Annotated in this window: 53 protein-coding genes and 2 pseudogenes (1 of these 55 running past the window's edge); 29 read left to right on the top strand and 26 right to left on the bottom strand. The window is 59.4% G+C overall.

All coding sequences use genetic code 11. The annotated features are described in order from the left end of the window. The 11 genes and pseudogenes from EQV90_RS17675 to kch form a co-directional block, all read left to right on the top strand. The coding region (locus EQV90_RS17675; RefSeq protein WP_138762977.1) for an IS3 family transposase at positions 1 to 108 on the top strand (108 nt) is incomplete at its 5' end. A gap of 308 nt (positions 109 to 416) precedes the next feature. Beyond that, on the top strand, positions 417 to 719 hold the full coding sequence (locus EQV90_RS17680) for an urease subunit gamma (RefSeq protein ID WP_003444963.1): 303 nt from the start codon (positions 417 to 419) through the stop codon (positions 717 to 719). A gap of 54 nt (positions 720 to 773) precedes the next feature. Then, positions 774 to 1,193 (top strand): annotated as a pseudogene (gene ureB / locus EQV90_RS17685) (urease subunit beta); the annotation flags it as partial. 179 nt (positions 1,194 to 1,372) lie between these two features. Beyond that, the gene (locus EQV90_RS17690; RefSeq protein ID WP_003444965.1) at positions 1,373 to 3,091 is read left to right on the top strand and encodes an urease subunit alpha; all 1,719 of its coding nucleotides are present in this window, start codon (positions 1,373 to 1,375) and stop codon (positions 3,089 to 3,091) included. Between the two features lie 107 nt (positions 3,092 to 3,198). Then, positions 3,199 to 3,885 carry a hypothetical protein gene (ureE, locus tag EQV90_RS17695; RefSeq protein WP_003444967.1) on the top strand — a complete coding sequence of 229 codons (687 nt, stop codon included), beginning with the start codon at positions 3,199 to 3,201 and terminating at the stop codon, positions 3,883 to 3,885. A 21-nt stretch (positions 3,886 to 3,906) separates the two neighbouring features. Further along, positions 3,907 to 4,593, top strand: a complete 687-nt coding sequence (locus tag EQV90_RS17700; protein ID WP_003444968.1) for an urease accessory protein UreF — start codon at positions 3,907 to 3,909, stop codon at positions 4,591 to 4,593. A 79-nt stretch (positions 4,594 to 4,672) separates the two neighbouring features. Next, positions 4,673 to 5,320, top strand: coding sequence for an urease accessory protein UreG (ureG, locus tag EQV90_RS17705; RefSeq protein ID WP_003444969.1), 648 nt, complete (start codon positions 4,673 to 4,675; stop codon positions 5,318 to 5,320). Then, positions 5,317 to 6,279 (top strand): urease accessory protein UreD, encoded by a 963-nt coding sequence (locus tag EQV90_RS17710; RefSeq protein ID WP_029612920.1) that lies wholly within the window; start codon positions 5,317 to 5,319, stop codon positions 6,277 to 6,279. Before ureG ends, EQV90_RS17710 begins: the two co-directional genes overlap by 4 nt. Positions 6,280 to 6,423: 144 nt before the next feature. After that, positions 6,424 to 7,416, top strand: a complete 993-nt coding sequence (gene yut / locus EQV90_RS17715) for an urea transporter (protein ID WP_127196404.1) — start codon at positions 6,424 to 6,426, stop codon at positions 7,414 to 7,416. A gap of 27 nt (positions 7,417 to 7,443) precedes the next feature. After that, positions 7,444 to 8,502: a HoxN/HupN/NixA family nickel/cobalt transporter gene (locus tag EQV90_RS17720; RefSeq protein ID WP_003444972.1), complete on the top strand. Its 1,059-nt coding sequence runs from the start codon at positions 7,444 to 7,446 to the stop codon at positions 8,500 to 8,502. 91 nt (positions 8,503 to 8,593) lie between these two features. Then, entirely contained in the window at positions 8,594 to 9,769 is a 1,176-nt protein-coding gene (gene kch, locus EQV90_RS17725) for a voltage-gated potassium channel protein (protein ID WP_003444973.1), read from the top strand. A gap of 77 nt (positions 9,770 to 9,846) precedes the next feature. On the opposite strand, the gene crcB is transcribed toward kch, so the two are convergent. After that, positions 9,847 to 10,242 (bottom strand): fluoride efflux transporter CrcB, encoded by a 396-nt coding sequence (gene crcB / locus EQV90_RS17730; RefSeq protein WP_003444974.1) that lies wholly within the window; start codon positions 10,240 to 10,242, stop codon positions 9,847 to 9,849. Between the two features lie 15 nt (positions 10,243 to 10,257). Beyond that, complete coding sequence (locus EQV90_RS17735; RefSeq protein WP_003444975.1) at positions 10,258 to 10,638, bottom strand: CrcB family protein; 381 nt, start codon at positions 10,636 to 10,638, stop codon at positions 10,258 to 10,260. 182 nt (positions 10,639 to 10,820) lie between these two features. On the opposite strand from EQV90_RS17735, the gene EQV90_RS17740 reads away from it, so the two are divergent. Continuing rightward, positions 10,821 to 11,096, top strand: coding sequence for a hypothetical protein (locus tag EQV90_RS17740; RefSeq protein ID WP_003444976.1), 276 nt, complete (start codon positions 10,821 to 10,823; stop codon positions 11,094 to 11,096). Here EQV90_RS17740 and EQV90_RS17745 read toward each other — a convergent pair. The 3 genes from EQV90_RS17745 to EQV90_RS17755 form a co-directional block, all read right to left on the bottom strand. Next, positions 11,093 to 13,456, bottom strand: coding sequence for a DNA polymerase II (locus EQV90_RS17745; RefSeq protein WP_240878491.1), 2,364 nt, complete (start codon positions 13,454 to 13,456; stop codon positions 11,093 to 11,095). The genes EQV90_RS17740 and EQV90_RS17745 overlap by 4 nt on opposite strands. A 14-nt stretch (positions 13,457 to 13,470) precedes the next feature. After that, the gene (locus tag EQV90_RS17750; protein ID WP_003444978.1) at positions 13,471 to 13,824 is read right to left on the bottom strand and encodes a hypothetical protein; all 354 of its coding nucleotides are present in this window, start codon (positions 13,822 to 13,824) and stop codon (positions 13,471 to 13,473) included. Positions 13,825 to 13,910: 86 nt separating this feature from the next. Next, positions 13,911 to 14,609, bottom strand: a complete 699-nt coding sequence (locus EQV90_RS17755) for a FadR/GntR family transcriptional regulator (protein WP_003444979.1) — start codon at positions 14,607 to 14,609, stop codon at positions 13,911 to 13,913. Between the two features lie 327 nt (positions 14,610 to 14,936). Between EQV90_RS17755 and EQV90_RS17760 the strand changes: the two are divergent. The 3 genes and pseudogenes from EQV90_RS17760 to EQV90_RS17770 all read left to right on the top strand — a co-directional run bounded on the left by EQV90_RS17760 (position 14,937) and on the right by EQV90_RS17770 (position 19,288). Next, positions 14,937 to 16,284: pseudogene (locus EQV90_RS17760) on the top strand (MFS transporter). A gap of 27 nt (positions 16,285 to 16,311) precedes the next feature. Continuing rightward, on the top strand, positions 16,312 to 17,661 hold the full coding sequence (gene gudD, locus EQV90_RS17765; protein WP_003444981.1) for a glucarate dehydratase: 1,350 nt from the start codon (positions 16,312 to 16,314) through the stop codon (positions 17,659 to 17,661). A 43-nt stretch (positions 17,662 to 17,704) separates the two neighbouring features. After that, entirely contained in the window at positions 17,705 to 19,288 is a 1,584-nt protein-coding gene (locus EQV90_RS17770) for an aldehyde dehydrogenase (NADP(+)) (RefSeq protein WP_240878492.1), read from the top strand. A 499-nt stretch (positions 19,289 to 19,787) separates the two neighbouring features. Here EQV90_RS17770 and EQV90_RS17775 read toward each other — a convergent pair whose 3' ends face one another. From EQV90_RS17775 to EQV90_RS17820, 10 genes are all read right to left on the bottom strand, one after another. Further along, on the bottom strand, positions 19,788 to 20,198 hold the full coding sequence (locus EQV90_RS17775) for an SRPBCC family protein (protein WP_240878493.1): 411 nt from the start codon (positions 20,196 to 20,198) through the stop codon (positions 19,788 to 19,790). Positions 20,199 to 20,321: 123 nt separating this feature from the next. Beyond that, the gene (locus tag EQV90_RS17780; RefSeq protein WP_240878494.1) at positions 20,322 to 21,152 is read right to left on the bottom strand and encodes an amidohydrolase family protein; all 831 of its coding nucleotides are present in this window, start codon (positions 21,150 to 21,152) and stop codon (positions 20,322 to 20,324) included. Between the two features lie 27 nt (positions 21,153 to 21,179). Further along, positions 21,180 to 22,469 carry an MFS transporter gene (locus tag EQV90_RS17785; protein WP_003444993.1) on the bottom strand — a complete coding sequence of 430 codons (1,290 nt, stop codon included), beginning with the start codon at positions 22,467 to 22,469 and terminating at the stop codon, positions 21,180 to 21,182. A gap of 122 nt (positions 22,470 to 22,591) precedes the next feature. Then, positions 22,592 to 23,323, bottom strand: a complete 732-nt coding sequence (locus EQV90_RS17790) for a GntR family transcriptional regulator (protein ID WP_240878495.1) — start codon at positions 23,321 to 23,323, stop codon at positions 22,592 to 22,594. A gap of 123 nt (positions 23,324 to 23,446) precedes the next feature. Then, positions 23,447 to 23,752 (bottom strand): NIPSNAP family protein, encoded by a 306-nt coding sequence (locus EQV90_RS17795; RefSeq protein WP_010657209.1) that lies wholly within the window; start codon positions 23,750 to 23,752, stop codon positions 23,447 to 23,449. A 166-nt stretch (positions 23,753 to 23,918) separates the two neighbouring features. Beyond that, positions 23,919 to 24,878 carry an isoaspartyl peptidase/L-asparaginase gene (locus EQV90_RS17800; RefSeq protein ID WP_160627914.1) on the bottom strand — a complete coding sequence of 320 codons (960 nt, stop codon included), beginning with the start codon at positions 24,876 to 24,878 and terminating at the stop codon, positions 23,919 to 23,921. Continuing rightward, on the bottom strand, positions 24,875 to 25,651 hold the full coding sequence (locus tag EQV90_RS17805; RefSeq protein WP_003445001.1) for an amino acid ABC transporter ATP-binding protein: 777 nt from the start codon (positions 25,649 to 25,651) through the stop codon (positions 24,875 to 24,877). The genes EQV90_RS17800 and EQV90_RS17805 overlap by 4 nt, the downstream gene beginning before the upstream one ends. Next, a complete protein-coding gene (locus tag EQV90_RS17810) occupies positions 25,648 to 26,745 on the bottom strand; it encodes an amino acid ABC transporter permease (RefSeq protein ID WP_240878496.1) in 1,098 nt (365 codons plus the stop codon). The genes EQV90_RS17805 and EQV90_RS17810 overlap by 4 nt, the downstream gene beginning before the upstream one ends. A 2-nt stretch (positions 26,746 to 26,747) precedes the next feature. Continuing rightward, positions 26,748 to 27,902, bottom strand: a complete 1,155-nt coding sequence (locus EQV90_RS17815; RefSeq protein ID WP_003445004.1) for an ABC transporter permease subunit — start codon at positions 27,900 to 27,902, stop codon at positions 26,748 to 26,750. 13 nt (positions 27,903 to 27,915) lie between these two features. Next, entirely contained in the window at positions 27,916 to 28,953 is a 1,038-nt protein-coding gene (locus tag EQV90_RS17820) for an amino acid ABC transporter substrate-binding protein (protein WP_003445005.1), read from the bottom strand. Between the two features lie 155 nt (positions 28,954 to 29,108). On the opposite strand from EQV90_RS17820, the gene EQV90_RS17825 reads away from it, so the two are divergent. Together EQV90_RS17825 and EQV90_RS17830 are read left to right on the top strand one after the other, a co-directional pair. Beyond that, a complete protein-coding gene (locus EQV90_RS17825; RefSeq protein ID WP_003445006.1) occupies positions 29,109 to 29,978 on the top strand; it encodes a LysR family transcriptional regulator in 870 nt (289 codons plus the stop codon). 170 nt (positions 29,979 to 30,148) lie between these two features. Then, on the top strand, positions 30,149 to 31,852 hold the full coding sequence (locus tag EQV90_RS17830) for an amidase (RefSeq protein WP_240878497.1): 1,704 nt from the start codon (positions 30,149 to 30,151) through the stop codon (positions 31,850 to 31,852). 1,575 nt (positions 31,853 to 33,427) lie between these two features. Here the strand turns inward: EQV90_RS17830 and EQV90_RS17835 are convergent. Together EQV90_RS17835 and EQV90_RS17840 are read right to left on the bottom strand one after the other, a co-directional pair. Then, the gene (locus EQV90_RS17835; protein WP_003442402.1) at positions 33,428 to 34,702 is read right to left on the bottom strand and encodes a Zn-dependent hydrolase; all 1,275 of its coding nucleotides are present in this window, start codon (positions 34,700 to 34,702) and stop codon (positions 33,428 to 33,430) included. Between the two features lie 47 nt (positions 34,703 to 34,749). After that, a complete protein-coding gene (locus tag EQV90_RS17840; protein WP_003442400.1) occupies positions 34,750 to 36,237 on the bottom strand; it encodes an NCS1 family nucleobase:cation symporter-1 in 1,488 nt (495 codons plus the stop codon). Positions 36,238 to 36,835: 598 nt separating this feature from the next. Between EQV90_RS17840 and hydA the strand changes: the two genes are divergently transcribed. The 3 genes from hydA to preA are packed head-to-tail and all read left to right on the top strand — an operon-like array spanning position 36,836 to position 40,976. Then, positions 36,836 to 38,275, top strand: a complete 1,440-nt coding sequence (gene hydA, locus EQV90_RS17845; protein WP_003442398.1) for a dihydropyrimidinase — start codon at positions 36,836 to 36,838, stop codon at positions 38,273 to 38,275. 58 nt (positions 38,276 to 38,333) lie between these two features. Further along, the gene (locus EQV90_RS17850) at positions 38,334 to 39,701 is read left to right on the top strand and encodes an NAD(P)-dependent oxidoreductase (protein ID WP_003442396.1); all 1,368 of its coding nucleotides are present in this window, start codon (positions 38,334 to 38,336) and stop codon (positions 39,699 to 39,701) included. Next, on the top strand, positions 39,702 to 40,976 hold the full coding sequence (preA, locus tag EQV90_RS17855; RefSeq protein WP_240878498.1) for an NAD-dependent dihydropyrimidine dehydrogenase subunit PreA: 1,275 nt from the start codon (positions 39,702 to 39,704) through the stop codon (positions 40,974 to 40,976). It begins immediately after the preceding gene. 77 nt (positions 40,977 to 41,053) lie between these two features. Here preA and EQV90_RS17860 read toward each other — a convergent pair whose 3' ends face one another. Together EQV90_RS17860 and EQV90_RS17865 are read right to left on the bottom strand one after the other, a co-directional pair. After that, positions 41,054 to 41,674 carry a TetR family transcriptional regulator C-terminal domain-containing protein gene (locus EQV90_RS17860; RefSeq protein WP_003442391.1) on the bottom strand — a complete coding sequence of 207 codons (621 nt, stop codon included), beginning with the start codon at positions 41,672 to 41,674 and terminating at the stop codon, positions 41,054 to 41,056. 143 nt (positions 41,675 to 41,817) lie between these two features. Then, positions 41,818 to 42,174, bottom strand: a complete 357-nt coding sequence (locus EQV90_RS17865; protein WP_003442389.1) for a hypothetical protein — start codon at positions 42,172 to 42,174, stop codon at positions 41,818 to 41,820. A 252-nt stretch (positions 42,175 to 42,426) separates the two neighbouring features. On the opposite strand from EQV90_RS17865, the gene csrA reads away from it, so the two are divergent. Then, positions 42,427 to 42,621, top strand: a complete 195-nt coding sequence (gene csrA, locus EQV90_RS17870) for a carbon storage regulator CsrA (RefSeq protein WP_003442387.1) — start codon at positions 42,427 to 42,429, stop codon at positions 42,619 to 42,621. Between the two features lie 278 nt (positions 42,622 to 42,899). Beyond that, positions 42,900 to 43,439, top strand: coding sequence for a DUF1269 domain-containing protein (locus EQV90_RS17875; protein WP_003442386.1), 540 nt, complete (start codon positions 42,900 to 42,902; stop codon positions 43,437 to 43,439). Positions 43,440 to 43,491: 52 nt separating this feature from the next. On the opposite strand, the gene EQV90_RS17880 is transcribed toward EQV90_RS17875, so the two are convergent. Continuing rightward, on the bottom strand, positions 43,492 to 43,812 hold the full coding sequence (locus EQV90_RS17880; protein WP_003442385.1) for a YbjQ family protein: 321 nt from the start codon (positions 43,810 to 43,812) through the stop codon (positions 43,492 to 43,494). A 297-nt stretch (positions 43,813 to 44,109) separates the two neighbouring features. Between EQV90_RS17880 and ppnN the strand changes: the two genes are divergently transcribed. Next, positions 44,110 to 45,483, top strand: coding sequence for a nucleotide 5'-monophosphate nucleosidase PpnN (gene ppnN / locus EQV90_RS17885; RefSeq protein ID WP_003442384.1), 1,374 nt, complete (start codon positions 44,110 to 44,112; stop codon positions 45,481 to 45,483). Between the two features lie 64 nt (positions 45,484 to 45,547). Here ppnN and EQV90_RS17890 read toward each other — a convergent pair whose 3' ends face one another. Together EQV90_RS17890 and EQV90_RS17895 are read right to left on the bottom strand one after the other, a co-directional pair. Then, positions 45,548 to 46,081, bottom strand: a complete 534-nt coding sequence (locus EQV90_RS17890; RefSeq protein WP_240878499.1) for a DUF3087 family protein — start codon at positions 46,079 to 46,081, stop codon at positions 45,548 to 45,550. A 112-nt stretch (positions 46,082 to 46,193) separates the two neighbouring features. After that, entirely contained in the window at positions 46,194 to 46,664 is a 471-nt protein-coding gene (locus EQV90_RS17895; RefSeq protein ID WP_240878508.1) for an Lrp/AsnC family transcriptional regulator, read from the bottom strand. Between the two features lie 124 nt (positions 46,665 to 46,788). Between EQV90_RS17895 and EQV90_RS17900 the strand changes: the two genes are divergently transcribed. Then, positions 46,789 to 47,982 carry a methionine gamma-lyase gene (locus EQV90_RS17900; protein ID WP_010657419.1) on the top strand — a complete coding sequence of 398 codons (1,194 nt, stop codon included), beginning with the start codon at positions 46,789 to 46,791 and terminating at the stop codon, positions 47,980 to 47,982. A 74-nt stretch (positions 47,983 to 48,056) separates the two neighbouring features. Here EQV90_RS17900 and EQV90_RS17905 read toward each other — a convergent pair whose 3' ends face one another. Continuing rightward, entirely contained in the window at positions 48,057 to 48,197 is a 141-nt protein-coding gene (locus tag EQV90_RS17905) for a hypothetical protein (protein ID WP_156428478.1), read from the bottom strand. 108 nt (positions 48,198 to 48,305) lie between these two features. Further along, a complete protein-coding gene (locus tag EQV90_RS17910; RefSeq protein WP_003442380.1) occupies positions 48,306 to 49,226 on the bottom strand; it encodes a LysR family transcriptional regulator in 921 nt (306 codons plus the stop codon). 310 nt (positions 49,227 to 49,536) lie between these two features. On the opposite strand from EQV90_RS17910, the gene EQV90_RS17915 reads away from it, so the two are divergent. The 4 genes from EQV90_RS17915 to metC all read left to right on the top strand — a co-directional run bounded on the left by EQV90_RS17915 (position 49,537) and on the right by metC (position 53,358). Beyond that, positions 49,537 to 50,268, top strand: a complete 732-nt coding sequence (locus tag EQV90_RS17915) for a DUF969 domain-containing protein (protein ID WP_003442379.1) — start codon at positions 49,537 to 49,539, stop codon at positions 50,266 to 50,268. Continuing rightward, positions 50,265 to 51,215, top strand: coding sequence for a DUF979 domain-containing protein (locus tag EQV90_RS17920; protein ID WP_003442378.1), 951 nt, complete (start codon positions 50,265 to 50,267; stop codon positions 51,213 to 51,215). Before EQV90_RS17915 ends, EQV90_RS17920 begins: the two co-directional genes overlap by 4 nt. Before the next feature lie 8 nt (positions 51,216 to 51,223). After that, a complete protein-coding gene (pcp, locus tag EQV90_RS17925) occupies positions 51,224 to 51,865 on the top strand; it encodes a pyroglutamyl-peptidase I (protein WP_240878500.1) in 642 nt (213 codons plus the stop codon). A gap of 323 nt (positions 51,866 to 52,188) precedes the next feature. Then, the gene (gene metC, locus EQV90_RS17930) at positions 52,189 to 53,358 is read left to right on the top strand and encodes a cystathionine beta-lyase (protein ID WP_236010230.1); all 1,170 of its coding nucleotides are present in this window, start codon (positions 52,189 to 52,191) and stop codon (positions 53,356 to 53,358) included. A gap of 54 nt (positions 53,359 to 53,412) precedes the next feature. Here metC and EQV90_RS17935 read toward each other — a convergent pair whose 3' ends face one another. Both EQV90_RS17935 and EQV90_RS17940 read right to left on the bottom strand, forming a co-directional pair. Further along, a complete protein-coding gene (locus EQV90_RS17935) occupies positions 53,413 to 53,874 on the bottom strand; it encodes an Lrp/AsnC family transcriptional regulator (RefSeq protein ID WP_003442375.1) in 462 nt (153 codons plus the stop codon). Between the two features lie 34 nt (positions 53,875 to 53,908). Then, positions 53,909 to 54,289 carry a RidA family protein gene (locus EQV90_RS17940; protein WP_003442374.1) on the bottom strand — a complete coding sequence of 127 codons (381 nt, stop codon included), beginning with the start codon at positions 54,287 to 54,289 and terminating at the stop codon, positions 53,909 to 53,911. A 269-nt stretch (positions 54,290 to 54,558) separates the two neighbouring features. On the opposite strand from EQV90_RS17940, the gene EQV90_RS17945 reads away from it, so the two are divergent. Beyond that, positions 54,559 to 57,080, top strand: partial view of an RHS repeat-associated core domain-containing protein gene (locus EQV90_RS17945; RefSeq protein ID WP_240878501.1) — the beginning only. The gene runs 2,551 nt beyond the window's last position; 2,522 of the gene's 5,073 nt are visible here — the first part of the coding sequence; it begins with the start codon at positions 54,559 to 54,561; its stop codon lies beyond the right edge, outside the window.

Here is a 57,080-nt window from a genome sequence, read left to right on the forward strand (position 1 = left end):
GATTACATCGAGATGTTTTACAACCCAAAACGACGCCACAGTTTCAACAATCAGCTGTCACCGGTAGAGTTTGAAAAGCGTTACGCAGCGAGCCTGGAGAGTGTCTAGGAAACCCGGGGCGATTCACCCTCTGTTTTTTAAATAGTTATAAGAAGTCAACCAGACTTCTATCAATATCTGCCCCCCCTCCTCCAGCTTCTGGCCAGTCGGAAATTATGGTCTAGGCTCTGTTCGCGCCCGTCTGACAAGGATTTGAACGGTTGAGCCCCATGAAAACAAATCTCGCATTCGCCACCCCGCCACACCTTTTACCCACCTTCGCAAGCGTTCAACGTGCGCAGCGTTTTTGCCTGCACCTCTGCCCGACCGGCACTCCAGAACTTAAATTTTTTACCGCACTGTAGATAGGAGGGCTTATGCAGCTCACCCCGAGAGAAATCGACAAACTGATGATTTACACCTTGTCGGACGTGGCATTGCGACGCAAGGCTCGTGGCTTGAAGTTGAACTATCCGGAAGCAGTTTCGATTATCACCGTGACCGCACTGGAAGGCGCACGGGACGGAAAGTCGGTTGAAGACGTAATGAATGAAGCCAGCAAGGTGTTGACCAAAGACGATGTCATGGAAGGCGTCAGTGACCTAATTCCCAACGTTCAGGTTGAAGCGATTTTCACCGATGGCAGCCGCCTGGTTACGGTCCACGACCCGATCAAGTAAAGGCGCCCGCGACATCCGGCTAACGCAAGACAGACCCGTTTTGAGGAATCAGTCATGAGCAGCAAAAAACCCGCGACTCCCGCCAGTGCAGCAAGCCCGCACCAGGATACCCATCCGGATCACAAGATCCCCCATGCCAAAAACCCTGGCGGTGTGCATCAGGGTAATGAACAGGACGTACCGCTGGGTGGCTGCATCTACGCCAGCAGCCCGATCGTGTTCAACGAAGATCGCCCGGTAACCAAGGTCAAGGTGCGTAACACCGGTGACCGGCCGATTCAGATCGGCTCGCACTTTCATTTTTTCGAAGTTAACCGTGCACTTGAATTCGATCGCGCAGAGGCCTTTGGCAAACGGTTGAATATTTCCTCAACCACTGCGATCCGCTTCGAGCCGGGTGACGAGATTGAAGTGTCGCTGGTGCCTTACGGTGGCAAGCAAACCCTGTACGGCTTCAACAACCTGGTGGATGGCTGGGCGCCGGACAAACTGACCAGCAACCATGAACGCCCGGAAAAACTGCAAGCGATCCAGCGCGCGCGCGATCACGGCTTCAAGTTTTCCAAGCCCGCCAAGTAATCAACGCATTCCCATACTTTGCACTCGCGCCGTTGAGTTATTGACGCCCGTGCGGCATTAGAAAGGAGCCACCGATGCCTACCATTTCACGCAAAGAATACGCCGGCCTGTTCGGCCCGACCACGGGCGACAAGATCCGCCTGGGTGATACCAACCTGTTTGTCGAAATTGAAAAGGATTTACGCGGTTACGGCGACGAGTCCGTATACGGCGGCGGTAAATCCCTGCGTGACGGCATGGGCGCCGACAACACCCTGACCCGCGATAACGGCGTACTGGACCTGGTGATCACCAACGTCACCATCATCGACCCGATCCAGGGCGTGATCAAAGCCGACGTCGGCATCCGCGACGGCAAGATTGCCGGGATTGGTAAAAGCGGTAACCCGGGCACCATGAATGGCGTAACCCCGGGCCTGGTGGTGGGTGTGAGCACCGACGCCATCTCCGGCGAACACCTGATTCTGACCGCTGCCGGGATCGACACCCACGTTCACCTGATCTCGCCTCAACAGGCTTATCACGCGCTGTCCAACGGTGTGACCACCTTCTTTGGCGGCGGCATCGGCCCGACTGACGGCACCAATGGCACCACAGTGACCCCGGGTCCCTGGAACATCCGCCAGATGCTGCGCTCGCTCGAAGGCTTGCCGATCAACGTCGGCATGCTGGGCAAAGGCAACTCCTATGGTCGCGACCCGCTGGTCGAACAAGTGATCGCCGGGGTTGCCGGGTTCAAGGTTCACGAGGACTGGGGCGCAACTTCAAACGCCCTGCGTCACGCGCTGCGTACTGCCGATGAACTGGACGTCCAGGTCTCGGTGCACACCGACAGCCTCAACGAATGCGGTTACGTCGAAGACACCATCGACGCTTTCGAAGGTCGCACCATTCACACCTTCCACACCGAAGGTGCGGGTGGCGGTCACGCCCCGGACATCATCAAGGTCGCCAGCCAGACCAACGTGCTGCCGAGCTCCACCAACCCGACCCTGCCCTATGGCATCAACAGCCAGGCCGAGTTGTTCGACATGATCATGGTCTGTCACAACCTCAACCCGAACGTGCCGGCCGACGTGTCGTTTGCCGAAAGCCGGGTGCGTCCGGAAACCATCGCCGCCGAAAACGTGCTGCAGGACATGGGCGTGATTTCGATGTTTTCCAGCGATTCCCAGGCCATGGGCCGGGTCGGTGAAAACTGGTTGCGGGTGATGCAGACCGCCCACGCGATGAAAGCCTCCCGCGGCAAGCTGCCGGAAGACAGCGCTGACAACGACAACTTCCGGGTGCTGCGTTACGTGGCCAAAATCACCATCAACCCGGCTCTCGCCCAGGGCATCAGCCACGTGCTGGGCTCGGTGGAAGTCGGCAAAATGGCCGACCTGGTGCTGTGGGACCCGCGCTTCTTCGGGGCCAAACCGAAGCTGGTAATCAAGGGTGGCATGATCAACTGGGCCGCCATGGGCGATCCGAACGCCTCGCTGCCAACCCCGCAGCCTGTGTACTACCGCCCGATGTTTGGCGCCCAAGGCAAAACCCTGCAAGACACCTGCGTGACCTTTGTCTCCCAGGCAGCGGTGGATGACGGCGTCAAGGAAAAAGCCGGGCTGGAGCGTCAGGTGATGGCGGTGCGCGGTTGCCGGACCGTCTCCAAAAGGGATCTGGTGCGCAACGATAAAACCCCGCATATCGAGGTCGATCCGGAAACCTTCGCCGTGAAGGTCGATGGCGTGCACGCCACGTGCAAACCCATAGATACGGCCGCGATGAACCAGCGTTATTTCTTTGGCTGAGACTGTGGGAGCCGGCCCGGCGATGCAGACCACGCAGTTGCGTCTGTGTCGCCAGGCCCGGCTCCCGCAGGGTGTGGTCCGTAACAATCAAGGAAGGAGTTTGCAACGTGATTTTGATTGAACACATTCTGGGCAATGCCAAGAAAGACCCGGTCTGGAAACAGAAACTGGAAGGCGCCAACGTCGACCTGCTGGTGCTTGACCAGCGTGAAGCGCAAAAAAGCCGCTGCCGGCGCACCAGTATCGGCGGGCTCGATCTGGGGATTTCGCTGGAACGCAACGTAGTGCTGTCCGATGGCGATGTACTGATGTGGGATGAACCATCGCGCACCGCCGTGGTGGTGCAGTTGAACCTGCGCGACGTGATGGTGATTGACCTCAAGGAGCTGAAAAAACAGCCCCTGGACGTACTGATCAAAACCAGCTTCGAGCTGGGCCACGCCCTGGGTAACCAGCACTGGAAAGCGGTGACCAAGAACAACGAGGTGTACATCCCGCTCACGGTCGAAACCAAAATGATGGATTCGGTGATGCGCACCCACGGCTTCCAGCATCTGCCGTACGCCTTTATTGGCGGCGCCGAGATCCTGCCCAAGCTCACCACCTCCGAAGCACGCCTGCTGTTTGGTGGCGCCGAAGAAACCGACACCCACGTTCACGTCGCCAGCCCGCAAGACAAGCTCGATGCTGCCGCCCTCAAGATCCAGGGCCTGCACAGCCATGGCGACGGTATCAGCCACAGCCACGGGCATGACCACGGCCACTCGCACCACGATCACGACCATAAGCATTAAATCCGGCAAGAAGGCGCCTAGATGAACGCATCTGATCTAATTCGCATCATGCAGTTTGGCGATTCCGTATTGCCAGTGGGTGCCTTTTCGTTCTCGAACGGCGTTGAATCCGCCATTCAGAAAGGCATCGTCCACGATGTCGCGACCCTCAAAGGCTTTGTCCTCACCGCCCTCAAACAAGCGGCCAGCTGTGATGGCATGGGCGTGGTCGCCGCCCACCGCGCGGCCAGCAATGATGATCGTGACGGAATTTTGCGCGCCGACTGGGCCGTGAATAACCGCAAGCTCAACGAAGAAAGCCGGTTGATGGCCACGCGCATGGGCAAAAAACTGGCAGAAATGTCGATCCATGTCGTCGAGAAACCGCTGGTGCGCTGGTGGCTGGAGCAGATCAAGGCCGGTAATGCAGCGGGCACCTACCCCGTCACCCAGGCGGTAGTGATGTCGACCCAGGGCATTGGCGCCCGCGAGGTGGTGGTGATGCACCAGTACGGTGTGGCCATGACCATTCTCAGCGCCGCGATGCGCTTGATGCGGGTCACGCACCTGGACACCCAGCACATCCTGTTCGAACTCAACCACGACATTGAAGCGTTCTGCGACATCGCCGAAATCGGTGATATCGAGCAAATGTCGTCCTATGTGCCGATTGTCGACGTGCTGGCTGCCGTCCACGTCAAAGCCCACGTGCGGCTATTTATGAACTGATGCTGCAAGCGAATCCGGATCAACAGCGCTGACCTGAGTCGACGCTGAATCAGCTTCAATTTTTGTTAAGGAATTTATCGTGAAAAAGATTACTCGCATTGGTATTGGCGGCCCGGTCGGCTCTGGTAAAACCGCGATCATCGAAGTGATCACTCCGATCCTGATCAACCGTGGCTACAAGCCGCTGATCATCACCAACGACATCGTGACCACCGAAGACGCCAAACAGGTCAAGCGCACGCTCAAAGGCATCCTCGACGAAGACAAGATTCTGGGGGTCGAAACCGGTGCCTGCCCGCATACCGCAGTGCGTGAAGATCCGAGCATGAACATTGCCGCAGTCGAGGAAATGGAAGAGAAGTTTCCGGACAGCGACCTGATCATGATCGAAAGCGGTGGCGACAACCTGACCCTGACCTTCAGCCCGGCCCTGGCCGACTTCTACATCTACGTGATTGACGTGGCCGAAGGCGAAAAAATCCCGCGCAAGAACGGCCCGGGACTGGTGCAGGCGGACATTCTGATCATCAACAAAATCGACCTGGCACCCTACGTCGGCGCCAGCCTCGATGTGATGGAAAGCGACACCAAGGTGGTGCGTGGCAACCGCCCTTATATCCTCACCAACTGCAAGACCGGCCAGGGCATCGAAGAGCTGGTGGACATGATCGAACACATGTTCCTGTTCGCCCAGAAACCGGCGGCCAAGAGTGAGGTCACTGCATGACAGCCCAATGCCAGATCGTGAACAACCCTTCAAGGCTTCGCGCTCACTCATTGGGTAACGATGCGCCGGAGCTTGCGCAGTATCAGGACGAGCCGCCGCAAATGAGCAGCGGCGCCGTCGGCAAAAGTGGTTACTTGCGCCTTGGTTTTGAAAAACGCGGTAACCGCAGCGTGCTGGCGGACATGGAGCGGCGGGTTCCGTCGCTGGTGCAGCGGGCACTGTATTGGGACGAAATAATGCCCGAACTGCCCTGCGTGACCATGATTTCGACCTCGGGCTGCATCCTGCAGGGCGATCGCCTGGCCACTGATGTCAATGTCGGGGTGGGTGCCTGCGGGCACGTCACCACCCAGTCGGCGACCAAAGTGCACTCGATGAACGCCAACTACGCCTCGCAAATCCAGAATTTTCGGGTTGAAGAAGATGGCTACCTGGAGTTCATGCCCGACCCCTTGATCCCCCATCGCAATGCGCGGTTTATCACCGAAACCAGAATCAGTATCCACCCTACGGCTACGGCGATTTACTGCGAAATCCTGATGTCGGGACGCAAGTATCACCATGTCGACGAGCGTTTCGGCTTTGACGTGTATTCCTCACGGGTCACGGCCGAAAACCTTGAAGGCAAGGAACTGTTTGTCGAGAAGTACATTCTGCAACCGAAAGAGGAAAGCCTGGACGCCATCGGCGTCATGCAAACCTTCGATGTGTTCGGCAACGTCGTGTTGCTGACCCCCAAGGAGCATCACGACCGGATAGTCGAGCGCGTCCCTGCGATCTTCGACATGGAGGCAGGAATTGCCAGCGGTGTCACCCGCTTGCCAAACAACTGCGGGCTGATTTTCAAAGTGCTGGGCAATGACAGCGGTGAAGTCAAAGCGCAGGTGCGCGAGTTCTGGAAAGTCGCCCGTGAAGAGATTCTGGGCCTGACGTTGCAACCGCAATTTTTGTGGCGATAGGAAATACCAAATGGATCCTGTGGGGGCCGGCTTGCCCGCGATAAAGGCAAAGCGGTTTGACTGACACTGCGCAGTGATGCTTTCGCTGGCAAGCCGGCTCCCCTTGCGATGGATCTGGCCAAGTGCACAATCGGGAGAGTCAATATGGATGCTGCATCAGCCCCTACGTCCAAGTGGTCACAGCTGACCCAAGGTAACGTCTTTCTGGAGTTCGTAGACGTTACCCTGCGCGGTTGTGCCCAGGTCATGTTCCAGAACAATCCGCTGACCGGACTGCTGTTTTTTGCCGCGATTTTTGTCGGTGCCTATGGTGAGGGCAACCCCGCGGTGGCCTATGGCGCGGTACTGGGTACTGTGGTTGCTACCCTTACCGGCTTGAACCTCAAGGACCGTAAATCCTGGAAAGCCGGTTTGTATGGCTATAACGGCTGCCTGGTGGGGGCAGCCTTGCCAACATTTCTGGATGTCACACCGGCGCTCTGGCTGTGCATCATCCTCGGCAGCATGGTCTCGGTGATCGTCATGATTTGCATCGCCGACATTCTCAAGACGTGGAAAGTCGCCGCTCTTACCGCCCCTTTCGTGCTGGTGACCTGGATCATGTTACTGGCCAGCTATGCCTTTGGCGGCCTGAACAGCAGCGTCTTGCCGGTACCCAACCTGCCCCATGAGCTGGTCGCGGTGAACAGCAGCCTGTTCGACGGCATCCATTTGGTCGATGGCACCTTCTACGGCATTTCCGAAGTGTTCCTGTTCAGCAGTGTCATTGGCAGCGTGCTGCTGCTGGCGGGGCTGGCGGTGTCCTCGGTATGGGCCGCAGTGTTTGGATTGTGCGGTTCGCTGCTGGCGATTCTGGTGGCCACGGTGCTGCAGGCCGAACACACCAGCGTCAATAACGGGATGTATGCATTCAGTGCCGTACTGACGGCCATCGCCCTGGGTTCGACCTTCAACAAGCCCAGCCGGCGCGTGCTGATCTATACCCTGATCGGGGTGATTTTCACTGTATTTGTACAGGGCGCCTTGAATACGCTACTGGCACCCGTTGGCATCCCGACCCTGACCATGCCGTTTGTTCTGGCGTCATGGCTATTCCTGGTCCCGAACAAGGATGTGATGCCGCATCACCGTCAATAACGCCCGACTTTTACAGGGAATTTTTCAATGACAGCTATCGCCCGGTTAGCGCCCGCTATCGAGTCGTCCAGCACGACGCGGCGCGCCATCTATTTATTGATCGGCCTGATCGCTGCCAACCTGCTTGCCTGGGCCTGGGCTTTTATCGAGTTCGGCGCCAACCCGGTATTGATGGGCACCGCGTTACTGGCTTACAGCTTCGGCCTGCGGCATGCCGTGGATGCAGACCACATTGCCGCCATCGACAACGTCACCCGCAAGCTGATGCAACAAGGCAAAAAACCCATTGCCGTGGGTACCTGGTTCTCCCTGGGACATTCCACCATCGTGGTGCTGGCATCCTTCGCCATTGCAGCCACAGCCATGGCATTCAAGGACGACATGGCCTGGTTCCATGAAACCGGCGGCCTGATTGGCACCCTGGTTTCTTCCGCCTTCCTGCTGCTGTTTGGCCTGCTCAACCTGGTGATCCTGCTGTCGGTGTACAAGAAGTTCAAACAGGTCAAGGCCGGCCAGCAACTGGCCCCCGAAGAACTCGACCTGCTGGTCGCCAACAAGGGTGGATTGATGGCGCGGATCTTTGGCCGGCTGTTCAATCTGGTGGATAAAAGCTGGCACATGTACCCGGTTGGTTTTTTGTTCGGCCTGGGCTTCGACACTGCCACCGAGATCGGCCTGCTGGGTATCAGTGCCACCAGCGCCTCACACGGCATCAGCCTGTGGTCGATCATGGTGTTCCCGGTGCTGTTTGCGGTGGGCATGGCCCTGATCGATTCACTGGACAACTTCGTGATGATCGGCGCCTACGGCTGGGCCTTCTCCAAACCGGTGCGCAAGCTTTACTACAACATCACCATCACCGCCGCTTCGGTGGTGGTGGCCCTGTTTATCGGCGGGATCGAAGCATTGGGCCTGATCGCCGACAAGCTTGAATTAACCGGCGGGATCTGGACCCCGATCAATGCCATCAACGAAAACTTCGGCCAAATTGGCTACTGGATCATCGGCATGTTTGTGCTGTGCTGGCTGATCTCGGGCCTTAACTACTATCTGCGCGGTTACGACCAACTGGGAGCCAATACCTGATGAAATTTGTCACAGTGCGGGCCTGCCGCGGGCAGCCTGCGAAACCTGGCCTAAAATCCATCCACCTCTCAACAGACGCGTCGTAGGTACTATGACTTTATTACAGGACGTAAAAAATCGGCTTTCCTTTGCCTACGGGGTCGCCTTGCTGGTGGCCATCAATGGCTTTCTCTTGTTCTTGCCGGTGCTGCAACGGGGGGTTGCGCACTCCAATGAGGCTGGTGGCTCATTTGACACCTGGAAGGAGGCGCTAAGCTTTTTGGCCTTGCTGGAAATACCCGGGTTCGTGGTGGGCTTTGTTCTGGTGCTGATGTCACTGGGGCTGCTGATCAAGTCCCGCATCAGTTGGTTCTTCGCCCTGTTGCTGCTGGTGGCTACGGTTTGCGTTGATTTTTTCATTCTGAAAAAGCCCGACGGCATCACCTTCTTCTCGATCTTCACCATTGCGGTACTGGCCTTTTATTGGCGCCGGTTTGACCACTACAGCCTGGCCACCGGCAGCTTCTTTGCAGTGGTCAGCATCGCCTCGCTGATTGTCTACAGCACCCTGGGCACGCTTTACCTGGGCGAAGAGTTCGCACCGGCGGTGACAGATCTGCCGTCGGCGTTTTACTTCGCCATTGTGGTGATGTCCACCGTAGGCTTTGGCGACATAGTGCCGCACACCACCGATGCGCGTTTTTTCACCCTGACGGTGATCATTCTGGGCATCACCATCTTCGCGATCTCGGTGGCGTCCATTGCCGGCCCGCTGATCAGCAACAACATCCAACGAATCGTTAAAGGCAGGATTACCCATATGGCCCGTAAAAATCACTACATCCTTGTCGGCGTCGGCTCATTGGCCCAGAACATTTACAAGGGCCTGAGCGATCGTGGTGAGCATGTCACCGTTGTGTGCGCCACGGGCAGCCAGCACGAGCTACCGGAAAAGGCCGACATCATTGAAGGTGATCCATCGTCGGTAGCCACCCTCAAACTGGCCGGGGCCGCGGATGCCAAGTACATCGTGACCCTGTGCGACAGTGACGCCGAAAACGTCTTCACCATTCTGGCGGCCAAGGAAATAGCCGGTGACGACACCCAGATCATCGCGCTGGTCAATGAAACGCGGAACATGCCCAAGGTCAAACGCGTCAACCCGACCATGGTGCTGTCGTTGCCGCTGCTGGGCAGTGAGTTGCTGGTACGCACCCTTGAGGGGGATGAAATCAACAAGGACCTGATCACCGAAATGTTCTTTGGCAAACGTACTTCCCTGGCCTGACCCGGGCTGCAACTGCAGGAGCGAGCTTTTCAGGATCAAAAGATCGCGAACAAGCCCGCTCCTGCAGGGTCAGGGCTTTAATCTGTCGCTGGCAATGGTTTAACCCTGGCTCCGGCGAACAGACCCAGTTCAACCGCGGCAAAACCTACCACCAGGCTGGCCACCAGATAGCAGATGGATAGCAGCACCCCGCCCGGATCTTTCATCATCTCCACCGCACCGAATACAAAACTGGAAAAAGTAGAAAGCCCGCCCATGATCCCGGTGCCGATCATTACGTGTACGTATTGATTGATCCGGTTGCTCTTGAACAGCGAAGTGGCGACGCCCAACAGGAATGCCGCGACGATATTGGCGACAAAAATATCCATGGGAAAACCGTCGGCCAGGCGGGGTATCGACAGCATTACAAACTCGCGGCACATGGCACCGAATGCCCCACCGACGAAAATCAGAATAATCAGATTCAGCATGTTCCCTGCTCCTTGTCAGCGCGCCAGCCAGGCGCCAAATGCGGCAGCGGCCAGACCCACCAGTACCGAAATGATCAGATAGCCGCCAGCCAGTGCACGGTCCCTAGCGTTGGCCAGTTTGGAGGCGTCCAGTTGCATGCTGCTGAACGTGGTATAGCCACCGAGAATGCCGGTGAGCACGGCAGCATTCATTACATCGCCATAACGGTCGCGCCAGTCCACGGCAAACAGAATGCTCAGGTAGCCGATAACAAAGGCACCGCTGACGTTGATCAGAAACGTGCCCAACGGAAATTTGCCTTTATAAAACTGCCCGACCCGCAGCCCGATCCACCAGCGCAGCAGCGAGCCCAGGCCACCTCCCAGCCCCACCCAAAAAACGTCCAGCGCAGTCATGTAGATCCCTCTCGTGTCTGTTGGTTTGGGGGGAACTCTAGTTCATAAGGTCAGTTGTCGCTGACGAGTCACGAAGCTGCGATGGACTGCGCAGCAGACCTTGACGCGACTACGCAACTGCAGGTCGCGAAGAAAAGGAGTAACCTGCCGTCCGGCTTTAATTCCCGCCCCATGGAACCCCTATGTTTCCCAACGCTGAACGCTACAACCACTCCACCGAATACGCCAACAAGCTGGTGGACCGCATTGGCCAGACTCCGGCCTGGATCGCCCAGCGCATCGGCGTGACGGAAAAGCGCATGCGCTACATCCTTGCCGGTTCGCGCACCATCAAGGGTGATACCACCGAGATCATCATGAGTTACGCCGAACAGTTTTGCCTGGAGTGCCTGGCCGCCGAAGCCAAGGCCGCCAAAGACCGCGCCAAGTCCAAGGCAACCCCGGCCAGCGACGCTTAAAACAAGCCCAGCTGCCCGCCCACCAGTGCGCTGAAATCATCGTCGACAAACGCCAGAATCGCGTCCGCCACCGGTTGTAGCTGGCGCGTCAGGTAGTGATCGTAATCCAGCCCGGCCGTGCGGTTCTCCAACGGCTGGGGGCCGGCCAGGGTGATCACGTAGCTGATGGTGCCGCCGTTCTGGTATTGCCGGGGGCGCCCCTGCCGGTCGTTGTACTCGTCCGCCAGCCGCGCGGCCCGCACATGGGGCGGCACGTTGCGCTCGTAGTCACTCAGCTGCCGGCGCAAGCGCTTGCGGTAGATCAGCAGCTCGTCATGCTCCCCGGCCAGGGTACTGCGCACAAAGTCACGCACGTAGTCCTGATACGGCTGGCGATTAAAGATGCGCAGGTACAACGCCTGCTGAAACTGCTGGGCCAGCGGCGACCAGTCACTGCGTACGGTTTCAAGCCCTTTGTAGACCATCTCCCGGCGCCCGTCCGCGTGCGCAACCAGCCCCGCATAGCGTTTTTTACTGCCCTCTTCGGCCCCGCGAATGGTCGGCATCAAAAATCGGCTGTAGTGGGTTTCGAACTGCAACTCCAGCGCACTGCTGAGCCCGTACTCGTCACGCACATGGGCCTGCCACCATTGGTTGACGTGGTGCACCAGTTCGCGTCCGATACGGGCCGCATCGGCCTCACTGTGCTCACTGCGCAGCCAGACGAAGGTGGAATCGGTATCGCCATAAATCACGCTGTAGCCCTGGGCTTCGATCAAAGCCCGGGTCTTGAGCATGATTTCGTGCCCGCGCAAGGTAATGGACGACGCCAGCCGGGTGTCGAAGAAGCGGCAGCCGCTGGAGCCCAGCACCCCGTAGAACGCATTCATGATGATTTTCAGCGCCTGGGACAAGGGGGCGTTCTTCTCCCGCTTGGCGACCTCGCGACCATTGGCTACCCGCTCGATAATGGCCGGCAAACAGTGCCGGGTCCGGGAAAACCTTGCCCCGCGAAAGCCCGGCACCGAGGTCTCGTTACCGGGTTCACGCAACCCTTCCACCAGCCCCAGCGGGTCAATCAGGAAGGTGCGGATAATCGACGGGTACAGACTTTTGTAATCCAGCACCAGCACCGATTCGTACAGGCCCGGCCGGGACTCCATCACAAAGCCACCGGGGCTGGCCTGGGGCGGGTTGTCTCCGACATTGGGGGCAACGAAACCCTGTCGGTGCATCAGCGGCATGTACAAATGATAAAACGCCGCCACCGAGCCGCCGCTGCGATCCGCCTCCAGCCCCGTCACCGAGGCCCGCTCCAGTAAAAAGGTCAGCAGCTGGGTTTTCTCGAAAATCCGCGTCACCAGCTCGCAGTCCTTGAGGTTGTAACGCGCCAGCGCGGGCTTGTCCTCGGCGAACATGCGGTTGATTTCGTCCATGCGCTGGTACGGCGTACTGATGTCCTTGCCTTCACCCAGCAGAGTCTGGGCAACGTTTTCCAGGCTGAACGACGGAAACGACCAGGTCGCCGAGCGCAACGACTCAATGCCATCGATAATCAGCCGGCCCGCGGCACTGGCGAAGAAGTGGTTGTTGCGGGTGCCGTGCTCGCGCCACTGCATCTCGCTGGCGCCGCGGCCCAACAGCAAGGGAATACCCAGGCGCCGGGCATGCTCGTGCAACACCCGCATGTCGAACTGGACCACGTTCCAGCCAATGATCGCGTCAGGGTCGTGCAGGGCCATCCACTGGTTCAAACGTTGCAGCAACTCGCCACGGGTGGCGCAGAACTCCAGGTCGAAATCCACCGCCGCATCGGCCTCGGTGGCCTTGCCCAGCATATACACCTGACGCTGGCCGCAGCCCTGCAGCGCAATCGAGTACAGATCGCCATGGGCACTGGTTTCGATGTCCAGGGACACCAGTTGCAAACGCGGCCGGTAGTCGGGATGGGGCTTCATCCGGGTATTGCGCAGCGGCCCGTCAGCCGCATAGGTGCCGCCGAAGCTCACCGGTGCGGTGATAAAGCGCTCCATCAAAAAGCGCTCCGGGGGGCGGATATCGGCCTCGAACACCTCGACCCCGGCACGCCGCAGGCGCTGGGCGCTATCGATCAGGCGGGCGTGCTGCTGGCAGTAAATACCGAGCACCGGGCGTGATTGAAAATCCTGTAGCGCCAGTTCACGAAACTCAATGCCGGGCTCATCCTGCAGCAGCGCCTGCGCCTGAGAACGCTGGGCTGCCGGGATAAACATGACTGCAGTCTGATAAGGCAGGCGCACGTGCTGCGGCCCGTCATCGGTTGCCAGCCAGAATTCGACCTCAATGCCCGACGGCGTGTCGTGCCAATGCCGGGTGAGGACAAAGCCCTGTCTCAGGTCCATCCGTTACAGCCGGGTTACAGACATGTCGCCAGCATCGCCATACGGCGCATGGCTGCGCTGTCGTCCGGCTGTTTGGCGTAATAACTGACTGCCGTGCCCGTGCCCTGCGGCACCAGATCGGCAAAGGAACTGGCGTCACGGGTGTAAACCGTCAGTTCGCCGGACTTGCCGGAGTTGATATAAGCGCTGGCATCCACCCCGAACACCCCTTCGTCCTGCCACGAGAACTTGATGCACTCAGCCACCAGCGGGGTCGGTTTGGCCGAAGCCAGTACCCGGGTCGGGCTTTTGCTGCGGGCATCATTCATTGCAGGTGAAACGCAGCCGGCCAGCATCGCCACGCCCAAGGCACCGATCAGTAATCGCATTGCAAATCCCCTCGAAAAGTTGAGCACGATAACACGCTGCCTGACTGGCTTAGCGCCCGGATCCATACCCTGGCAAAAAGCGCTGATCACAGCGTCATCCGTTCCAGGCTGTTGCTCAGGTGCAGCAGCATGGCCGCACGCGCCGCATCAGGGTCCTGGCGGCGGATGGCGCGCAGGATGGCTTCATGCTCAAGCACGGCCATTTGCCCCAACTGCTGTAAATCGGCATCACCGCGCTCGTCAGCATTGATCCGGGTCCGTGGTATGACCGTACGGCCAAGCTGACAGATGATGTCAGTGAAGTAGGTATTGCCGGTGGCCTGGGCAATCAGCTTGTGAAAGCGCAGGTCGTGCTCGACGCTGCCATCGTTATTGGCCAGGGCGTTCTGATAGTCATCCAGCGCCTGACGCATCTGCAGCAATTGTTCTTCTGTGCGCCGCCCCGCAGCCAGGGCCGCGGCCTGCGTCTCCAGCCCCATGCGCAACTCAAGAATGCTGCGCACGCTGGCGGCGGTGGCACTGGTCAGGTGTATGCCCTGGGGCTCTTCGCGCTCAAGAACAAAGGTACCAATCCCGTGCCGGGTCTCAACGAAGCCCGATGCCTGCAATCGGGAAATCGCTTCGCGTACTACCGTACGGCTCACCCCCTGCTCGCGGACGATGACCGACTCGGAGGGCAGCTTGTGCCCCGGAGCCAGTTGCCCCAACAGAATCTGCCGGGTCAGTTCGGCCACGATGTCGTGGGCCAGACCCGGCGTGCGCTTGCGTATCGGTTGGTCTTGCATGGCTATTCCCTTCACCTGAGGCGGCTTAATACTATCACCTGGTTCGAGCCTGAGAGGCCTCAACTCGTATGACAACCATGTTAAAACTCAACAAAATTTAAAAAACCCCGGATCCACTCCGCTCTTCCCAACTTCACACCATCGCTAAAACCCTGCCTAACCCCCTGTAAATACACTTAAAAGTATTACAAACGGGGCATTTATAACTTATTGGTTTGTTTCCGGGCATTGCGAGGCGAAAACTCAACTCGTATGATGTCCGTCAACCGGCCGGCCAAGCCACCGGTCAGCCACACCCGCATAAAAATAATCAGTGGGGTCAGATTTGTGAACATTTCCAGCAACGTGTCTGCTGCGCCCGCCAACGATCCTGTTCTGGCGCGCGCGATCCAGAAAGTGAAGAGGCATGTACTGCCGCTCTTCGTCATCATGTTCATCGTCAATTACATAGACCGCGTCAACATCGGCTTTGTACGCTCACATATGGAGCATGACCTGGGCATTGGTGCCGCCGCCTACGGCTTTGGCGCCGGGCTGTTTTTCATTGGCTATGCACTGTTCGAAGTGCCCTCCAACATGCTGCTGCAAAAAGTCGGGGGCCCGCATCTGGCTGACCCGGATCATGTTCACCTGGGGCATCACCGCCACCCTGATGGCCTTTATCCAGAACGAAACCCACTTCTATATCCTGCGTTTTTTGCTGGGCGTCGCCGAAGCCGGCTTCTTCCCGGGGGTTATCTACTATTTCACCCGCTGGTGCCTGGTGCCTGGCGCCGAGCGCGGCAAGGCGATTGCGATCTTCCTCAGCGGTTCCGCGCTGGCATCCCTGATTTCCGGTCCGCTCAGCGGCCTGCTCCTGCAAATTACCGGCATGGGCCTGCATGGCTGGCAGTGGATGTACATCATTGAAGGCATGGCCTCGGTGCTGCTGTGCTTTTTTGTCTGGTTCTGGCTGGACTCCAAACCCCATGACGCCAAATGGCTCAGCCGCCAGGAACAGGATGCGCTGGTCAACGAAATTGACCGCGAACAACGCGAGCGGGATGCCGTCAACACCGTCAAGCCAACCCTGGGCAAACTGCTCAAGGACCGCCAGATCATGTTGTTCTGTGCCATCTACTTCTGCATCCAGCTGACCATTTACGCGGCCACGTTCTGGCTGCCGAGCATCATCAAAAAAATGGGCGACCTGAGCGATATCCAGGTGGGCTTTTTCAACTCCATCCCGTGGCTGATCTCGATCATTGCCATGTATGCATTCGCTGCCCTGGCCAGCCGGTTCAAGTACCAGCAGGCCTGGATTGCAGCTGCCTTGCTGATTGCCGCGCTGGGCATGTTCCTTTCGACCACCGGCGGTCCGATCTTCGCGTTCATTGCCATCTTCTTTGCGGCCATCGGCTTCAAATCGGCGTCGTCGCTGTTCTGGCCGATCCCCCAGGGTTATCTGGATGCGCGCATCGCAGCAGCGGTGATTGCACTGATCAACTCCATCGGCAACCTCGGCGGCTTCGTTGCACCCACCACCTTCGGCTTCCTGGAACAAACCACAGGTTCGATTCAGGGCGGGCTTTACGGCCTGGCCGGCACCTCGATCATTGCGGCCATCATCGTGTTCTTTGCCAAGACCAAACCCAAGCCCGCGGCTGTGATGCCTGCAGCTCTGCAACCCGCCTAGGCCCCTGACTCTTTTAAGGAACACGACATGAATAACGAACACCAGCACCACGCGGCAAAAGCCCCGATTGTCACCAGCCTGCAGGTGATTCCGGTGGCCGGGCATGACAGCATGCTGCTCAACCTCAGCGGTGCCCACGGCCCTTTCTTCACCCGCAACATCGTGATTCTCAAGGACAGCAGCGGCAATACCGGGGTCGGCGAAGTGCCGGGCGGCGAACGTATCCGCGAAACCCTGGAAGATGCCCGCAGCCTGGTGGTTGGCCAACCGATCGGTAACTACCAGAGCATTCTCAATGCCATGCGCACCACCTTTGCCGCCCGCGACTCGGCCGGCCGGGGCCTGCAAACCTTTGACCTGCGCATCACCATCCATGCGGTAACGGCAATGGAAGCCGCCCTGCTCGACCTGCTGGGCCAGTTTCTGCAAGTACCGGTCGCAGCCCTGCTCGGTGAAGGCCAGCAGCGCGACGCGGTAAAGATGCTCGGCTACCTGTTCTACATTGGTGACCGCCAGCAGACCGATCTGGCCTATCGCAGTGAAGCCGATGCCGATGACTGGTTCCGCCTGCGTCATGAACAGGCAATGACCCCGCAAACCATCGTCCGCCTGGCCGAAGCGGCCCAGGCCAAATACGGTTTCAACGACTTCAAGCTCAAGGGCGGGGTATTGCGCGGCGCGGAAGAGATCGAAGCCGTCACCGCCCTGGCCGAACGCTTCCCCGATGCCCGCATTACCCTTGACCCCAATGGCGCCTGGTCACTCAAGGAAGCCATCGGCCTGTGCCGCGATCAACACCATGTGCTGGCCTACGCCGAAGACCCCTGCGGCGCCGAAAACGGTTACTCGGGGCGCGAGGTGATGGCGGAGTTCAGACGCGCCACCGGCCTGCCTACCGCCACCAACATGATCGCCACCGACTGGCGCGAAATGGGCCATGCGATCCAGTCCCAGGCGGTCGATATCCCGCTGGCCGATCCGCACTTCTGGACCATGCAGGGTTCGGTGCGGGTCGCCCAGATGTGCCACGAGTGGGGCCTGACCTGGGGCTCGCACTCCAACAATCACTTTGATATTTCCCTGGCCATGTTCACCCAGGTGGCGGCCGCCGCACCGGGCGAAATCACTGCCATCGATACCCACTGGATCTGGCAGGACGGTCAGCGCCTGACCCGCGAACCGCTGCAAATTGTCGAGGGTCACATCAAGGTTCCGGCCAGACCCGGTCTGGGCGTGGACATTGACATGGACGCAGTGGCCAAAGCCCACGAACTGTATAAAGGCATGGGCCTTGGTGCACGGGACGACAGCGTCGCCATGCAGTACATTGTTCCGGGCTGGAAATACGACAACAAAAAACCCTGTCTTGTGCGCTGAGTTCCATAGCGCGTCTAAAGCCTATCTAGCGAGGATTGAACCGATGTCTACCGTAACAGGCCAAAACTTTATCGGCGGCAGCCGTAGCGCTGCCGGCACAGTCACCCTTGAAAGCCTCGATGCCAGCACCGGCGTTGCCCTGCCCTTTCGCTTTCATCAGGCCACGCCCGAGGAAGTAGACCGCGCCGCCAATGCCGCCGATCAGGCCTTTATCGAATTCCGCCAGCTCAGCCCTGAACGCCGCGCCGAATTTCTCGATGCTATTGCTGACGAAATCGACCAGTTGGGCGACGACTTTGTGGCGCTGGTCTGCCGTGAAACCGCACTGCCCGCCGGGCGTATCCAGGGCGAACGCGGTCGTACCAGCGGGCAGATGCGCCTGTTCGCCAAAGTGCTGCGTCGCGGCGACTTTTTAGGCGCCCGTATCGACCTGGCCATGCCCGACCGCAAACCGCTGCCACGGGTGGACTTGCGTCAATACCGCATCGGCGTTGGTCCGGTGGCAGTGTTTGGCGCCAGTAACTTCCCGCTGGCCTTTTCCACTGCCGGTGGCGACACTGCCGCTGCTTTTGCTGCTGGCTGCCCGGTGGTGTTCAAGGCCCACAGCGGTCACATGGCAACGGCTGACCAGGTCGGTTGCGCAATCATTCGCGCCGCGGAAAAAACCGGCATGCCCAAGGGCGTGTTCAACATGATCTTCGGCGCCGGCGTCGGCGAGCCGCTGATCAAACACCCGGCCATTCAGGCAGTGGGCTTTACCGGGTCGCTGCACGGTGGCAATGCGCTGAGCAAAATGGCTGCCGAGCGCGAGCAACCGATTCCGGTATTCGCCGAGATGTCGAGCATCAACCCGGTGATCCTGCTGCCCCAGGCCCTGGCCGCACGGGGTGGCAAGGTGGCAGGGGAACTGGCCGCATCCGTGACCATGGGCGGTGGCCAGTTCTGCACCAACCCCGGGCTGGTGATCGGTCTGCGCTCCCCCGAGCTGTCGGCGTTCGTCGAAAAACTCACGCAACAGATGGCCGAACAGGCGCCACACACCCTGCTCAATGCGGGCGGTCTGCGCAACTACGCCAAGGGCGTCGAGCACCTGCTCAGCCATAAAGGCATCACTCACCTGGCCGGCCACAGCCAGTCCGGCGCACAGGCCCAGCCACAGCTGTTCAAGGCCGATGTCAGCCTGCTGCTGAACAAGGATCCTTTGCTGCAGGAAGAAGTGTTCGGTCCGGCGACGATCATCATCGAAGTGGAAAATGACGCCCAGCTCAAAGCAGCGCTGCTGGCCCTGCGCGGGCAACTGACCGCCACCCTGATTGGCGAACCGGCCGACCTTGAGCACTACCAGTGGCTGATGCCGATTCTTGAGCAAAAAGTAGGGCGCATCCTGGTCAATGGCTACCCGACCGGGGTCGAAGTCTGTGATGCCATGGTTCACGGCGGCCCTTACCCGGCCACTTCGGATGCACGCGGCACCTCGGTTGGCTCACTGGCCATCGACCGGTTCTTGCGTCCGGTGTGCTACCAGAACTATCCCGACGCCTTGCTGCCGGCAGCGTTGCAAAATCGCAACCCGCTGGGCCTGCAACGTCTGGTTAACGGCGAGTGGAGTTCGAAAGCGATTGCTTAAGGCTTTATGACTGGACGACGGCGCCTGCAACGGGCGCCGTTTTTGTTTCTGCGCTTGTAGAAATTGGATCCGATATCAAATTTAAGGCAAAAAAAAGCCCAAGTAGCTGATGGAAACTTGGGGCTTAAAAATGCATAAACCGTGGTAGGTGAACGCAGGGCGATCTTACCCCAGTGTCACAATAAGTAACAAGTTATTTTGCACAATTTATTTCAAAGCAATACTGACCTAAGTCATTAAATAGTCACATGTTTTCCAACCCGGACTGATTCTGGATGGCCACCATTTGCGGGTTTTTCGTTTTATTTCAAGGGTCTAGCTTGCCAATATCGACTTTATGAGCTTATGAGCAATATGCCACTACTGCTGCCCTGGTAAAAACTGCAGCAGCGAGCCTGCTCGCCGCAGCAGAGTGTCAGAAGCCGATGCATCGACTGACCCACCGCCATCGCTGGCAAGCCAGCCCCCATTGGATACAGGCTCCTGCAGGATTGGGCTGTCAGCCCGGGAAATTGGCGCGCAACGCTGTCAGGCCGACCTGGTAGACACCCGTGAACAGTTCCTGTGCCTCGCCTTCAGTGACACCGAGCGCCGTGAAATGACCGGACCATCTCACTCGCGCGCCGTCACCCAGGGCCTCAACGCTCAAGGTCGCCAGATAGTCCTGCACCGGAAAAGGGGACTCGGTCAGGGAGTAGCTGTAGGTTTTAGCGGCGTTATCGAAGGTTTGCAGACGCTCGACAATCACCGTGCCATCCTCGGTGCGCAGGTTGCGCAAGCGCCCGCCTTCACTGAGTTCGCTTCGGGTGACGATCGGCAACCAGTCGGGCAGGCTATTGAAGCCACCGATCAATTGCCAGACCTGGTCGGCCGAAGCCGGGATGTCGATTACCGCTGATGCCGTTGCCATGTGATCTGTGTCTCCGGGTAACTGAAAAAGAAATGAAGCGCCATGCTGTCGACCCTACCACCGCAGCCCCGCAAGACCACGATTACATTGACAAGATCAAACTCGATACTGACCGATCTGCAGTCAAAACCCGAATAAGACTTTAGCCGCCTGCCCCTGCAGCGACTGCAGCAATGGCGCCGGGCATTGCAGGGCCTGCAACTGCTCAATCACCCGGGCATAGTCAATAGTGTGTTCATGCTGGGTATGCGGCCAGTCACTGCCCCACACCAATCGGTCCGGGCCAAAGCTCTGCACCAGCAAGGGCAATGCCGCCCGGGCAAACTCGAGGTTTTGCCGCTCGCTGCCACCCAGACGATAGATGCCAGAGACTTTCACCCATACCCGACCGCTGCGTCCCAGTTCGAGCATTTGCGCAAAACCGGGTTGATCCAGACCCAGACGTGCGTCCGGGCGGCCAAAATGATCAATCACCACTTTGACCCCGGACGCCAGTAGCTGACATGCAAGATCCGGCAGGTCCTCGATCTGACGGTGCAACTCGACATGCCAGCCCAGCCCGGCAATGCGACCCAGAAAGTCTTTCCAGACTGGCTCGGCCAGGTCCGGCAAGGCCTTGCCCATCAAGTTCAGGCGCACCCCGACCACGCCCTGGCGGGCCATGTCGTGCAGCACCCCGGGCTTGACCCCGGGTTCCAGCACCACCACCCCGCGCAGTTGCCCGGGCGCCTGTTCCAGCGCTGCCAGCAGGTAGCTGTTATCGGTGCCCAGAAAGCTGGGCTGCACCAGCACGCCGTGACTCAGACCGTGGTCGCCCAGGTATTTAAAGTACTGCGCCAGGGTCGCGTCATAGTCCGGGGTGTAACGCCGGGCCGCGCTCAGGTTCAGCTCGCGACTGAATACATGGGCATGACTATCGATGCCGGTCAGGGTTGTGGAACGGGGATCAGACATGGATTTCATCTACAAAAGTAAGCGGCTTCAGGCACGGGCGCCCTCTTTGCCAAGGGTGTCGTCCGGGATCACGGACGTGGATTTTTCAAGGCTGCGGCCACGGGTTTCCGGCAAGCAAAGGGCGGCGAGAACGGCCACGCCATAGGCGATGCCGGCGTCGATGCCAATCGCCGAGCCCAGGGACATGGACTCGCTCATATGCCCGACCAGGAACGGGAACACCGCCGACAGCACCCGGCCAAAGTTGTAGCAAAAACCCACACCGGCACCGCGCACGTCCGCCGGGTACAGTTCGTTAAACAGGGCCCCAAGGCTTGCGGGAATACCGGCGGCAAAGAAGCCCAGCGGGAAGCCGAGAAACAGCATCTGGGTATTGCTCAGCGGCAGGAACACGTAGCACTGCACCGTGACCACACAGCACAACGCGAACAGCACAATGTTCTTGCGACGCCCGATACGGTCGATCAACAAACCGCTGACCACGCAGCCGCACCAGAAGGCAAAGATAATCACCGCCAGATAACCGCCGGAGTTGAGTACCGACAGGTTGCGCTCGGTTTTAAGGAAGGTCGGCAGCCAGGTCATGACCGCGTGGTAACCACCGTGGGCGCCCAGCCCCAGCAGCCCCCCGAACAGGGTCACGCGGATCAGTTCCGGGCGGAAGATGCCCGCCAGGGATTTGAAGAAGCTTTGGGGGATGACACGTTCCTTTTGCATGCGCTGGAAGCTGTCGGGCTCCTCCACATTGCGCCGCACCCAGATGATCAGGAACGAAGGCAGCAACCCGACCACGAACATCACACGCCAAGCCATGTCCTGCGGTACCAGCGAATAGATCAGGGCGAACACCCCGACCGCCAGACCCCAACCGACCGCCCAGGCGCTTTGCACGGTGCCCATGACCTTGCCGCGATATTTCGGGTTGATGGTCTCGGCCATCAGTACTGCGCCGGCCGCCCATTCGCCACCGATGCCAAACCCCTGCAGCGCCTTGACGATCAATAGTTGATGGAAGCCGGTGACGAAGGCTGACAGAAAGGTGAAGAACGAGAACCAGAGAATCATCCACTGCAGCGTGCGCACCCGACCATAGCGGTCAGACAGCGTGCCGCCGACCCAGCCACCGATCGCCGACGTCACCAGGGTGACAGCGCTGATCAATCCTGCATCGCCCTTGGTCAAGGCGAAGGCGGCAATCAGCGCCGGAATCGCCAGACCGAACATTTGTACTTCCAGCGCGTCGAGGGACCATCCGCCGAAGCAGGCCCAAAACGTTTTTCGCTCCCGGGGAGTGACCTGCCGATACCAACTGAACATGATTCTTATCCTTATGGGTGGAACCTGAGGCAGCCGAACGCGAACCGCGCCGCTATCGGGCCAGTCATGACAAACACAACGATGAACCCCCTGCCGGCCAACGGGCCCACAGGGGTGGGGGGTTAACGGATATCCACGCTGTAACGGAAATGCTCGGCATGCCCGCGCGAGCGTCGCCACTCCAGCGGCGTACCGGCGTAATCCCGGGCCAACCGCTCGATCACCACCACCGGGCTGTTGACCTCGACCTGCAGCAGCCGGGCATGCACTTCATTGACCGATTCGGCGGTCAGGGTTTCTTCGGCATAGGCCACAACCTGGCCGCACATCTCTTCGTAGATGGGATACAGCAACGGCCCCTGCTCACTCAGATCGATCTTGAGCAGCGGTTCGAAACGGCTGCGGGGCAGCCAGATTTCTTCGGCAAGCAGCGGCTGAACTTCCAGCAGGCGAATACGCACAATCCGGATCACTGCTGCATCGACAGCCAGCCCCAGCGCCTGGGCCACTGCCGAGGGCGCAGCCACGGGCTCGACGCTGAGGATGCGACTTTGCGGCACCAGGCGTTCGCCGGAGGCAGTCTGAAAGCGGAAAAACCGGAACAGCGAAGATTGAAACTGGGGACGGCGGACAAAGGTACCGCGACCCTGTTGGCGTTCCAGGACGCCATCACTGACCAGCATGTCTATGGCTTTGCGCACGGTGCCGGTGGACAGGTGATATTGCGCAGACAGCGCAGCCTCGGTAGGAATCACCTCCCCCGGGCGCCAGCGGTTCCTGGCGATCTGCTCAGCCAGATGGTCACGCAGGCGTTGGTAATGCGGCAGGCGGGTATCACTAGAAAGAGCATTCATAGACTTTATGCGCCAAGTTATATAGTCATATATATGAATATTGGCGACGAGTATTTCCTCATCGCCAATGATTGTCAATATGGATCGGAATATTCACCCTGGTAATCCGTAGTCGCTGCCCGGTTACTGGAACACCGGACGCAGGAAGCTGCGCTCGTAACTGACAATGCAGCGGTTGTCCTCTGCCAGCTTGAACGCCGCGATACACTCGGGGTCGGTTTTAGAGCGCTCGCGGTAGTCTTCATAGGCTGCCAGGGAGGGGAACGAAAACATGGCCAGCGCTATGTTGTTGGCGCCTTCCGATGGCAGGAAGTAGCCGTGGTGGATGCCACCGAATTTCTCTACCAGCGGGATCCACAACCGCCCGTACGCTTCGAATTCGGCCAGTTTGTAAGGGTCAATCACATAGCGCAGATGGCAGGTAATCATGTCTTCAGTCCATGGCGTAAAAGGAGGCCGAGACTAAGCTGCGGCCTCCTCTGAGGTCAATATGCCATCACTGCGTCCCACCCGCCTTCCCCTGCAGGAGCGAGCCTTTGCAACCTGACAACAAAGAGCTTGCGAGCACGCTCGCTCCTACAGGGGGCGGTATGCGTCAAACAGCGTGCAGGCGGTCATCCTCGGCATAAATCGCCGTGTGCATACCACCCTCCGCATCCCGCCAGGCGCGGTACATGCCGGGGGTGTTGAAGCTCAGAACGGTCTCGCCCGAAGGGGATACCGCCACTACGCCGCCGCTGCCTCCCAGTTCCTTGAGCTCGCCCTGCACCACCGCCTCACAGGCCTGGTCCAGGCTCGATCCCACCAGGCGGATACGCGACGCGATGTTATGGGCGACCACAGTGCGGATAAAGAATTCGCCGTGCCCGGTGGCCGAGATGGCGGCACTGCGGTCATCGGCCCAGGTACCGGAGCCGATCAGCGGCGAGTCGCCTACCCGACCGTAGCGCTTGTTGGTAATGCCACCGGTGGAGGTGGCTGCTGCCACATGCCCGTTGCAGTCCAGGGCCACAGCGCCCACGGTGCCGAATTTCTTTTCAATGCCCCCCGGCTCCAGCATCAGGGTCTCGGGTTGCTGTTGCTGGGCGGCCCACTGCCGACGGCGCAAGGGCGTGTCATACCAATCGTTGCTGACATGCTCCAGCCCCGCTTGCTCGGACAGGAACAGATCGGCGCCGGTACCGGCCAGCAACACATGTTCACTGTGCTCAAGCACCGCCCGCGCTCCGCAAATCGGGTTGCGCACATGGTGCACACCCGCCACTGCACCTGCCTCCAGGTTGGCGCCGTTCATGATCGCGGCGTCCAGTTCATGATCGCCGCAGTGGGTAAAGACAGCGCCTTTTCCGGCATTGAACCAGGGGCACTCCTCCAGCTCGACCACGCTGGCCTGCACCGCATCCAGGCTGCTACCGCCGCGCTCCAGCACTGCAACCCCGGCCTTGAGCGCCTGCAACAACGCCTGGTGGATCGCCTGTTCGTCGTCTTCAGTCAGCATGCCGGGCATCAGTACGCCGGCGCCACCGTGCAAGGCCATGGCAATAGAAGGGGTCATTGTGCATGCACTCCGTGGTTGATGATCTGGCTCAAAAAACGTTGGGTTCGCGGGGATTCAGGGGCCGAGAAAAACCGCTCGGGCGGGGCCTCTTCAACAATTTCGCCCTGATCCATAAATACAATCCGGTCCGCGACCTTGCGCGCGAAACCCATCTCGTGGGTCACACAGATCATGGTCATGCCTTCATGGGCCAGACTGGTCATCACCTCCAGGACCTCGGCAATCATTTCCGGGTCCAGGGCCGAGGTCGGTTCATCAAACAACATGACTTTGGGCTGCATGCACAACGCCCGGGCTATCGCGATACGTTGCTGCTGGCCGCCGGACAACTGGGACGGAAACTTGTTGGCATGGTCGCGCATCTTGACCTTGTCCAGCAGGCTCAGGGCGCGCTCGATGGCCTGGTCCTGGGGCACGCCAAGGTTGGAGGTTTGCGCCAGGGTGCAGTTTTTCAGCACGGTGAGATGGGGGAACAGATTGAAGTGCTGAAAGCACATGCCGACCTGACGACGAATGCGCTCCAGCCCCTTGACGCTGCCATTGAGCTCCTCCCCCAGCACCTCGACTGTGCCTTGCTGGTGTTGTTCGAGCTGGTTGATGCAGCGGATCAGGGTCGACTTGCCCGAACCCGAAGGCCCGCAAATCACCACCTTCTCCCCCGCTTCAACGTTCAGGGAAATATTTTTCAGTACGTGGGCATTACCGAACCATTTGTTCAATTGCTCGATGCGCACCATCAGGGCTGGATCGGACTTGGCTTTGCTGATCATGAGCGGCTCTGCTCCATACGTTGTTCAAGGTGTCGGGCGTAGCGCGACAGTGCAAAACAGATGACAAAGAAATAAATCGCCAGGAACACATAGATTTCGTGGCCGTACTCGACCCACTCAGGGGTGACGGCGGTGCTCATGGCAATGCCCACGATGTCCAGTACGCCGACAATCATCACCAGCGTGGTCTCTTTGAACAGGCCGATAAACTGCGTCAGCAACGGCGCAATGGATTGCTTGAGCACCTGCGGCAGGATGATCTGGCCCATGGTTTTCCAGTAGCCGAAGCCCAGTGCCTGGGCTGCTTCGTACTGGCCCCTGGGCAGATTCTGCAAGCCGCCACGCAGGGTCTCGGCCATGTAGGCTGCGGTGAACAGGATCAACACCAGCTGCACCCGCAGCAGGATGTCAAAAGCCGAACCCGGCGGCAGGAACAGTTGAATCATCAGCGACGCCATGAACAGCAGCGAGATCACCGGCACCGAACGCACCAGCTCGATGTACAGCACGCACAGCAGGCGGACCACCGGCAGTTTGGAGCGTCTGCCCAGGGCCAGCAGAATTCCCAGCGGCAAGGCGAAAATCATCCCGGCCGTGCCGAGGAACACCGTTACCAGCATCCCGGCGAACCTGGTCGAAGATACCTCCGGCAAACCGGCGCCGCCCTTGAGCAGCCACCACATCACGATGGGCAGCAACGCCAGGTAAGCCAGGAGCAGGCGACGGTCCAGGCGCTTGAAAAACAGCAGCCCGAACGCCGAACCCGCCAGCACAAATGACAGGGTCACCCGCCACTGTTCGGCCTGGGGATAGAAGCCATAGACAAACAGGTTCCAGCGCTGGGTTATCGGCAACCAGCAAGCCCCGGCAGGGTTGCAATCCCTGGCATGTTCGCCAACGAAGGTGGCATCAAAAACCAGCCAGTTGAGGGCCGCGGGCACGCACCAGCACAGCAGTGCAATCACCCCGAGGGTCAGCAAACTGTGGCCCGCGCTGGGGAACAGCTGGCTGCGGGTCCAGGTCAGCACGCGCCGGGTCCAGGGCAGTCGTGGCGGCGCCAACGGCAGCGTCAGTGCTTGATTCATTGCAGTCATGTTCAGTGCCCCCTCTGGCCGATACGGTGGTTGTAGATGTTCATCCCCAGGGAGATCACCAGGCTGATTGCACAGTAAGTGCCCATCACCAGGGCGATGCACTCAATGGCCTGGCCGGTCTGGTTCAGGGTGGTGCCGCCGGTGGACGACACCAGCTCCATGAAACCGATGACTACCCCCAGCGAGGAGTTCTTGACGATGTTGAGGTAGGTGTTGGTGATCTGCGGAATCATCGGGTAGATCGCTTGCGGCACGATCAGCTGGCGCATGGTTGAGCCGGACTTGAAGCCCAGTGCCCTGGCTGCTTCGTACTGGCCGCGATGAACCGACTCGATGGCGCCGCGCACGATTTCGGCGATGTAACTGGCGCTGTAGAACGACAGGGCCAGACACAGGGCGAGCATTTCCGGTACCAGGGTGATCCCGCCCTTGAAGCCGAAGCCACGCTGCACCGGCACCTCCCACTGCACCTGGGCCCCGCTCAAGGCGTACACCAGCAACGGCAGCAACAGGGCCCCGGCCAACAGTGCCGGCCAGCGCCGGGAAGCAAACCCGCGCCACGGCGCACGGGCATCCTTGACTCGACAAAACCCATAGCCCAGCAAGGTGCCCAGGGCCATCAAGGTCAGGCCCCAACCCACCAGGCTGCCCTGCTCAAGCCAAGGCAGGGTGAGGCCGTTGTTGTTCAAAAACACCACGCCGGCCAGTGAAGCCGAGTGTTTGACCCCGGGCAAGGCCAGGACCAGCCCGTACCACCACACCAGATGCACCACCAGCGGCACATTGCGCAGAAACTCGACGCAGGTGCCGCTCAGGCGCTTGATCAGCCAGTTGTCCGAGACCCTGGCCAGGCCCAGTGCGCCACCCAGCAGGGTCGCCAGCACAATGCTCAGCACCGACACCAGCAAGGTGTTGAGCAGGCCCACCAGATAAGCCCGGGCGTAGGTCGCGTCCGGGGTGTAGTCAATCAGCGAGAAACTGATGTCGTAACCGGCACGCTGAGATAAAAAACCGAATCCCGAGGCGATATTCAGGTGTTTGAGGTTCAACGCGGCGTTACTGGCGAGCAAATAAAAGACTGCCGCAACCAGGGCCAGTACCAGCCCCTGCTGCAACACACTGGACAGACGCAGATTGGGCGAACGATGGGTCGACATAAGCGTAATTCCCTTAACGAATCGGCGGTGCATACATCAAGCCATGGTCTTTCCAGCTGCGGTTCAACCCGCGGGGAATGTTCAGGGCTGTCTGCTGGCCGAGGTTACGGTCGTAGATCTGCGCGTAATTGCCCACTTGCTTGAGGGCGCGGTATGCCCAGTCATTGTCCAGGCCAAAGGATTGACCGATGGTGCCTTCAGTCCCCAGCAAACGGGCGATATCGGTTGATGCCGTTTTACTGGTGCGTAACTGGTCGACGTTGTCCGAGGTCACGCCCAGCTCTTCACCGGTCATCAGCGCGTAGGCGGTCCAGGTCACGATGTTGCGCCAGGTGGTGTCACCCTGGGCGACGAAAGCGCCCAGAGGCTCCTTGGAGATCACTTCGGGCAGCAGCGCGTAGTCCTGGGGGTTGTTCATCAGCGCCAGGCGTGCGGCCAGGCCCGAGGAGTCGTTGGAGATGGCATTGCAGCGCCCGCGCTGGAAGGCCGCGTACAGCTCGGGGCTTTTCTCGATGACCACGGTTTTATAGGTCAGGCCACGGCGGCCGAAATAGTCCTCCAGGTTCTGCTCGGAGGTGGTGCCCGGTGACAGGCAAAAGGTTGCGCCGTCCAGATCGGTGAGTTTTTCGATGCCGTCGGCGGCGTGGGTCATAAAGCCCTGGCCGTCATAAAACCAGACGGTGGTGAAATCCACCCCCAGGTTGGCTATCCGCTCGGCCGTCCAGGACGCGGCGCGGGACAGAATGTCGATTTCCCCGGACGCCAGGGCGGTAAAGCGGTTTTTGGCGGTGGTGGTCAGGTACTCGACCTTGTCCGCATCGCCCAGCACCGCGGCAGCCACTGCCCGGCAGAGATCCACGTCCATGCCGGTCCAGCGCCCCTTGTCATCGATCAGGGAAAAGCCCGGTTTGTCGCCGGCTACCCCACAGCGCACAGAGCCATGGGCTTTGACTTTATCCAGCACACCTGCCTGGGCGGTTTGGACACAGGTGGCGAGCAGTGCCAGTACGGGCGCTCCAAGCAAAAGCTTCACCCTATTCAATTTGTGCATATCATTGCCCCTTTAAAAATTCTTCTTGTTATGCCTGACGACCACAGTTCAACGGCAGGTGGCGTGTGATGGGCACAATAAAGACAGAGCCACGGGCCGGATAGCGACTCTTGATCCACAATGCTGGACGCCCTATCGAATATTGGAATAACTCTATGAATATCGACTGGTATGAAGACTTTCTCGCCCTGGCCGATACCGGCAAGTTCACTGCGGCTGCCAGCATGCGTGGCTCGTCGCAATCGGCGTTGAGCCGGCGCATTCAGTTACTTGAAGGCCACCTGGGCGCGACCCTGGTGGACCGCGACCGCAACCCGGTGCGCCTGACGGCTGCCGGCGAAGCCCTGCTGCCGAATGCCGTGGAACTGGTGCGCATGGCCCGGGACTGCGAGCAGAGCGTAAGAGTGCTGAACCGGCCGCTGACATTCGCCTCGTTGCACACCCTGGCCTGCAACTTTTTCCCGGGCTGGATCAGCCGGCTCAACAGCCCTGAGGCGCCCCTGTTTACCCGGATCGATACCGGTTATCGCAGCACCGATGATTACTACATGGCGCTGATGTCGGGACGTTGCGATTTCATCCTGTTCTACCGCGACGCCAAGACTGCGCCCTACTCCCGTCAGAGCGAGTTCGAGGTCAAGTCCCTGGGCCAGGACGAACTGTACTGGGTCGCCACCCCGGCCCTGGCCGCGCACTGTGCGCAGACCGATGCGCCGATCCCGCTGTTGAGCTACTCGCGCAGTGCGCAACTGCATGAACTGTCGCGCACCCAGATCAACCGCCATCCACAACCACAGCGCCTGCTGCAGGTGTTCGAAGCGACCGTATCCGAAGCCCTGAAACCCATGGTCGCCAGCGGCCAGGGCGTGGCGTGCATGCCCCACAGCATGGTCGCGCCCCTGATCGAGCGGCAGGAACTGGTGCGCTTGTACCCGGACATGGAATCGGACCATCTGGAAGTGATTCTGGTGCGCTGGCGGGATAACCGTAATCCCCAGGCCGATGCGTTTTGGCAGAGGTTGTAGCCAGGTCTACCGGCGCCACAGCCTTCAATATGGGCCCGGCAAAAAGCTCGCGAGGCAAGCTCGCTCCTGCATGGGTCCGGAACGGGCAGGGTTTATCATCACATCGCTGGCTGAGCAGGTACGACTTTAGATAAGCTCTGCGTCCCCCATCAGCAACCAGCGGTAAGCGCATGTTTGAAGTCACCGAGGTCCCCATCGCCCAACTGCGCGCCGCGCTCGAGTCCGGACAGGTAACGGCGGTTGAGCTGGTGCAGGCTTATCTTGCCCGCATCGATGCCTATGACACGCCCGATACAGCCACTGCCCTCAATGCCGTGGTGGTGCGCAACCCTGAGGCGCTGGCCGAAGCGCAGGCCAGCGATGCACGGCGGGCCAAGGGGCAGACCCTGGGACCTCTGGACGGCATCCCCTACACCGCCAAGGACAGCTATCTGGTGAAAGGGCTGACCGCAGCGTCGGGCAGCCCCGCCTTCAAGGACCTGGTGGCCCATCGCGATGCGTTTACCATCGAAGGCCTGCGTGGCGCCGGGGCCATTTGCCTGGGCAAGACCAATATGCCGCCCATGGCCAACGGTGGCATGCAGCGCGGGGTATATGGCCGGGCCGAGAGCCCGTATAACGCCGATTACCTCACCGCGCCCTTTGCCTCGGGCTCATCCAACGGTGCAGGCACGGCAACCGCAGCCAGTTTTTCGGCCTTTGGTCTGGCGGAAGAAACCTGGTCCAGCGGACGTGGCCCGGCCTCGAACAATGGTTTGTGCGCCTATACCCCATCGCGCGGGGTGATTTCGGTGCGCGGCAACTGGCCGCTGACCCCGACCATGGACGTGGTGGTGCCGTTTGCCAGAACCATGGCCGACCTGCTTGAAGTACTGGACGTGGTCGTGGCCGAAGACCCGGACACCCGTGGTGATCTGTGGCGCCTGCAGCCCTGGGTACCGATCCCGGCAGTGGCCTCGGTGCGCCCTGCCTCTTATGCAGAGCTCAATGCCGGCGCTGACGCACTGGCAGGCAAGCGCTTTGGCATACCGCGCATGTACATCAATGCCGACCCCGAAGCGGGCACGGCCGAAGCACCGGGTATTGGCGGCCCGACCGGCCAGCGGATCATTACCCGGGCCTCGGTGATCGAGCTCTGGCAAGCCGCGCGTCAGGCCATTGAAGCCCGGGGTGGTGAAGTGATCGAAGTCGACTTCCCGCTGGTGTCCAATTGCGAGGGTGACCGCCCCGGAGCACCCACCGTGTTTACCCGCGGTCTGGTGTCCAAAGAGTTTTTGCATGATGAGTTGTGGGAGCTGTCGGCCTGGGCGTTTGACGACTTCCTGCGGGCCAATGGTGATCCGAAACTTGGCTGTCTGGCAGCCGTTGACGGTGCACTGATCTTCCCCCACGACCCGGGAACCTTGCCCAATCGCGAAGATGAACTGGCGGCGGGCATGGATGAATATGTGCGCATGGCCGAGCGCGGCATTACCCCGTGGGACCGGATCAGTACCGTGCCGGATGGCCTGCGCGGCCTGGAGCAGACCCGCAGGATTGACCTGGAGGACTGGATGGATGGTCTGGGTCTGGATGCAGTGCTGTTCCCGACGGTTGCCGATGTAGGGCCGGCGGATGCGGATGTGAATCCGGTATCTGCGGATATTGCGTGGAGCAATGGGGTTTGGGTTGCCAACGGTAACCTGGCGATCCGGCATCTGGGTGTGCCGACGGTGACGGTGCCTATGGGTGTGATGGCGGATATTGGCATGCCGGTGGGGCTGACCTTTGCCGGTCGGGCCTATGATGATTCGGCGTTGTTGCGGTTTGCTGCGGCGTTTGAAGCCACCGGCAGCAAACGCCTGATCCCGCCGCGTACGCCGCCATTGGCATAAGTTTTGGCTTTGGGTTTTAAAGACGATGTCCTGCCGCCACTCGATAGCCGAAACGACGCGGATGCCCATCACAGAAGGCCGAACGCAGGGGCTGTTGTGGGGGTGGCGAGGCAGGACGCCGAGCCAGCCGTGTCGGGCCATGAATACCGCGTATATATCCGTTTGATGTATCACGGCTCTCTACGGGTTCCGCCCTTACGGCGGCTCACTTTTGTCAAACAGCCACAAAAGTAAGCAAAAAGGCCTTGCCCCAGCGTACGGCCTTCGCTGCGCTCAGGTTCCCTCGCTCCGGTCCCGCTCCGTGGCCACGCCGTGACGGGCCATCCATGGCCCAACACGGCTCTCCCGGCATCCATGCCGGGAGGACCACTACGCAGAACCTCCTCTCAGCCTCCCGAAGGGGCCAGTAGATCAAGATCAAAAGCAGATCAAAAGCAGATCAAAAGCAGATCAAAAACGCCCCTGTAGTCGCTGTTTTGCTTTTTGCTTTTTGCTTTTAAAGGAGATGTCCCTGCCGCCACTGGATAGTCGGAACGACGCGGATGCCCATCACAGAAGGCCGAACGCAGGGGCTGTTGTGGGGGTGGCGAGGCAGGACGCCGAGCCAGCCGTGCCGGGCCATGGATGGCCCGTCACGGCGTGCCCCCACAACAGCGCCGGAGTGAGGGTACCGGGCGAGCCTAGGCGAGCACGGCCGTATGGTAGGGCACAGACCTTTTGGGTACTTTTGGGGCGTTTGCCAAAAGTACCTCGCCGTAAGGGCGAAACCTGTATTTCAGATAAACGCCTGTGCAGGATATGTATCCGGTAGATCTATAAATCCCACCGTGTACATATCCGTTTGATGTATCACGGCTCTCTACGGGTTTCGCCCTTACGGCGAGTCCCTTTTGTCAAACAGCCACAAAAGGAACCAAAAAGGCCTTGCCCCAGCGTACGGCCTTCGCTGCGCTCAGGTTCCCTCGCTCCGGTCCCGCTCCGTGGCCACGCCGTGACGGGCCATCCATGGCCCAACACGGCTCTCCCGGCATCCATGCCGGGAGGACAACTACGCAGAACCTCCTCTCGGCCTCCCGAAGGGGCCAGTAGATCAAGATCAAAAACAAATCAAAAGCAGATCAAAAGCAGATCAAAAGCAGATCAAAAACGACCTGTAGGCGCTGTTTTGCTTTTTGCTTTTTGCTTTTTGCTTTTTGCTTTTAAAGACGATGCCTCTACCGCAACTCGATAGTCGAAACGACGCAGACGCCCATCACAGGAGGCCGAACGCAGGTGCTGTTGTGGGGGTGGCGAGGCAGGACGCCGAGCCAGCCGTGCCGGGCCATGGATGGCCCGTCACGGCGTGCCCCCACAACAGCGCCGGAGTGAGGGCACCGGGCGAGCCTAGGCGAGCTCGGCCGTATGGTAGGGCGCAGACCTTTTGGTTCCTTTTGGGGCGTTTGCCAAAAGGGACTCGCCGTAAGGGCGAAACCGGTAAATCGCCGTTGCGCATTGAACGGATATGTACCTAGTTCAAGCAACTGGAATACCGCGTACATATCCGTTTGTGCATCCCAAAGACGCCAGCAACACCCCTTAGCGGGTTTGCGCAACTATCTGCGATGCCGCAAGCATCGCCTTGAGCAACACCGCACATCCCGCCGCCAGATCCCCGGGATCGGCATTCTCGATCTCGTTGTGACTGATCCCCCCCTCACAGGGCACAAAAATCATCCCCGCCGGACCCAGCTCGGCCAGGAAGATCGCGTCATGCCCTGCCCCGCTGACGATGTCCATGTTGGATAACCCCAACTCATTGGCCGCGTCGCGCACCGCATCCACACAATCCGGGTTGAAGTACAACGGCGGGAAGTCCGCAGTCGGGGTCAGTTCAAAACTCAGGCCATGCTGCTTGCAGGTGGCTTCGATCACTCCACGCACTTGCTCGATCATCGAGTCCAGTCGCTCCGGCAACAGGTGACGGAAATCCAGAGTCATGCGCACTTCGCCCGGGATTACGTTGCGTGACCCCGGATAGGCTTGCAGGCAACCCACGGTGCCACAGGCATGGGGCTGATGGCTCAAGGCGGCCTGGTTGACCGCGGCCACCACGGCCGCAGCGCCGACCAGGGCGTCTTTGCGCAGGTGCATGGGCGTCGGTCCCGCGTGGGCTTCTACGCCGCGCAGGTTGAGGTCGAACCATTTTTGCCCCAGAGCGCCAAGCACCACGCCTATGGTTTTGCGTTCGTCTTCAAGGATCGGCCCTTGCTCGATATGGGCTTCGAAGTAAGCACCCACCGGGTGGCCACTGACTTTGCGGCTGCCGGCATAACCAATGGCATTCAGGGCCTCGGCAACCGTTACACCCTGGGCGTCGGTCTTGGCCAGGGTTTCTTCAAGGGTGAATTTTTCCGCAAATACCCCGGAGCCCATCATGCACGGCGCAAACCGCGAGCCTTCTTCATTGGTCCACACCACCACTTCCAGCGGGGCTTGTGTCTCGATGTTGAGGTCATTGAGCGTGCGCAGTACTTCGACACCCGCCAGCACTCCGTAGCAACCGTCAAACTTGCCGCCGGTGGGCTGGGTATCGATATGGCTGCCGGTCATTACTGGCGGCAAGTCCGGGTTGAGCCCGGGACGACGGGCGAAAATATTGCCCACCGCGTCGACACTGACCGTGCAGCCCGCTTCTTCACACCAGCGTACGAAGATGTCCCGGGCCTGACGGTCGAGGTCGGTCAGGGCCAGGCGACAGACCCCGCCTTTGACTGTGGCTCCCAGTTGCGCCAGCTCCATCAGCGAGGCCCAGAGGCGCTCTCCATTGATGGACTGCGGGCGTTGCTGCTGAAGGTCTTGTACAGCGTTCATGGCGTTTTCCTCAGGCAGTTCTTATAAGAATTGATGGGGGGGGAATTTCAAATTGCACCTTTGACCACGGTCACCTGCGGGCGGCTCAGGCGGCACAATCCGTAGTAAATCGCAGCCCCCAGTAACGACCCGGTAAACCAGCCGTAATCGTAAAACCAGCTGAAGGCGCTGCTGCCCAGTGACAACAGGGTCAGCGCAACCGGCACGCCGAAGGCAATGAAACCGTTCCAGTTCCAGGCCGGGTACACACCATCGAGGTAGAGCCCCTCAAGGTCGAGTTTTTGCTGACGGATGATGAAATAGTCCACCACCATGATCCCGGCAATCGGCCCCAGCAGGCTGGAATAGCCCAGCAGCCAGTTGGAGTACACGGTTTCAAGGCTCACGTCAGAGACCAGCAGGCCGAGTTTTTTCAGCAGTTCATGGGCCATCAAGGCCAGCCCCACCAGACCGGTCAACATCACGGCCTTGGTGCGGTTGATCAGTTTTGGCGCGATGTTCTGGAAGTCGTTGGTGGGCGAGACAATGTTGGCGGCCGTGTTGGTGGACAGCGTGGCGATGATGATCAGGGCCATGGCCAGGGCCACCCAGCCAGGACTCTGGATGTGACCAATGAGGCTCACCGGATCGGACACCGTGACGCCCACCAGTTTTTCCGAGGCAGCGGTCAGCACTACCCCCAGCGCGGCGAACAGAAACATGGTCAGGGGCAAACCGAATATCTGGCCCAGAATCTGGTCTTTCTGGCTTTTGGCGTAGCGGCTGAAGTCCGGGATATTCAGGGACAGGGTCGCCCAGAAACCGACCATGGCGGTCAGGCCGGCAAAGAAGTATCCGTACACGCTGGCACCCTCGGGGCGCTTGGGCGGCTGGGCCAGCAACTCGGTCATTGACACGTTTGGTAACGCCCAAACCAGCAAGCCGATACCGACCAGTACCAGCAGCGGGGCCGACAGGGTTTCAAGCCATTTGATCGACTCGGCACCGCGTAATACCACCCACAGATTGAGGGCCCAGAACACCATGAAGCCGATCACTTCTCCGGTGCCACCGAGGCTTTTCCAGCCTTCAAATACCGACCCCAGGAACAGGTGAATGGCCAGGCCGCCGAACAGGGTTTGAATGCCGAACCAGCCGCAGGCCACCAGGGCGCGGATCAGGCACGGAACGTTGGAGCCAAGGATGCCGAACGAGGATCGCAGCAATACCGGAAAGGGAATGCCGTACTTGGTGCCCGCAAATGCATTGAGGGTCAACGGAATCAGGACCACGATATTGGCCAGAAAAATCGCCAGCAGCGCCTCGCCCACACTGAGCCCGAAGTAGGCGGTCAATACGCCGCCCAGGGTGTAGGTCGGCACACAGATGGACATGCCGATCCACAGCGCCGTGATGTGCCATTTGTTCCAGGTGCGCTCGTGAACTTTGGTGGGCGCCATGTCGTGGTTATATCGGGGACTGTCGAGAACGTCAGTCCCGGCCTCCAGTTCGAACAACCCGTTACGTTCGGTGACTTGTGATCTGCTTGGCTGCATGCTCGTTCACTCTCTTGTTTTGGTGTTCTGGTAACAGGCGCTGCGCAATAACACAGTGCGACTCACTTGCCTGGTCCGGTGAATCCGGTTCTGGCAGCGACAATCAAGAACTGTGCCGTGTTAGTTGCCTCCCCCTGTCTATCGGCTTTCGGTACTTGCAACTGGCTGGTTTAAAAGGTTTTAACCATCAAGGCAAATGACACTCATTCCCGTTAAAGACCCTCTTTTAACTCGTTCCTCTTTTTTCATATAACAAAACGAAACAACTCGGTGCACGCTTATTTATTTTCCGCTTTAAGCCCCCGTTCGCTCAGGGCCTCAAGCGCCTGATTTAGCATAAGAAACTTCGCCTATATTTGAATCCTGTCAAGTGCGTCAAAATGGTGATGCCGTGCACTATTTTGGTGATTTAAATTAAAAACCTATATAAATCAGTTAGTTATATAAATATAAGTGCTTTAAAAATAAAGTTTGATCATTTAGCAACAACACTCTAGATTTCATTCCTGACACCAGTGACAGGAACCGATCCTGTACAACGGTCGTAATAACAACACTTAGAACCGGTTATAGCCGGTCTGCCTGCGAGGAACTCGGTATGTCACTGTTAATCCGTGGCGCTACGCTTGTGACCCATGATGAAAGTTATTGTGCTGATGTTTATTGCGCTGACGGTCTAGTCCGCGCAATTGGAACTGATCTTGATGTTCCGGCCGGCTGCGAAGTGCTCGATGGCAGCGGTCAATATTTACTTCCCGGCGGTATCGATCCGCACACCCACATGCAATTACCCTTTATGGGAACTGTGTCCAGCGAAGACTTTTTCAGTGGTACTGCTGCCGGTCTGGCCGGTGGCACAACTTCAATTATCGACTTTGTGATTCCCAACCCTCAGCAGTCCTTGCTGGAGGCCTTTCATCAATGGCGCGGCTGGGCTGAAAAATCGGCTTCGGATTACGGCTTCCACGTGGCGATTACCTGGTGGAGCGAGCAGGTGCGCGAAGAAATGGCCGAGCTGGTCAGCCACCACGGGATCAACAGCTTCAAACATTTCATGGCTTACAAAAACGCGATCATGGCCACCGACGACACCCTGGTCGCCAGCTTCGAGCGCTGCCTGGAACTGGGTGCTGTGCCCACCGTGCATGCCGAAAACGGCGAGCTGGTGTATCACTTGCAACGCAAGCTCATGGCCCAGGGCATGACCGGGCCCGAGGCCCATCCGCTGTCGCGCCCCTCCCAGGTGGAGGGCGAAGCAGCCAGCCGGGCGATCCGCATCGCGCAGACCATCGGTACGCCGCTGTACATGGTGCATGTCTCGACCCGTGAAGCGCTGGATGAAATCACCTACGCCCGCAGTCAGGGCCAGCCGGTGTATGGCGAAGTATTGGCTGGCCATTTGCTGCTGGATGAAAGCGTGTACCAGAACCCCGACTGGCAGACCGCAGCCGGCTACGTGATGAGCCCGCCCTTCCGTCCTCGCGGGCATCAGGAGGCGCTTTGGCATGGCTTGCAGTCCGGCAATCTGCACACCACGGCCACCGATCACTGTTGCTTCTGCGCCGAGCAAAAAGCCGCCGGGCGTGATGATTTCAGCCTGATTCCCAACGGCACGGCCGGCATCGAAGACCGCATGGCGGTGCTCTGGGATGAAGGCGTGAACACCGGGCGCCTTTCCATGCAGGAGTTCGTCGCACTGACCTCCACCAACACCGCGAAGATTTTCAATCTGTACCCGCGCAAAGGCACGATCCGGGTCGGGGCCGACGCCGATCTGGTGCTGTGGGACCCCCAGGGCACGCGCACCATTTCCGCCAAAACCCACCATCAAAAAGTCGACTTCAACATCTTTGAAGGCAAGACCGTGCGCGGTGTCCCCAGCCATACCATCAGCCAGGGCCGCCTGGTATGGGCCAATGGCGATCTGCGGGCGGTGCGCGGCGCCGGTCGCTATATCGAACGTGCGGCCTACCCCGCGGTGTTCGACCTGCTGAAAAAACGCGCGGAGCAGCACATGCCCGTTGCCGTAAAGCGCTGACTATAAAAACCACTGCCCGACAGAGGCAGACGATCCCCACAACCGTGAGGCAACCAACGTGATCAAGTCCCTGAACCATTTGCCGCATTCCCACCAGGATGCGGTGGCGCTGGCCAGTCATTTCACTGATCTGGCACCGCCCCTGAACGCCCGGCAGGCCGTACTGGAAAGCTCGCGCTGCCTGTATTGCTATGACGCCCCGTGTGTCAATGCGTGCCCCAGCGATATCGATATCCCGTCGTTCATTCGCAATATCCAGCAGGAGAATGTCCAGGGCGCCGCGCACAAGATCCTCTCGGCCAACATCCTGGGCGGCAGTTGCGCCCGGGTCTGTCCGACCGAGGTGCTGTGCCAGCAGGCCTGCGTGCGTAATAACGACCAGGAATGCGCCCCGGTCTTGATTGGCTTACTCCAGCGGTATGCGGTGGACAATGCGCAGTTCAGCGAATACCCGTTCACCCGGGCAGCGCCCACCGGCAAGCGTATCGCCGTAGTCGGGGCGGGCCCCGCCGGCCTGGCCTGTGCCCATCGCCTGGCCCTGCTCGGGCATGAAGTGGTGATCTTTGAAGCCAGCGAGAAAGCCGGCGGCCTCAATGAATACGGAATCGCCAAATACAAGCTGGTGGACGACTTTGCCCAGCGCGAGGTGGATTTCGTGCTGCAAATCGGTGGCATCGAGGTGCGCCATGGCCAGCGACTGGGCAGCAATCTCAGTCTGAGCGAGCTGCATCTGCAGTTCGATTCGGTGTTTCTGGCCATCGGCCTGGCAGCCAGTCGCCAGTTGGGCCTGCCCGACGAAGACGCGCCCGGTCTGCTGGCCGCCACCGACTACATCCGTGAACTGCGCCAGAGCGATGACCTGACGCAACTGCCCCTGGCCGATCGCTGCATCGTGCTGGGCGCGGGCAATACGGCCATCGATATGGCGGTGCAAATGGCCCGTCTTGGTGCTCGCGAGGTCAATCTGGTGTACCGCCGAGGCCTTGAGGACATGGGCGCCACCGGGCACGAGCAAGACATTGCCAAGGCCAATCAGGTGCGGCTGATGACCTGGGCCCAGCCACAGGAATTGCTGCTGGATGAACAAGGCCGCGTGCGCGGCATGCGCTTTGCCCGTACCCGCCTTGAAGGCGGGCGCCCGGTGAGCACCGGTGAAAGCTTTGAGCTGGCGGCAGATGCGGTGTTCAAGGCCATCGGCCAGACGTTCGATGAAAGCGCGCTGAACGATCCGCTGGCCCAGGCGTTGAAGCGTGCGGGTGACCGGATTGAGGTGGATGAGCAACTGCGCACCAGCGTACCCGGGGTCTATGCCGGGGGCGATTGCACCTCCCTGGGCCAGGATCTGACCGTACAGGCGGTACAACACGGCAAGCTGGCCGCAGAAGCCATTCATGCCCATCTCATGCTTAACCAGGAGGCAGCGTAAATGGCCGATCTCTCGATTGTTTTCGCCGGTATCAAGGCACCCAACCCGTTCTGGCTGGCCTCTGCGCCCCCCACCGACAAAGCCTATAACGTGGTCCGCGCCTATGAAGCGGGCTGGGGCGGCGTGGTCTGGAAAACCCTGGGTGAAGACCCGGCGGCGGTCAACGTGTCGTCCCGCTATTCAGCCCACTTCGGGCCTAACCGCGAAGTCATGGGCATCAACAATATCGAGTTGATTACCGATCGCTCCCTGGAGATCAATCTACGGGAAATTACCCAGGTCAAAAAAGACTGGCCGGACCGGGCGTTGATCGTGTCATTGATGGTGCCGTGCGAGGAGCAGGCGTGGAAATACATCCTGCCGCTGGTTGAGGCCACCGGCGCCGATGGTATCGAGCTGAATTTCGGCTGCCCCCACGGCATGCCTGAGCGGGGAATGGGGGCGGCGGTGGGCCAGGTGCCCGAGTACGTGGAGATGGTGACCCGCTGGTGCAAGACCTATTGCTCGCTGCCGGTGATCGTCAAGCTGACGCCCAACATCACCGATGTGCGACTCAGCGCCCGGGCCGCCCACCGCGGCGGTGCGGATGCAGTGTCGTTGATCAATACCATCAACTCCATCACCAGTGTCGACCTGGAGCGCATGGTGGCGCTGCCAATGGTCGGCAGCCAGAGCACCCACGGCGGCTATTGCGGCTCGGCGGTCAAGCCGATAGCCCTGAATATGGTGGCCGAAATTGCCCGCGATCCACAAACCCGGGGCTTGCCGATCTGCGGCATTGGCGGCATCGGCAGCTGGCGTGATGCGGCAGAATTCATCGCCCTGGGCTGTGGCGCGGTGCAGGTGTGTACCGCAGCGATGCTCCACGGGTTCCGGATTGTGGACGAGATGAAGGATGGCTTGTCGCGCTGGATGGACAGCCAGGGCTACACCAGCCTGGAGGATTTCTCCGGGCGCGCTGTGGGCAACACCACCGACTGGAAGTACCTGGATATCAATTACCAGGTGATCGCCAAAATCGACCAGGATGCCTGTATCGGTTGCGGGCGCTGCCACATTGCCTGTGAAGACACGTCGCACCAGGCCATTTCCAGCGTCAAGCTGGCCGACGGTACCCGTCGTTATGAGGTTATCGAGGACGAGTGCGTGGGTTGCAATCTGTGCCAGATCACCTGCCCGGTGGAGTCATGCATCGAGATGGTGCCACACGAAAATGGCTTGCCGTTCCTGGACTGGAACCATGATCCGCGCAATCCGTATCACGTGGCGTCCTGAAGCACGGGGCCAGCGGATAACCCCGTCGCGAGCAAGCTCGCTCCTGCAGGTCTGAGCCTGTGGGAGCCGGCTACCGCTCAGGGCTCCAGGCCGATCCCGCGCAGGATCACGCTGGTGACCGTCTGCACCGCCCGTTCGAACTGGATGTCCGACAGCGGCTGGTGATCGTTGAGGATGTTTACCTGATGGTCGAAGTCGGCGTAATGCTGGGTTGAGGCCCAGATCATGTACAGCACGCTGGCGGGCTCCACCGGCAGAATCCGCTTGTCCACCACCCATTGCCGGATCTTGGCTTCTTTCATCTTGGCCCAGTCATAGAGGCTGGCATCCAGCGCCAGGCCCAGCGAAGGAGCGCCGTGGATGATTTCGTTGGCCCAGACTTTCGAGCCGTAAGGCCGGGTGCGCGAATGGTTCATTTTGGCCCGGATATAACTGCTGAGTACCAGCCGCGGGTCGTCGTAGGTCTCGAAACACAGCGCATCCTGTTTCCACACGTCGAGCAGGCCCAGCAGCACTGCACTATAGAGCTCGGTTTTGGTGCTGAAGTAATAATGCAGGTTGGAGCGTGGCAGCTGAACTTCAGCGGCGATGTCCGCCATTGCCGCGCCCGCAAAGCCTTTTTCTGCAAAAATCTTCTCGGCGCCGAGAAGGATTTTTTCTACGTTCGCCCGGCGAATTTCAATTTTGTGATTGCTCATTGCTTATCGCCCTTGTCCTTGTGCTTCATCGATGAGCACCCTGACAATTCAGGCCCCCCCGCAGACGCAAAATATTCTCGCCCGAGGCGTCGCATAGCGCCTGTTAAGGCTACGCTTACGCTGCTACGCGACACTGAGGCAGTTTAATTCGCGGCGGGTAATTCAATCACGTCCGTTTCAATGCCATCGAGTTTGGGCTTGAGTTTCATTTTTTCCTGCGCCTCATGAGCCTGGGCTTCAGTGGCGAATGGTCCGACCAGGAAGTGTTTCACGCCCTCACGCTCATAAATATAAGGAGTGAAACCATTGTCAAGAAGCCTTCCCGTGGTATCGGTGATAGTTGCGCGCTGGCCCTCGGTGATCTCCAGCGCCCAACGGGCAACCGGGGCCTGGACCGCCGTAGCTTCAGAAGCTGCTTTAGCCCGCTGGATTTTATCGTTAGACTCCTGACCGCAAGCCGTCAAGGCCAATATTGCTGTCATCACGATGACTTTACGCACTGCGTTTCCCCTGTCTGTTTGTGTGAATCGATTTTATCACTGGGGCACCAACCATTGCTCACCTTGAACAAATCCGATTCGCCCCAATTTAAGGCTCATACGCGAGAACTTTTCCCCTGTGGGGAATTAAGTCCCTGGCGCTGACGTCTGTAATGAGCGGCGCATTTATACGCACTAAGCAGTATTCTGTAGTCATGAACGAAGCCGCACCGTCTCAGAGACGTGCCTTACAAAGCCCTCAAGGAGAAAAAAATGCTGATTCTCACCCGTAAAGTTGGTGAAAGCATAAACATTGGTGATGATATTACGATCACTATTTTAGGAGTCAGCGGGCAACAGGTCAGAATCGGCATCAACGCGCCGAAAGATGTCGCTGTTCACCGTGAAGAAATTTATCAACGCATCCAGGCAGGTCTGTCTGCCTCTGACAAAAACGATCAACCGTAAACCTCCGAGGTATCAGCCCTTGGAATGAGTGTCAGGGCTGCCCGGCCAGCCCTCCTCAATCCACGACCTCAGAGGCAACCCGTCACGCCCTCCCCCTCGCTTGTTCAAGCCTGCTTCAGTACTGGATTATTCCTGCCTACTTGACCGTTCCAAGGTTTGCGACCACGCTCAGTCCGCGTAGAAAGCTGATACAGACTGAGTCACTGCACTGATGAAGGTCTGAAAGCGCCTCCTAATGTCAGCCCGGCAAAGGGCTGTACCGTCAAGGAATGAAAGACATGTCCGATTTAATCGTAGTGGGATTTTCAGATACCGAAGTAGCAGATCGCGCCCTCACCAAAATGGTTTCGCTCAGCAAAGAGCACCTGGTAGAGCTGGAAGATGCGGTCATTGTCGTTCGTAACGCCGACGGCAAAATCCATATCAAGCAAAGCGTCAATCTTACCGCTCTCGGGGCTACTTCTGGCCTGGTCACCGGCGGCCTTTGGGGGGCACTGGTGGGCCTGCTGTTCCTCAACCCGCTGGCCGGTTTTGCCATTGGCGGCGCTCTGGGCGCAGGCACCGGCGCCCTTTCGGGTTCGTTGAGCGACTACGGGATTGATGACCAGTTCATCAAGTCCCTGAGCGAAACCATCCCCAACGATTCCTCGGCCCTGTTTTTGCTGCTGCGCAAATTCCAGCCGGAAAAAGTGCTGCAAGAGCTTGAAGACTCAAACTTCAAAGGCAAGGTCCTGCGCACCTCGCTGTCCCCTGAACAAGAGCAGAAGCTGCAGGACGCCCTGTCCAAAACCGCGGCAGTGGGTACTACAACCGTCTAAGCCCTTATTCGGGTTGCATCGGCCATTCGGCAGCCTTGATGGCTGCCGGATTCTAACCCAGGCGCACTGCCGTGCCGGTGGCAAACACCACCAGCATCCCGCCACGCCCTGAAGGCATGCTGATTTCGAAGTTCAGCCCGACAATGGCATCTGCCCGCAAGCCCTGCGCCCTGTCGCGAATTTCATCCGTGACCTCGGCACGCGCTTCTTTCAGTGCCCGCTCCAGGGTCTGAGAGCGCCCGCCAAAGAAATCCCGCACTCCGGTAAAAAAATCCCGCACTACGTTGATGCCGTGTACCGACTCGGCACTGACCACTCCCAGGTACTCGGTGATCTGGCGGCCTTCTATTCGGTTGGTGGTGGTGATGATCATGGCGGTTCCTCAAATATTCGCGAGCGGGATGGTGATCCCTGATTGTGCAAAAGATTAACTCAAACCCCCGCACCTTTGCCGCGCCCGCTGCTCTAAACAGGGCTGCGCTGGCCTTATCCGCCTGCAGTGGTACTGTTGTCAAAGCTGTGACAGGCCCCACCCGGGGCTACTATGCTTAAAGCGAATAAATCTAAAGACGTAAGAGTTGGGACCTCTCGCTCGGCAGATGCAGATGGCTGATATGAACTCAATAGCTGCGCCAAGCCACTTTTCGATCCCGCTTACAGGAAGCCCATAATGGTTCAAAGACAAGTCATCAATGCCTCGGTCAGCCCGAAAGGCAGTCTGGAAACACTCTCGCAACGTGAAGTTCAGCAATTGAGCGAAGTCGGCTCAGGCAGCAGTTACACCCTGTTCCGACAGTGCGTGCTGGCGATCCTCAATACCGGCGCCCAGGTCGACAACGCTAAAACCATCCTTGAGGCCTATCAGGATTTTGAGGTGCGGATTCACCAGCAGGACCGTGGCGTTCGCCTTGAACTGCTCAATGCGCCGGCTGATGCATTCGTTGATGGCGAAATGATCGCCAGCACCCGCGAGATGCTGTTCAGCGCCCTGCGCGACATTGTCTACACCCAAAGCGGCCTGGACAGCCCGCGCATCGACCTGAGCACCTCAGCAGGCATCACCGACTATGTGTTCCACCTGCTGCGCAACGCCCGCACCCTGCGCCCGGGCGTAGAACCCAAGATCGTCGTGTGCTGGGGTGGTCACTCGATCAATACCGAAGAGTACAAGTACACCAAAAAGGTCGGCCACGAACTGGGCCTGCGCAGCCTGGACATCTGCACCGGCTGCGGCCCGGGCGTGATGAAGGGGCCAATGAAAGGGGCCACGATTTCCCACGCCAAACAGCGTTTGACCGGTGGCCGTTATCTGGGCCTGACCGAACCGGGCATCATCGCCGCCGAAGCGCCGAACCCCATCGTCAACGAACTGGTGATTCTGCCGGACATTGAAAAACGCCTTGAAGCCTTCGTCCGGGTTGGCCACGGGGTGATCATCTTCCCGGGCGGCGCCGGGACTGCCGAAGAGTTCCTGTATCTGCTCGGTATCCTGATGCACCCGGAAAACAGCGATGTGCCGTTCCCGGTCATCCTGACCGGGCCAAAGGAAGCAGCGCCGTATTTGCAGCAGCTGCATGAATTTGTCGGCGCCACCCTCGGCGAGGCGGCACAGACCCATTACCAGATCATCATCGACAACCCGGCCGAAGTGGCCCGGCAAATGACCTCGGGGCTCAAGGCGGTGAAAATGTTCCGCCGCGAGCGCAATGACGCGTTCCACTTCAACTGGTTATTGAAAATCGATGAGGGCTTCCAGCGTCCGTTCGAGCCCACCCACGCCAATATGGCCAGCCTGCAATTGCGCAGCGACATGCCGGCCCATGAACTGGCGATCAACCTGCGTCAGGCTTTTTCCGGGATTGTGTCGGGCAACGTGAAGGAGAAAGGCATTCACTTGATCGAGCAGCATGGCCCGTACGAGATTCATGGTGACCCGGCAATCATGAAACCGCTGGATAAACTGCTCCATGCATTCGTTGCCCAGCACCGCATGAAACTGCCGGGTGGCGCAGAATACGTACCCTGCTATCGCGTCGTAAGCTGAGCCTGTCCTGAGGGGCATGCCGGGCGGGCAAAAGCGCATTGCGCCCGGCTTGCCCGGCAAAGGATTACTTCAACGGTGCAATTTTTTTGACCGTTTCCAGCCAGGCCGGATCCAGCCGGGTCTGTTCGGTATCGATACCGAGCGCCTCCAGCCGTGCCTTATGCAGATCAATCTCGTGAACCATCTGGCTCAGCGCACTGGAATTGGCGTCCAGCTGGTACATCTGGGTAATCCCCAGGTGATAGAAGCGCAGCAGCTTCATGGCCGTCACATCGCCAGCCATCACCCCCGCCGTCACATGGTGCATGACGTTGGTGACTTTCATCAGACTGCGTTTGAGCTGCCAGCCATACACCGCCGGTGCCATCCAGGGCTGCGACCAGAAGTTGAACCGCACCAGGGCAATGGTGATGAGCAAAGCCACAATCACGCCGGCCAGATTCAAACGGAAATTATCACCACCCTCGACTCCCAGCAGCATCACTGCCAACCCGGATACCAGTAGCGCCAATGCGGCAAAGGTCAGCGCGATGTACAGGGTGCTGCGCCGGGTCTTCTGGCGATAGATCTCGGGGCTGAGCGGTTTTATTTCAAACATCACTGTCACAAAACTCCTGGCTGATTATGAAAGTCCGAGGCGCATTATGCCCGTCCACAAGCCAAGGGGATTGAATCAATCAGCGTAACGCGCGGGGTGCGCTGATTGGCAGTCAAGGTTGCATCGGAATGACGCGATTGGGCTTGACCGCCTTGAACGAGAAACTTGAATAAATTTCCTTTACCGCGGGCAAGGTCTGCAGCACCTCCCGGGCAAATTCACCGAAGGACTCCAGATCTTTGGCCACCACTTCGAGCAAGAAGTCATAACGGCCCGAGATGTTATGGCAGGCAATAATTTCAGGGATGTCCAGCAAGCGCTGCTCAAAATCCCTTGCGGTTTCCCTGGAATGCGAAGCCATCATCAGACTCACAAAAGCTGTCACCCCGTAGCCCAGCTCCCTGGGTGAGAGAATCGCTTGATAGCCACAAATAAGGCCGCTTTCCTCCAGGGCTTTTACCCTTCGCCAACAGGGCGAAGTGGTCAACGAAACTTTCTCGGCCAGTTCGGCAATGGTCAGGCGCGCATTGCCTTGCAGCGCCCTAAGCAGGGCCTTATCGGTTCTATCCAGAGCAATTGGCATAATTTGCCTCCAAGTTTCAGCATGACCGGCTTTTATGCCAATAAACCTGTATTTGGCTGGCCAATATGGAATTTTTATTGTTGGTTTTAAGCATAGCATCGGAGGAAATATCGGAGAGTCCGCCATGACTGACAAGAACAATGACTTCGGTTTTTCTACCCGCGCGATTCATCACGGCTACGATCCACTGCAGAATAACGGCGCGCTGATACCACCGATTTATCTCACCTCAACCTTTGCCTTTCCCACCGTCGAATATGGCGCAGGGTGTTTTGCCGGTGAGCAAAGCGGGCATTTTTACACCCGCATTTCCAACCCGACCCTGGCCCTGCTGGAGTCGCGCATGGCGGCACTGGAAAACGGCGAAGCGGGTGTGGCATTCAGCTCCGGCATGGGTGCGATTGCCGCCACCTTCTGGACCCTGCTCAGACCCGGCGATGAAATCATCGTCAACCGCACGCTATACGGCTGTACCTTTGCCCTCCTGCACCACGGCATCGGCGAATTCGGGGTCAAGGTCAAGCATGTCGACATGTCCGACCTGATCGAACTCGAAGCCGCGATCAGCCCGGCAACGCGCATGATCTACTTCGAATCACCGGCCAACCCCAACATGAAGCTGGTGGATATAGCCGCCGTTTCAGACATTGCCCACAAGCACCAGGACATTGTCGTCGCCATCGACAACACCTACTGCACCCCGTACCTGCAACGCCCGCTGGAACTGGGTGCCGACCTGGTCGTGCATTCGGCCACCAAATACCTCAGCGGTCACAGTGACATTACGGCGGGCATCGTCGTGACCAGTCAGGCTCTGGCAGACCGGATCCGCCTGCAGGGCCTCAAGGACCTCACGGGTGCAGTAATGTCGCCCCAGGATGCCTATCTATTGATGCGCGGCCTCAAGACCCTGGCCTTGCGCATGGACCGCCATTGCAGCAACGCTCAAGTCATCGCCGCTTGTTTGCAGGAGCACCCCGCGGTGGAATGGGTCGCCTACCCCGGCCTGCCCTCTTTTCCCCAGCACGCACTGGCATCCCGGCAAATGAAACTGCCGGGGGGCATGATCGCCTTTGAACTCAAGGGTGGCCTTGCCGCGGGCCAGCGGTTCATGAACGCCCTGCAACTGTTCAGCCGTGCAGTCAGCCTCGGCGGAGCGGAGTCGCTGGCGCAGCATCCCGCGAGCATGACCCACTCCACCTACACCCTGGAAGAACGGGAGCGGCATGATATTTCCGAGGGGCTGGTGAGACTGGCGGTAGGTCTGGAAGACATTGCCGATTTGTTGGCGGATATCGAGCAGGCACTGCAAGCCTGAACCGCATCTGGGCAGCGACTACAGAAAATGCGGTTGTTTGGTAAGCATGTGCACAGGTGTGAACCGATGCTGGCTCAGCCCGGCGGGATCGTCGCCAAAATGCCGATGCCGATGGTCAACGCCAAAAAACCACCTAAAAACCATGCCATCTTGCCCATAACAATTGCCCTCAAACGTTCGTAATAAAACAGGCGCAGAACACCTGCCAGCACCATGGGAGTGATGCCCGGGGCTCACGCCCTTGCCTGTCTCGAAAGGTTGGGGGCAATTCTGCGCCGCGAACTGCACACATAACAGTCGCAGATAATGCGAATAAAAGCGGATCAGTTGTGCGGCAACACAAAGTGGGCCGGCGACACGCTGCGCTGATACTCGGCCACAACGGCCTGGCTCAGGTTGACCACCGCCTCGTTCAACTCCAGGCCGGCACCGGCGCGCCAACTGGCATACACCGAAAAACCCGGAGCGGCCTCGATCGGCAAGGCGATCATCGCCCCGCTCTGCAATTCACGGCTGACCAGTACCGGAGGCAAGGCGCCGATGCCGAAACCGTCGGCTACCAGTTTGATAATGGCCGCCACCGAGTTGATACAGCTGACCCTCGGCGCCGCAATGGCGTGCTGATGCAGAAAGTTGAGCATGTCCTGATGGGGCCGGGAATGCCGGGAGAACGTCAGCAACCGTTCCTGACACAGATCCGCCAGGCTGGCGTAACTGCGATCCTGCGCGCCAGCACGGGCCACGACCCAGCTCAGCGGGTAACTGGCCAGTTGCACGTTGCGTACCCCGTCTGCCCGGAGCAGATCGGTCTGGAACACCAGATCCAGCTGCCCCTTGAGCAATTGCTCACTCAGGTTCAGCGCGGTATCGGCCGTCAGTTCGACTTCGACCTGCGGATAATCGCGGCTCAAGGCACTGATCAACTCGCTCAGCCAACTGTGAATCACGGTGTCCATCACCCCGATCCGCAAGCGCCCGGCAAAGCTGTCGGCCAGGCCCAGGGACTGCTGCAGGCGTTGCTGGGTGGCCAGCATTTCTTCGGCGTAACCCAGCACCTTGTGCCCCTCGCGCGTCAGGCTCACCCCACGCGAGTCACGCAGGAACAACTGCACACCCAGCTCGGTTTCGAGGACCGATATGCGACTGGATATCGCCGCCTGGGTGGTTGAAAGTTTCTCTGCGGTCAGGCGGAAACTGCCAAGACGCGCCACCCAGACGAACGTAAGAAGAAAACGCATGTTCATTAAGGGGGTTTTCTCCGGACCGGAACAAGTGCGTCACTCTAAACCTTTGCCGTGAACTCAATCCAGTCGGCTTAAGTCGGTGATTGGCAAAACTTTTTTGTTCGGGGGTGACAACTTTTTTTGACTGGACGCGTAGCTCAAAGCCACCAACCATATCGGCCAATGATGCTCCCTCATCGGGCGTCAAAAATAAAAAAACACGCTGAGTCCGGCAGCGTACCGATTTTGCGAAAGTGTGCCTGACCGCTTTCGCCTTGCCCGCACCAGCCTGCCCTGGTGTTGCGGCATTCAGCTAAGGGATTTCCCCCTCATGCAAACCGTCGTAAACCTGTGGCCCCTGATTGGCGTGTTCGTCATCATTGCGGGCTTTATACTGCGCTTCAATCCACTGCTGGTGGTGAGCGCGGCGGCTATCGTCACCGGCCTTGCAGCCCACTTCCCCCTGGAAAAAATCATTACCCTGATGGGCGAAGGCTTTCTCCAGACCCGCGCCCTGCAACTCATTCTGTTATTACCCCTGGCGGTGATCGGCCTGCTGGAGCGCCACGGTTTGCGCCTGCATGCACAAAACTGGATCGCCAGCTTTCAGCGGGCAACCGTCGGCCGGCTGCTGATCATGTACCTGTTCCTGCGTGAAGCCACCGCCGCGGTGGGCCTGACCAGCCTGGGCGGTCATCCGCAAATGGTGCGCCCGTTGCTGGCCCCCATGGCCGAGGGTGCGGCCGAGAACAAATACGGCAAGCTGCCGGACAAGGTGCGACACAAGGTGCTGGCCATGTGCGCCGCCACCGATAACATCGGCCTGTTCTTTGGCGAAGATATTTTTGTCGCCTTTGGTGCCATCGCCCTGATGCATACCTTCCTGCTGGGCTCGGGGCTGGATGTCGAGCCGCTGCACATTGCCTTCTGGGGCATCCCCACCGCCATCTGCGCCTTTATCATCCATGCATTACGCCTGTATCGCTTCGATCTGATGCTGTCACGCAGCATGGCCGAAGTCGCCCAAGACGATGCTGACGCGGCGAAGGAGCTGGCACGATGATTATCTCTATCGAGTATTTCTACTGGCTGGCCGGCGCGCTGTTGCTGATCACCGCGGGCATGATCGCAACTGACCGCACCCACCCCAAGCGCTGGACCAGCAGCCTGTTCTGGGCACTGTTCGCCATGGTATTTCTGATTGGTGACCGGCTTTCGCCGTTCGTGGTCGGGGTTGGCGTGCTGGTGATGGCCGTTATTGCCGGCATCGGTGGCGTCGGTCGCGGCGCCCATGCCGAGTTGCACGTCAAAGCTGCACGGGCCAGCGCCGGCCGCCTGGGCCACAAGCTGTTTATCCCGGCGCTGTCGATTCCACTGGTAACGGTGATTGGCTCGGTGCTGCTCAAAAACGTCCAGATCGGCGGCGTACCGCTGCTCGACCCGAAGAACACTACCTTCGTATCGCTGGGCATCGGCTGCATGGTGGCACTGGTACTGGCTTGCATTCTGACCCGCGACACACCGCTGCAGGGCTTGCGCGAGTCCCGGCGTCTGACCGAAGCCCTGGGCTGGACCATGGTATTGCCGCAAATGCTGGCCATGCTCGGCCTGCTGTTCAATGACGCCGGAGTCGGCGCGGCAGTCGCCCACGTCACCACCGCCTACATCAACATGGACTACCGTCTGGTAGCAGTGATGGTCTACGTGCTGGGCATGGCCCTGTTTACCGTGATCATGGGTAACGGCTTTGCTGCATTCCCGGTGATGACCGGCGGTGTCGGGGTGCCAATACTGGTGGGGGTCTACGATGCCAACCCGGCAGTGATGGCGGCGATCGGCATGTTTTCCGGCTATTGCGGCACCCTGATGACGCCAATGGCAGCCAACTTCAATATCGTGCCCGTCGCCCTGCTGGAGCTGCCGGACAAATACGCCGTGATCAAGGCCCAGATGCCAACGGCGCTGCTGATGCTGGTGGTCAATATCGTCCTGCTTTATCTGTTGATGTGAGGCCCGCCATGCGCACTGTGCTGCTGACCGGTTTTGAACCGTTCGACCAAGATACGATCAACCCGTCCTGGGAGGCCGTGCGCCTTCTGGACGGCGTTTTGCTCAGCGATGATGTGCGCATCGTCGCCCGCCTCTTGCCCTGCGCCTTCGCCGAGGCGCCAGCCCGGCTTACCGAGTTTCTGGCGCAATTGGCACCCGAGATGGTGATTGCCGTAGGCCTGGCAAGCGGCCGTGCGGACTTGTCGCTCGAACGGGTGGCAATCAACCTCAATGACGCGCGGATCCCCGACAACCAGGGCCTGCAACCGATCGACACGCCGGTGGTGGCGCAAGGGCCTGCAGCGTATTTCAGCACCTTGCCGATCAAGGCCATGGTGCGGGCAATCAAGGCTGCCGGCATTGACGCCTCGGTATCCCATACAGCCGGCACCTTTGTCTGCAATCAGGTGTTCTATAGCTTGCAGCATGCTCTCGCCGGCTCGGGAGTACGCAGTGGCTTTATCCATATCCCCACGCTGCCGCAACTGGCCCTGGAGTCCGGGGTGCCGTCCATGGCACTGGAGACTGTGGTTCAAGGGCTGCGGATTGCCCTGATCAGCGCGCTGAACACCGAACAGGATGTGCTTGAAACCGGCGGTCAGGTGAGCTGATCGCTGAATCCCGGCCCTTGGCGTCATGGGTGGCAGCCAGCCAGGGGCCTTGATGACAGCCCCCTGCGAGGGCAATTTCACCCGCCCTTGATTGAGCCCCCACGCTCGGCGCCCTCTGGCAGCAGGGCCATACCGCACCTCGCGCTCTAGAATCCTACGCAGCCATTCATTATGAGATTTGTTTTCTATTTATATGCATATTTATAGAATAACTTTTACCAAAAATCTGATAACAGGCAAAAACATTCAATATTTTTCGCTCCATTAGTCGGTACCATTTTCCTCACACTTTGCAGGAAGGTACCGCTGTAATGCATGACGCCATGACTCGCTACATACACGCCGGAAGAACCCCGCAGGCCTTCGGCGGGCTGGTCAACACCCCGGTCTTTCGCGGTTCGACCGTCCTGGCGGACAGCTTCGCCAGCTGGGAAGCGAGCAAAAAAAACGGCAATCCCTACTCCAACTATGGACGCTTCGGCACGCCCACCACCCGCTCGTTCGAGCAGGCCATGGCCGAGCTTGAAGGCGGCCATGGCTGCCTGGTTTTCCCTTCGGGCCTGGCAGCCTGCACCCACGCCCTGCTGGCTTTTGTCAGTGCCGGCGATCATGTGCTGATGACTGACAACATCTACGGGCCCACACGTACGTTTGCCAGCAATGTACTGAGCCGCCTGGGGGTTGAAGTCGAGTATTTTTCACCGCTGATTGGCGCCGGTATTGCTGCCCTCATGCGCCCCAACACCCGGGTAGTCTTCACCGAATCACCGGGCTCGCTCACGTTCGAGGTGGCCGACCTGCCTGCAATCTGCGCTGCCGCCCACGAGGCAGGCGCCTTTGTGCTGCTGGACAATACCTGGGCATCCCCCCTGTACTTCAAGCCGTTTGAACATGGGGTTGATGTGTCCATCCAGGCGGCCACCAAATACATCGTCGGCCACTCGGACGCCCTGCTGGGCACGGCCACGGCCAACCAGAAGGCCTGGGAGATCCTTAAAGCCGGGGCCCATGATTTCGGGCAGACCGCCAGCCCGGACGACTTGTTTCTGGCACTGCGTGGCTTGCGCACCCTGCCGATCCGCCTGCAACAACACTGGCGTAGCGGCGTGGCACTGGCGCAAAGCCTGAGCGAGCACCCGGCCATCAGCCAAGTGCTGCACCCGGCCCTGGCCAATGACCCCGGGCATGACCTCTGGAAGCGGGATTTTCTGGGCGCCAGCGGCCTGTTCTCGATACGGGTCAAAACCCGGGACACAGCCGTGCTGGGGCGGCTGTTCGATAATTTGCAACTGTTCGGGATCGGGCTGTCCTGGGGCGGCTTCGAAAGCCTGGTGGTCCCGGTCGGCCAGCCTGTGCGCAGCTGCACCCGCCAGCCCGACGAAGGTTATTTGATTCGGGTACATGCCGGGCTGGAACACATCGACGACCTGGTCGAAGACTTCCATCGGGCTCTGGATATAGCGTTTAAACAATGCAGGGTTGCGGTGGCCTGAACCCATCGCGAGCAAGCTCGCTTCTACAAGTCTGCGCTGTGGCGACTACACACCTTATGGCGCATAGCGCAGAGGCAGCCGCGTGGAATACTTGATTTGCTCCATGGAAAAACTCGAGCTGATGTCGGCCAGACCCGGGATGCAAATCAACTGTTTGTAAACCCCGTCATAGGCCGCGACATCCGGCACTGCCACCCGCAACAGGTAATCCGTGTCACCCGCCATCCGATAGACCTCCACCACCTCATCCACTGCCGAGACCGCGGCGTGAAACTGCGCCAGCCAGTGCGCATTGTGTTGCGTGGTTTTGATCGACACGAACACCACCACCCCGACATTGAGTTTGTGGCCGTCCAGCAAGGCGACCCGGGCACGGATGATTCCGGACTCTTCCAGCTTCTGAATCCGCCGCCAGCACGCCGTGCTGCCCAAGCCAATCTGGTCGGCAATCTCGGCCACCGGCCGCGTGCAATCGGTTTGCAGAATTTGCAGGATGGCCCGGTCAAGCTTGTCCATGGAGGTCTTTACCTTGCTGGAAAAATGGAACGGCTCAGCCCTTGGCTGCCATTGCGGTCACTTCCACACGCATGCCTTCGACTGCCAATGCGGCTACACCCACGGCGGCGCGAACCGGCCATGGCCTGGCAAAGAAACGCTTGTACACCTCGTTGAATGCCGCGCGGTCAGCCATGTCCGTGAGGTAAATGGTCAGATGCAAGACCCGGTCCATGGAGCTGCCTGCGCGTTCCAGCGCGACCTTGAGCGCTTGCAGCGTGCATTCGCTCTGCTCGGTGATACCCCCCAGTTCCAGGCTGCCATCGGCACGGGTGGGAATCTGGGTGGAAACCAGCAGGCCGGCAAAACCGGCCACGTCGGACGAGATCGATTGGGTGTCTGGATCAGGGGTGAAGGTGATGTCTTGGTTGGCCATGTAAATCTCTTTTTGTTGGGGAACTGTCACGCTTGAAGCGCCACAGTTTACAGCCTCAGCGTCGGAACGTTGTTGATCGAGTCTTAAATAACCGCAACCCGTACCGTCACTGTGGCGACTTGCGCGGCAATCGCGCCAGTCAAACAAGCGCTCATCCGCACTTGCCGGGGTGACTTTTTGTCATGACATCCTCTACAGCTGCTGCTCATTGTCAGCCTCAAGCCTGCGCTCCTATTTTGCTATTTCGTTCCAGCCAAGGAGTAGCAAACATGCATCACTCATCTGAGCACACCCCCGACATCCAGTCCGCCGCCAGCCTGCTCAACAGCGGCGATGTGTATTCCGGCGCCTACAACTTTATGAGCAGCATCAGTGCCGGGGTCGATCCACGCACCGGTGCGTTCTCGGCCTCGATCAGCCTGCCCACAGGCGCCGCCAATGATTTGCGCGGGCCCATCGGCCAATTGCATCTGAGCCATAGCCCGCTGATGACAGCCGACCAGGGCTTTGGTCTGGGCTGGATGCTCGGCACCACCTCCTGGGACGGTGTCAGCCAACAACTGCAGCTCAATTCCGGCGAGCGCTTTCGCGGTGAGATTGTCGGCCAGAGCATGCGTTTCCCCGATGTGCGCTTGCCGGTGGTAACGGTCACGGTGCAGCGCCAGGAAATGTGGATCCGGCATAACGACGGCAGCTGTGAACGCCTTATCCCCTTACCCGGACATCCAAGCCTGTGGGTGGTCAGCACCCTGGTGGGTGCCGATGGCAGCGCTCTGAGGTTTGACTGGCGTTCGGTTGGCAACGCGGCCTACCTGCAAAAAATCAGCGATGCCCAGGGCCGCACGGTGCTGGCACTGACCTACGAGGGCGTGCTGACCCATCTGACGTTGCAACCGGATACCCCCTCACAGGTGGTGATGTCTTTTCACCGGGTCTCCGGGCAGTTGCGCCGAGTGACGGTGGACGGCCTGCCCGACAGTGGCTGGCAGTTTGAATACACCCGCAGTGATTCAGGCCTGTTGCTGCTGAGCAAATGCACCCAGCCCACCGGCAGCACCGAAGAGGTGACCTATAGCGAGGCAAACGGTCTGGCGTTGCCGCCGGGGGCACCGTTTGCGCGGATGCCGGTGGTCAGCCAGACCCGCAAGGACCCGGGAGACGGCCAGACGGTGCAACTGGTTCGCTATGACTACGGCCTGTACGGCAGCAACAACTATTTTGGCTGGCCGGCGGTACGTCAGTGGCGCAACCGCGAAGACAATCTCTATCACCTGACCGGTGCCGGGGATTTCCTCTACGGCTCCACCGAAACCCTGATGGATGCCCGGGGTACTGTTTTGCAAACAGTGTCCCGCACCTTTAACCGCTTTCACCTGCTGACCCGTGAACGCACGCAACAGGGCCAGACGCTGCAGGAAACCGAGACCACCTATTACGACGAGCCGTGGCTGCCCATTGCCCGGCAACTGCCGTATTTCCAGTTCCCGCATAAAGTCATTACCCGCAAGGCGCAGCTGGATGGCCAACGGGTACTGCGGGAGCTTGTTACCGAAGAAGAAACCCGCTACGACGAGCTGGGCAACCCGGTGTGGCACCGCAATGCATTGGGGGTCGTTGAAGAGTCCGAGTACTACCCGGTAACCGGTGAGAGCGACAACTGCCCGGCCGACCCATTGGGCCGCATCACCCGTCTGAAAAGTCGTACGGTCAGCCCCCCACCCGGCACCGAAGGCCCGGTCAAGCAGACCCAATATCGCTATCAATCCCTGCCCGTGCGTGGGGATGCTCCAGGGTTTGCATTGCCGACTTTTATCCAGAGCAGCGAAGAGCGGTTGCTGCTGGTTGAAGGCGACAAACCCACTGAATTGGGCCGTTCCAGCCAGACCTTTATCAATGCTCCGGCCTCACCCCATCACGGCCGTATGCTCAGCGAAACCCAAAGGGTACAGGGCAAAAGCACCACCCGGACCTACAGCTACACCCTGACCCAAGCGCCAGACGCCCGCTCTCTTCAACGTGCCGTGCTGCAGGAAAATGTCACGATTACAGGTCACGATGGCCAGTCAACTGTTGCGCAATCGTCGCAGGATTTGTACTCCGGCCTGATGGTCACCGAGCAGACCGACGAGCAGTTGCGCATGGCCTTTGCCCACGATGCCCTGGGGCGTGTGACTCAGGAAGTCGCGGCTCCGGATTCAGCCTTCGAGGCCAAGGTCAACTGGGCCTATTCCTTGTCAGCGAACGAGCGCTGCCAGACCCGAATCGGCGCTTCCGGGCGTAAGGAAACTGTCTGGCTCGATGGCATGGCCCGGGAAATCCGCCGTGAAAAACAAACCGACAGCGGTGAGACCTATACCGCCTGGACTGCCGAATATGACGTGCTGGGCCGGGTGTTCCGTGAAACGACTTACGATCCCGGTAACGAAGACGTCCCGGCCCTGAGCCTGACCACTGAGCGGACCTTTGATGACTGGGGCAATGTGCTGACCGAAACCGGCGCGGACGGTGTCACCCAGCACACCCTGGCCGACCCGGTGGCCCTGACCGGCAGCAGCTGGCAGACCGACGCCAATGGCGTGGCCGGGGCCAGAACAGTCACCACCCACACCCTGGATGGCAAGCCGCTGACCGAGCGATTGTATTGCGCAGACGGCGTACTTCAGCACGAATTGAGCTGGACCTATGACGGGTTGGGCCGCTGCATCAGCCAGTCCGATGCCATGGGCCGGGAGACCCGGCAGGAGTGGGATGTACTGGACCGACTGGTATCCACCACCCTGCCCGACGGCAG

The organism is Pseudomonas sp. TMW22089, from assembly GCF_022496645.1.
Taxonomy (GTDB): domain Bacteria; phylum Pseudomonadota; class Gammaproteobacteria; order Pseudomonadales; family Pseudomonadaceae; genus Aquipseudomonas; species Aquipseudomonas paraversuta.

Bases quoted from the DNA above. Each gene is read 5' to 3' on its own strand.
- EQV90_RS17680 (WP_003444963.1), top strand. From the start codon at position 417: ATGCAGCTCACCCCGAGAGAAATCGACAAACTGATGATTTACACCTTG.
- EQV90_RS17690 (WP_003444965.1), top strand. From the start codon at position 1,373: ATGCCTACCATTTCACGCAAAGAATACGCCGGCCTGTTCGGCCCGACC.
- EQV90_RS17700 (WP_003444968.1), top strand. From the start codon at position 3,907: ATGAACGCATCTGATCTAATTCGCATCATGCAGTTTGGCGATTCCGTA.
- EQV90_RS17710 (WP_029612920.1), top strand. From the start codon at position 5,317: ATGACAGCCCAATGCCAGATCGTGAACAACCCTTCAAGGCTTCGCGCT.
- yut (WP_127196404.1), top strand. From the start codon at position 6,424: ATGGATGCTGCATCAGCCCCTACGTCCAAGTGGTCACAGCTGACCCAA.
- EQV90_RS17720 (WP_003444972.1), top strand. From the start codon at position 7,444: ATGACAGCTATCGCCCGGTTAGCGCCCGCTATCGAGTCGTCCAGCACG.
- kch (WP_003444973.1), top strand. From the start codon at position 8,594: ATGACTTTATTACAGGACGTAAAAAATCGGCTTTCCTTTGCCTACGGG.
- crcB (WP_003444974.1), bottom strand. From the start codon at position 10,242: ATGCTGAATCTGATTATTCTGATTTTCGTCGGTGGGGCATTCGGTGCC.
- EQV90_RS17735 (WP_003444975.1), bottom strand. From the start codon at position 10,638: ATGACTGCGCTGGACGTTTTTTGGGTGGGGCTGGGAGGTGGCCTGGGC.
- EQV90_RS17740 (WP_003444976.1), top strand. From the start codon at position 10,821: ATGTTTCCCAACGCTGAACGCTACAACCACTCCACCGAATACGCCAAC.
- EQV90_RS17745 (WP_240878491.1), bottom strand. From the start codon at position 13,456: ATGGACCTGAGACAGGGCTTTGTCCTCACCCGGCATTGGCACGACACG.
- EQV90_RS17750 (WP_003444978.1), bottom strand. From the start codon at position 13,824: ATGCGATTACTGATCGGTGCCTTGGGCGTGGCGATGCTGGCCGGCTGC.
- EQV90_RS17755 (WP_003444979.1), bottom strand. From the start codon at position 14,609: ATGCAAGACCAACCGATACGCAAGCGCACGCCGGGTCTGGCCCACGAC.
- gudD (WP_003444981.1), top strand. From the start codon at position 16,312: ATGAATAACGAACACCAGCACCACGCGGCAAAAGCCCCGATTGTCACC.
- EQV90_RS17770 (WP_240878492.1), top strand. From the start codon at position 17,705: ATGTCTACCGTAACAGGCCAAAACTTTATCGGCGGCAGCCGTAGCGCT.
- EQV90_RS17775 (WP_240878493.1), bottom strand. From the start codon at position 20,198: ATGGCAACGGCATCAGCGGTAATCGACATCCCGGCTTCGGCCGACCAG.
- EQV90_RS17780 (WP_240878494.1), bottom strand. From the start codon at position 21,152: ATGTCTGATCCCCGTTCCACAACCCTGACCGGCATCGATAGTCATGCC.
- EQV90_RS17785 (WP_003444993.1), bottom strand. From the start codon at position 22,469: ATGTTCAGTTGGTATCGGCAGGTCACTCCCCGGGAGCGAAAAACGTTT.
- EQV90_RS17790 (WP_240878495.1), bottom strand. From the start codon at position 23,323: ATGAATGCTCTTTCTAGTGATACCCGCCTGCCGCATTACCAACGCCTG.
- EQV90_RS17795 (WP_010657209.1), bottom strand. From the start codon at position 23,752: ATGATTACCTGCCATCTGCGCTATGTGATTGACCCTTACAAACTGGCC.
- EQV90_RS17800 (WP_160627914.1), bottom strand. From the start codon at position 24,878: ATGACCCCTTCTATTGCCATGGCCTTGCACGGTGGCGCCGGCGTACTG.
- EQV90_RS17805 (WP_003445001.1), bottom strand. From the start codon at position 25,651: ATGATCAGCAAAGCCAAGTCCGATCCAGCCCTGATGGTGCGCATCGAG.
- EQV90_RS17810 (WP_240878496.1), bottom strand. From the start codon at position 26,745: ATGACTGCAATGAATCAAGCACTGACGCTGCCGTTGGCGCCGCCACGA.
- EQV90_RS17815 (WP_003445004.1), bottom strand. From the start codon at position 27,902: ATGTCGACCCATCGTTCGCCCAATCTGCGTCTGTCCAGTGTGTTGCAG.
- EQV90_RS17820 (WP_003445005.1), bottom strand. From the start codon at position 28,953: ATGCACAAATTGAATAGGGTGAAGCTTTTGCTTGGAGCGCCCGTACTG.
- EQV90_RS17825 (WP_003445006.1), top strand. From the start codon at position 29,109: ATGAATATCGACTGGTATGAAGACTTTCTCGCCCTGGCCGATACCGGC.
- EQV90_RS17830 (WP_240878497.1), top strand. From the start codon at position 30,149: ATGTTTGAAGTCACCGAGGTCCCCATCGCCCAACTGCGCGCCGCGCTC.
- EQV90_RS17835 (WP_003442402.1), bottom strand. From the start codon at position 34,702: ATGAACGCTGTACAAGACCTTCAGCAGCAACGCCCGCAGTCCATCAAT.
- EQV90_RS17840 (WP_003442400.1), bottom strand. From the start codon at position 36,237: ATGCAGCCAAGCAGATCACAAGTCACCGAACGTAACGGGTTGTTCGAA.
- hydA (WP_003442398.1), top strand. From the start codon at position 36,836: ATGTCACTGTTAATCCGTGGCGCTACGCTTGTGACCCATGATGAAAGT.
- preA (WP_240878498.1), top strand. From the start codon at position 39,702: ATGGCCGATCTCTCGATTGTTTTCGCCGGTATCAAGGCACCCAACCCG.
- EQV90_RS17860 (WP_003442391.1), bottom strand. From the start codon at position 41,674: ATGAGCAATCACAAAATTGAAATTCGCCGGGCGAACGTAGAAAAAATC.
- csrA (WP_003442387.1), top strand. From the start codon at position 42,427: ATGCTGATTCTCACCCGTAAAGTTGGTGAAAGCATAAACATTGGTGAT.
- EQV90_RS17875 (WP_003442386.1), top strand. From the start codon at position 42,900: ATGTCCGATTTAATCGTAGTGGGATTTTCAGATACCGAAGTAGCAGAT.
- EQV90_RS17880 (WP_003442385.1), bottom strand. From the start codon at position 43,812: ATGATCATCACCACCACCAACCGAATAGAAGGCCGCCAGATCACCGAG.
- ppnN (WP_003442384.1), top strand. From the start codon at position 44,110: ATGGTTCAAAGACAAGTCATCAATGCCTCGGTCAGCCCGAAAGGCAGT.
- EQV90_RS17890 (WP_240878499.1), bottom strand. From the start codon at position 46,081: ATGTTTGAAATAAAACCGCTCAGCCCCGAGATCTATCGCCAGAAGACC.
- EQV90_RS17895 (WP_240878508.1), bottom strand. From the start codon at position 46,664: ATGCCAATTGCTCTGGATAGAACCGATAAGGCCCTGCTTAGGGCGCTG.
- EQV90_RS17900 (WP_010657419.1), top strand. From the start codon at position 46,789: ATGACTGACAAGAACAATGACTTCGGTTTTTCTACCCGCGCGATTCAT.
- EQV90_RS17905 (WP_156428478.1), bottom strand. From the start codon at position 48,197: ATGGTGCTGGCAGGTGTTCTGCGCCTGTTTTATTACGAACGTTTGAGG.
- EQV90_RS17910 (WP_003442380.1), bottom strand. From the start codon at position 49,226: ATGAACATGCGTTTTCTTCTTACGTTCGTCTGGGTGGCGCGTCTTGGC.
- EQV90_RS17915 (WP_003442379.1), top strand. From the start codon at position 49,537: ATGCAAACCGTCGTAAACCTGTGGCCCCTGATTGGCGTGTTCGTCATC.
- EQV90_RS17920 (WP_003442378.1), top strand. From the start codon at position 50,265: ATGATTATCTCTATCGAGTATTTCTACTGGCTGGCCGGCGCGCTGTTG.
- pcp (WP_240878500.1), top strand. From the start codon at position 51,224: ATGCGCACTGTGCTGCTGACCGGTTTTGAACCGTTCGACCAAGATACG.
- metC (WP_236010230.1), top strand. From the start codon at position 52,189: ATGACTCGCTACATACACGCCGGAAGAACCCCGCAGGCCTTCGGCGGG.
- EQV90_RS17935 (WP_003442375.1), bottom strand. From the start codon at position 53,874: ATGGACAAGCTTGACCGGGCCATCCTGCAAATTCTGCAAACCGATTGC.
- EQV90_RS17940 (WP_003442374.1), bottom strand. From the start codon at position 54,289: ATGGCCAACCAAGACATCACCTTCACCCCTGATCCAGACACCCAATCG.